61 protein-coding genes and 2 tRNA genes (1 of these 63 only partly in view) are annotated in these 56,526 nt (G+C 44.0%); 37 read left to right on the top strand and 26 right to left on the bottom strand.

What is annotated here, in order from left to right; genetic code table 11:
• The 5 genes from ICN26_RS00310 to ICN26_RS00290 all read left to right on the top strand — a co-directional run.
• Positions 1-1,205: the 3' portion of a propionate--CoA ligase gene (locus ICN26_RS00310; RefSeq protein ID WP_216266083.1), read on the top strand. 679 nt of this gene lie to the left of the window's left edge; only the last 1,205 of its 1,884 coding nucleotides appear in the window; the start codon falls outside the window, past its left edge; its stop codon occupies positions 1,203-1,205.
• Between the two features lie 245 nt (positions 1,206-1,450).
• The gene (gene carA, locus ICN26_RS00305) at positions 1,451-2,644 is read left to right on the top strand and encodes a glutamine-hydrolyzing carbamoyl-phosphate synthase small subunit (protein WP_216267599.1); all 1,194 of its coding nucleotides are present in this window, start codon (positions 1,451-1,453) and stop codon (positions 2,642-2,644) included.
• The gene (gene carB / locus ICN26_RS00300) at positions 2,644-5,907 is read left to right on the top strand and encodes a carbamoyl-phosphate synthase large subunit (protein ID WP_216266082.1); all 3,264 of its coding nucleotides are present in this window, start codon (positions 2,644-2,646) and stop codon (positions 5,905-5,907) included. The genes carA and carB overlap by 1 nt, the downstream gene beginning before the upstream one ends.
• 19 nt (positions 5,908-5,926) lie before the next feature.
• Positions 5,927-6,403: a transcription elongation factor GreA gene (greA, locus tag ICN26_RS00295; protein WP_216266081.1), complete on the top strand. Its 477-nt coding sequence runs from the start codon at positions 5,927-5,929 to the stop codon at positions 6,401-6,403.
• A gap of 17 nt (positions 6,404-6,420) precedes the next feature.
• A complete protein-coding gene (locus tag ICN26_RS00290; protein WP_216266080.1) occupies positions 6,421-6,906 on the top strand; it encodes a DUF4149 domain-containing protein in 486 nt (161 codons plus the stop codon).
• An 86-nt stretch (positions 6,907-6,992) separates the two neighbouring features.
• Here ICN26_RS00290 and ICN26_RS00285 read toward each other — a convergent pair whose 3' ends face one another.
• Together ICN26_RS00285 and ICN26_RS00280 are read right to left on the bottom strand one after the other, a co-directional pair.
• Positions 6,993-7,619 carry a YhbY family RNA-binding protein gene (locus ICN26_RS00285; RefSeq protein ID WP_216266079.1) on the bottom strand — a complete coding sequence of 209 codons (627 nt, stop codon included), beginning with the start codon at positions 7,617-7,619 and terminating at the stop codon, positions 6,993-6,995.
• The gene (locus tag ICN26_RS00280) at positions 7,576-7,764 is read right to left on the bottom strand and encodes a hypothetical protein (protein WP_216266078.1); all 189 of its coding nucleotides are present in this window, start codon (positions 7,762-7,764) and stop codon (positions 7,576-7,578) included. Before ICN26_RS00280 ends, ICN26_RS00285 begins: the two co-directional genes overlap by 44 nt.
• Between ICN26_RS00280 and ICN26_RS00275 the strand changes: the two genes are divergently transcribed.
• From ICN26_RS00275 to phoR, 11 genes are all read left to right on the top strand, one after another.
• On the top strand, positions 7,758-8,432 hold the full coding sequence (locus tag ICN26_RS00275) for an RlmE family RNA methyltransferase (RefSeq protein WP_216266077.1): 675 nt from the start codon (positions 7,758-7,760) through the stop codon (positions 8,430-8,432). The two genes, ICN26_RS00280 and ICN26_RS00275, sit on opposite strands and share 7 nt — an antisense overlap.
• A gap of 127 nt (positions 8,433-8,559) precedes the next feature.
• A complete protein-coding gene (ftsH, locus tag ICN26_RS00270; RefSeq protein ID WP_216266076.1) occupies positions 8,560-10,437 on the top strand; it encodes an ATP-dependent zinc metalloprotease FtsH in 1,878 nt (625 codons plus the stop codon).
• A gap of 4 nt (positions 10,438-10,441) precedes the next feature.
• Positions 10,442-11,314 (top strand): dihydropteroate synthase, encoded by an 873-nt coding sequence (folP, locus tag ICN26_RS00265; RefSeq protein ID WP_439650711.1) that lies wholly within the window; start codon positions 10,442-10,444, stop codon positions 11,312-11,314.
• A gap of 52 nt (positions 11,315-11,366) precedes the next feature.
• Positions 11,367-12,710 carry a phosphoglucosamine mutase gene (gene glmM, locus ICN26_RS00260; protein WP_216266075.1) on the top strand — a complete coding sequence of 448 codons (1,344 nt, stop codon included), beginning with the start codon at positions 11,367-11,369 and terminating at the stop codon, positions 12,708-12,710.
• Between the two features lie 115 nt (positions 12,711-12,825).
• Positions 12,826-13,848 (top strand): phosphate ABC transporter substrate-binding protein PstS, encoded by a 1,023-nt coding sequence (gene pstS / locus ICN26_RS00255; RefSeq protein WP_216266074.1) that lies wholly within the window; start codon positions 12,826-12,828, stop codon positions 13,846-13,848.
• A gap of 87 nt (positions 13,849-13,935) precedes the next feature.
• Entirely contained in the window at positions 13,936-14,925 is a 990-nt protein-coding gene (gene pstC, locus ICN26_RS00250; protein ID WP_216266073.1) for a phosphate ABC transporter permease subunit PstC, read from the top strand.
• The gene (gene pstA, locus ICN26_RS00245) at positions 14,922-15,788 is read left to right on the top strand and encodes a phosphate ABC transporter permease PstA (RefSeq protein ID WP_216266072.1); all 867 of its coding nucleotides are present in this window, start codon (positions 14,922-14,924) and stop codon (positions 15,786-15,788) included. Before pstC ends, pstA begins: the two co-directional genes overlap by 4 nt.
• Before the next feature lie 56 nt (positions 15,789-15,844).
• Positions 15,845-16,636 (top strand): phosphate ABC transporter ATP-binding protein PstB, encoded by a 792-nt coding sequence (pstB, locus tag ICN26_RS00240; protein ID WP_216266071.1) that lies wholly within the window; start codon positions 15,845-15,847, stop codon positions 16,634-16,636.
• Between the two features lie 12 nt (positions 16,637-16,648).
• The gene (gene phoU, locus ICN26_RS00235; RefSeq protein WP_216266070.1) at positions 16,649-17,356 is read left to right on the top strand and encodes a phosphate signaling complex protein PhoU; all 708 of its coding nucleotides are present in this window, start codon (positions 16,649-16,651) and stop codon (positions 17,354-17,356) included.
• 21 nt (positions 17,357-17,377) lie between these two features.
• On the top strand, positions 17,378-18,091 hold the full coding sequence (gene phoB, locus ICN26_RS00230) for a phosphate regulon transcriptional regulator PhoB (protein WP_216266069.1): 714 nt from the start codon (positions 17,378-17,380) through the stop codon (positions 18,089-18,091).
• A gap of 62 nt (positions 18,092-18,153) precedes the next feature.
• The gene (gene phoR / locus ICN26_RS00225) at positions 18,154-19,452 is read left to right on the top strand and encodes a phosphate regulon sensor histidine kinase PhoR (protein WP_216266068.1); all 1,299 of its coding nucleotides are present in this window, start codon (positions 18,154-18,156) and stop codon (positions 19,450-19,452) included.
• Positions 19,453-19,467: 15 nt separating this feature from the next.
• Here phoR and ICN26_RS00220 read toward each other — a convergent pair whose 3' ends face one another.
• The 3 genes from ICN26_RS00220 to ICN26_RS00210 form a co-directional block, all read right to left on the bottom strand.
• Complete coding sequence (locus ICN26_RS00220) at positions 19,468-19,692, bottom strand: hypothetical protein (RefSeq protein ID WP_215377647.1); 225 nt, start codon at positions 19,690-19,692, stop codon at positions 19,468-19,470.
• 186 nt (positions 19,693-19,878) lie between these two features.
• Positions 19,879-20,889, bottom strand: coding sequence for a CorA family divalent cation transporter (locus ICN26_RS00215; RefSeq protein WP_255534321.1), 1,011 nt, complete (start codon positions 20,887-20,889; stop codon positions 19,879-19,881).
• Positions 20,890-21,092: 203 nt separating this feature from the next.
• On the bottom strand, positions 21,093-21,923 hold the full coding sequence (locus tag ICN26_RS00210) for a hypothetical protein (RefSeq protein WP_216266067.1): 831 nt from the start codon (positions 21,921-21,923) through the stop codon (positions 21,093-21,095).
• A gap of 157 nt (positions 21,924-22,080) precedes the next feature.
• On the opposite strand from ICN26_RS00210, the gene ICN26_RS00205 reads away from it, so the two are divergent.
• The 3 genes from ICN26_RS00205 (at position 22,081) to ICN26_RS00195 (ending at position 25,280) form a co-directional block, all read left to right on the top strand.
• The gene (locus tag ICN26_RS00205; RefSeq protein ID WP_216266066.1) at positions 22,081-22,263 is read left to right on the top strand and encodes a hypothetical protein; all 183 of its coding nucleotides are present in this window, start codon (positions 22,081-22,083) and stop codon (positions 22,261-22,263) included.
• Between the two features lie 90 nt (positions 22,264-22,353).
• On the top strand, positions 22,354-24,105 hold the full coding sequence (locus ICN26_RS00200; protein ID WP_216266065.1) for an alkaline phosphatase: 1,752 nt from the start codon (positions 22,354-22,356) through the stop codon (positions 24,103-24,105).
• Positions 24,106-24,263: 158 nt separating this feature from the next.
• Complete coding sequence (locus ICN26_RS00195; RefSeq protein ID WP_216266064.1) at positions 24,264-25,280, top strand: alpha/beta fold hydrolase; 1,017 nt, start codon at positions 24,264-24,266, stop codon at positions 25,278-25,280.
• A gap of 7 nt (positions 25,281-25,287) precedes the next feature.
• Here ICN26_RS00195 and ICN26_RS00190 read toward each other — a convergent pair whose 3' ends face one another.
• Positions 25,288-26,256 (bottom strand): hypothetical protein, encoded by a 969-nt coding sequence (locus tag ICN26_RS00190; RefSeq protein WP_216266063.1) that lies wholly within the window; start codon positions 26,254-26,256, stop codon positions 25,288-25,290.
• Positions 26,257-26,676 (bottom strand): hypothetical protein, encoded by a 420-nt coding sequence (locus ICN26_RS00185; protein WP_216266062.1) that lies wholly within the window; start codon positions 26,674-26,676, stop codon positions 26,257-26,259.
• 147 nt (positions 26,677-26,823) lie between these two features.
• Here ICN26_RS00185 and ICN26_RS11045 point away from each other — a divergent pair, with 147 nt between their 5' ends.
• Both ICN26_RS11045 and ppx read left to right on the top strand, forming a co-directional pair.
• Complete coding sequence (locus ICN26_RS11045; protein ID WP_304610410.1) at positions 26,824-27,036, top strand: GDCCVxC domain-containing (seleno)protein; 213 nt, start codon at positions 26,824-26,826, stop codon at positions 27,034-27,036.
• A 125-nt stretch (positions 27,037-27,161) separates the two neighbouring features.
• Positions 27,162-28,673: an exopolyphosphatase gene (gene ppx / locus ICN26_RS00180; protein WP_216266061.1), complete on the top strand. Its 1,512-nt coding sequence runs from the start codon at positions 27,162-27,164 to the stop codon at positions 28,671-28,673.
• 3 nt (positions 28,674-28,676) lie between these two features.
• On the opposite strand, the gene ICN26_RS00175 is transcribed toward ppx, so the two are convergent.
• The 4 genes from ICN26_RS00175 to ICN26_RS00160 are packed head-to-tail and all read right to left on the bottom strand — an operon-like array spanning position 28,677 to position 31,903.
• Positions 28,677-29,612, bottom strand: a complete 936-nt coding sequence (locus tag ICN26_RS00175; RefSeq protein ID WP_255534319.1) for a GNAT family N-acetyltransferase — start codon at positions 29,610-29,612, stop codon at positions 28,677-28,679.
• A 45-nt stretch (positions 29,613-29,657) separates the two neighbouring features.
• Entirely contained in the window at positions 29,658-30,059 is a 402-nt protein-coding gene (locus tag ICN26_RS00170) for a diacylglycerol kinase (protein WP_216266060.1), read from the bottom strand.
• A gap of 9 nt (positions 30,060-30,068) precedes the next feature.
• Positions 30,069-31,097 carry a glycosyltransferase family 4 protein gene (locus ICN26_RS00165; protein WP_216266059.1) on the bottom strand — a complete coding sequence of 343 codons (1,029 nt, stop codon included), beginning with the start codon at positions 31,095-31,097 and terminating at the stop codon, positions 30,069-30,071.
• Complete coding sequence (locus ICN26_RS00160; protein ID WP_216266058.1) at positions 31,094-31,903, bottom strand: UDP-2,3-diacylglucosamine diphosphatase; 810 nt, start codon at positions 31,901-31,903, stop codon at positions 31,094-31,096. Before ICN26_RS00160 ends, ICN26_RS00165 begins: the two co-directional genes overlap by 4 nt.
• Positions 31,904-32,050: 147 nt before the next feature.
• Between ICN26_RS00160 and ICN26_RS00155 the strand changes: the two genes are divergently transcribed.
• The 5 genes from ICN26_RS00155 to ICN26_RS00135 all read left to right on the top strand — a co-directional run bounded on the left by ICN26_RS00155 (position 32,051) and on the right by ICN26_RS00135 (position 35,711).
• A complete protein-coding gene (locus ICN26_RS00155) occupies positions 32,051-32,761 on the top strand; it encodes a lysophospholipid acyltransferase family protein (RefSeq protein WP_255534318.1) in 711 nt (236 codons plus the stop codon).
• A gap of 65 nt (positions 32,762-32,826) precedes the next feature.
• Positions 32,827-33,732 (top strand): polyphosphate kinase 2, encoded by a 906-nt coding sequence (gene ppk2, locus ICN26_RS00150; protein WP_216266056.1) that lies wholly within the window; start codon positions 32,827-32,829, stop codon positions 33,730-33,732.
• A gap of 58 nt (positions 33,733-33,790) precedes the next feature.
• Entirely contained in the window at positions 33,791-34,618 is an 828-nt protein-coding gene (locus tag ICN26_RS00145) for a CYTH domain-containing protein (protein WP_216266055.1), read from the top strand.
• A complete protein-coding gene (locus ICN26_RS00140) occupies positions 34,615-35,187 on the top strand; it encodes a chromate transporter (RefSeq protein ID WP_216266054.1) in 573 nt (190 codons plus the stop codon). Before ICN26_RS00145 ends, ICN26_RS00140 begins: the two co-directional genes overlap by 4 nt.
• A complete protein-coding gene (locus ICN26_RS00135) occupies positions 35,184-35,711 on the top strand; it encodes a chromate transporter (protein WP_216266053.1) in 528 nt (175 codons plus the stop codon). Before ICN26_RS00140 ends, ICN26_RS00135 begins: the two co-directional genes overlap by 4 nt.
• A gap of 7 nt (positions 35,712-35,718) precedes the next feature.
• Here the strand turns inward: ICN26_RS00135 and ICN26_RS00130 are convergent, their stop codons facing one another.
• Positions 35,719-37,800, bottom strand: coding sequence for a TonB-dependent receptor (locus ICN26_RS00130; RefSeq protein ID WP_216266052.1), 2,082 nt, complete (start codon positions 37,798-37,800; stop codon positions 35,719-35,721).
• A gap of 89 nt (positions 37,801-37,889) precedes the next feature.
• The gene (locus tag ICN26_RS00125; protein WP_216266051.1) at positions 37,890-38,255 is read right to left on the bottom strand and encodes a hypothetical protein; all 366 of its coding nucleotides are present in this window, start codon (positions 38,253-38,255) and stop codon (positions 37,890-37,892) included.
• Positions 38,256-38,315: 60 nt separating this feature from the next.
• Here ICN26_RS00125 and ICN26_RS00120 point away from each other — a divergent pair.
• From ICN26_RS00120 to ICN26_RS00100, 5 genes are all read left to right on the top strand, one after another.
• Positions 38,316-38,392: transfer RNA gene (locus ICN26_RS00120), tRNA-Pro, on the top strand.
• Between the two features lie 36 nt (positions 38,393-38,428).
• Positions 38,429-38,505, top strand: a tRNA-Arg gene (locus tag ICN26_RS00115).
• 291 nt (positions 38,506-38,796) lie between these two features.
• Positions 38,797-40,026 carry a TolC family protein gene (locus tag ICN26_RS00110; protein WP_216266050.1) on the top strand — a complete coding sequence of 410 codons (1,230 nt, stop codon included), beginning with the start codon at positions 38,797-38,799 and terminating at the stop codon, positions 40,024-40,026.
• 75 nt (positions 40,027-40,101) lie between these two features.
• On the top strand, positions 40,102-40,680 hold the full coding sequence (locus ICN26_RS00105) for a hypothetical protein (protein ID WP_216266049.1): 579 nt from the start codon (positions 40,102-40,104) through the stop codon (positions 40,678-40,680).
• Positions 40,681-40,763: 83 nt separating this feature from the next.
• Positions 40,764-40,958 (top strand): hypothetical protein, encoded by a 195-nt coding sequence (locus ICN26_RS00100; RefSeq protein WP_216266048.1) that lies wholly within the window; start codon positions 40,764-40,766, stop codon positions 40,956-40,958.
• 480 nt (positions 40,959-41,438) lie between these two features.
• Here the strand turns inward: ICN26_RS00100 and ICN26_RS00095 are convergent, their stop codons facing one another.
• The 6 genes from ICN26_RS00095 to ICN26_RS00070 are packed head-to-tail and all read right to left on the bottom strand — an operon-like array spanning position 41,439 to position 47,342.
• Positions 41,439-42,413: a Bug family tripartite tricarboxylate transporter substrate binding protein gene (locus ICN26_RS00095; protein WP_216266047.1), complete on the bottom strand. Its 975-nt coding sequence runs from the start codon at positions 42,411-42,413 to the stop codon at positions 41,439-41,441.
• A 37-nt stretch (positions 42,414-42,450) separates the two neighbouring features.
• Positions 42,451-43,440: an acrylyl-CoA reductase family protein gene (locus ICN26_RS00090; RefSeq protein WP_216266046.1), complete on the bottom strand. Its 990-nt coding sequence runs from the start codon at positions 43,438-43,440 to the stop codon at positions 42,451-42,453.
• Between the two features lies 1 nt (position 43,441).
• Complete coding sequence (locus ICN26_RS00085) at positions 43,442-44,413, bottom strand: tripartite tricarboxylate transporter substrate binding protein (RefSeq protein WP_216266045.1); 972 nt, start codon at positions 44,411-44,413, stop codon at positions 43,442-43,444.
• Between the two features lie 21 nt (positions 44,414-44,434).
• Positions 44,435-45,595, bottom strand: a complete 1,161-nt coding sequence (locus tag ICN26_RS00080) for an acyl-CoA dehydrogenase family protein (RefSeq protein ID WP_216266044.1) — start codon at positions 45,593-45,595, stop codon at positions 44,435-44,437.
• 28 nt (positions 45,596-45,623) lie between these two features.
• Entirely contained in the window at positions 45,624-46,109 is a 486-nt protein-coding gene (locus tag ICN26_RS00075; protein ID WP_216266043.1) for a MaoC family dehydratase, read from the bottom strand.
• A 12-nt stretch (positions 46,110-46,121) separates the two neighbouring features.
• On the bottom strand, positions 46,122-47,342 hold the full coding sequence (locus ICN26_RS00070; RefSeq protein ID WP_216266042.1) for a CaiB/BaiF CoA transferase family protein: 1,221 nt from the start codon (positions 47,340-47,342) through the stop codon (positions 46,122-46,124).
• 153 nt (positions 47,343-47,495) lie between these two features.
• On the opposite strand from ICN26_RS00070, the gene ICN26_RS00065 reads away from it, so the two are divergent.
• The gene (locus ICN26_RS00065; RefSeq protein WP_216266041.1) at positions 47,496-48,281 is read left to right on the top strand and encodes an IclR family transcriptional regulator; all 786 of its coding nucleotides are present in this window, start codon (positions 47,496-47,498) and stop codon (positions 48,279-48,281) included.
• Between the two features lie 39 nt (positions 48,282-48,320).
• Positions 48,321-49,097, top strand: coding sequence for an enoyl-CoA hydratase/isomerase family protein (locus ICN26_RS00060; protein ID WP_216266040.1), 777 nt, complete (start codon positions 48,321-48,323; stop codon positions 49,095-49,097).
• 286 nt (positions 49,098-49,383) lie between these two features.
• Here the strand turns inward: ICN26_RS00060 and ICN26_RS00055 are convergent, their stop codons facing one another.
• Entirely contained in the window at positions 49,384-50,097 is a 714-nt protein-coding gene (locus ICN26_RS00055) for a GntR family transcriptional regulator (RefSeq protein WP_216266039.1), read from the bottom strand.
• A 75-nt stretch (positions 50,098-50,172) separates the two neighbouring features.
• On the opposite strand from ICN26_RS00055, the gene ICN26_RS00050 reads away from it, so the two are divergent.
• From ICN26_RS00050 to ICN26_RS00035, 4 genes are read left to right on the top strand one after another with little or no spacing between them, the layout of a single operon-like run.
• Positions 50,173-50,661 carry a GlcG/HbpS family heme-binding protein gene (locus ICN26_RS00050; protein ID WP_216266038.1) on the top strand — a complete coding sequence of 163 codons (489 nt, stop codon included), beginning with the start codon at positions 50,173-50,175 and terminating at the stop codon, positions 50,659-50,661.
• Between the two features lie 6 nt (positions 50,662-50,667).
• Positions 50,668-51,654 (top strand): Bug family tripartite tricarboxylate transporter substrate binding protein, encoded by a 987-nt coding sequence (locus ICN26_RS00045; RefSeq protein ID WP_216266037.1) that lies wholly within the window; start codon positions 50,668-50,670, stop codon positions 51,652-51,654.
• A 14-nt stretch (positions 51,655-51,668) separates the two neighbouring features.
• Positions 51,669-52,541 (top strand): fumarylacetoacetate hydrolase family protein, encoded by an 873-nt coding sequence (locus tag ICN26_RS00040; protein WP_216266036.1) that lies wholly within the window; start codon positions 51,669-51,671, stop codon positions 52,539-52,541.
• 5 nt (positions 52,542-52,546) lie between these two features.
• A complete protein-coding gene (locus ICN26_RS00035) occupies positions 52,547-53,506 on the top strand; it encodes a Bug family tripartite tricarboxylate transporter substrate binding protein (RefSeq protein ID WP_216266035.1) in 960 nt (319 codons plus the stop codon).
• A 413-nt stretch (positions 53,507-53,919) separates the two neighbouring features.
• On the opposite strand, the gene ICN26_RS00030 is transcribed toward ICN26_RS00035, so the two are convergent.
• The 6 genes from ICN26_RS00030 to ICN26_RS00005 all read right to left on the bottom strand — a co-directional run bounded on the left by ICN26_RS00030 (position 53,920) and on the right by ICN26_RS00005 (position 56,385).
• A complete protein-coding gene (locus tag ICN26_RS00030) occupies positions 53,920-54,393 on the bottom strand; it encodes an alpha/beta hydrolase family protein (RefSeq protein ID WP_216266034.1) in 474 nt (157 codons plus the stop codon).
• Positions 54,394-54,704: 311 nt separating this feature from the next.
• A complete protein-coding gene (locus ICN26_RS00025) occupies positions 54,705-54,908 on the bottom strand; it encodes a hypothetical protein (protein ID WP_216266033.1) in 204 nt (67 codons plus the stop codon).
• A gap of 49 nt (positions 54,909-54,957) precedes the next feature.
• Positions 54,958-55,677, bottom strand: coding sequence for a class I SAM-dependent methyltransferase (locus tag ICN26_RS00020; RefSeq protein WP_216266032.1), 720 nt, complete (start codon positions 55,675-55,677; stop codon positions 54,958-54,960).
• On the bottom strand, positions 55,674-55,838 hold the full coding sequence (locus ICN26_RS00015; RefSeq protein ID WP_156156265.1) for a hypothetical protein: 165 nt from the start codon (positions 55,836-55,838) through the stop codon (positions 55,674-55,676). The genes ICN26_RS00020 and ICN26_RS00015 overlap by 4 nt, the downstream gene beginning before the upstream one ends.
• Before the next feature lie 10 nt (positions 55,839-55,848).
• Entirely contained in the window at positions 55,849-56,172 is a 324-nt protein-coding gene (locus ICN26_RS00010; protein ID WP_216266031.1) for a hypothetical protein, read from the bottom strand.
• A 27-nt stretch (positions 56,173-56,199) separates the two neighbouring features.
• A complete protein-coding gene (locus tag ICN26_RS00005) occupies positions 56,200-56,385 on the bottom strand; it encodes a hypothetical protein (RefSeq protein WP_216266030.1) in 186 nt (61 codons plus the stop codon).
• Positions 56,386-56,526 lie beyond the last annotated feature (141 nt).

The raw sequence follows: 56,526 nt of genomic DNA, 5'->3' as shown, positions 1-56,526 counted from the left end.
AGTGGGTGGATGCAACCCACACTTCATATATTTTGTATACCTCTGGCACTACTGGTAAACCTAAGGGCGTACAACGTGACACCGGTGGTTACGCAGTCGCCTTGGCTTCCACCATGAAGCACATCTTCTGCGGCAATCCTGGCGAGACCATGTTCTGCACCTCAGATATTGGTTGGGTGGTGGGCCATAGCTACATCATTTATGCACCATTACTGAACGGCATGGCAACCATTCTTTACGAAGGCACGCCCTTACGTCCTGATGCAGGTATTTGGTGGGAGCTGGTTGAGAAGTACAAAGTATCAGTCATGTTCTCTGCGCCAACTGCAGTTCGTGTTCTCAAAAAACAAGACCCCGCCTTTTTAACTAAATATGATCTCTCGAGCTTGCGTGCTTTGTTCTTGGCAGGCGAGCCCTTGGATGAGCCAACGGCAACCTGGATACATGATGCGATTAAAAAGCCGATCGTGGATAACTATTGGCAGACAGAAACAGGTTGGCCAATGCTGGCAATTCAGCGTGGGGTAGAAGTGATGCCGCATAAGTTTGGTTCTCCTGGCGTCCCATCATTTGGTTACAACATGAAACTATTGGATGACGCTACTTCGGAAGAGTTGGGTCCAGATCGCAAAGGCGTAATTGCGATTGAAGGTCCTTTGCCTCCTGGCTGCATGCAAACTGTTTGGGGTGATGACAAGCGTTTTGTGAGTACCTATTGGGAAACCATTCCCGGCAAGATGATTTACTCTACTTTTGATTGGGGTATCAAAGATGCGGATGGCTACTTCTTTATTTTGGGGCGTACTGATGATGTGATTAACGTTGCTGGCCATCGTTTAGGCACTCGTGAGATCGAGGAGAGTATTTCTGGTCATCCCAATATCTCTGAAGTAGCAGTAGTGGGTATTGAGGACAAACTCAAGGGCCAAGCTGCGATCGCCTTTGTGATTCCAAAGGATGCCTCTGATACGGCCACTCTAGAAGCAGAGTGCATGAAAACCGTAGACACCACTCTAGGCGCGATTGCTCGTCCAGGCCGTGTTTATGTGGTTACGGCTTTGCCTAAGACACGTTCAGGCAAGATCGTCCGCCGTGCTCTCCAAGCTGTAGCTGAGGGGCGCGATCCTGGCGATATCAGCACGATGGAAGATCAAACTGTTTTAGCTCAAATTAAGACCATCATCGAGCAAAGCGTAAAGTCTTAAATCTAGCTTGGTAGCATTAAAAATAAGTCCCTTGGTTGCATGACTCAGGGGCTTATTAGCTTACAAGCCTCATTGGCTGGGAATCCAAGGGTTTATACGCAAAACTGGTATGATTCAAGGGTTCAAAACTTAATAAATTACCCTAGCGCTTAAAGACACTCACCTCCCGCACAAACAGTCCTGGGTTGGTCTTTTTGGGGTGTTGAGCGTCGGATGGAGCAGGGACTGGAGATGGTTTGTCACCCTTGCTTCCTTCTTTTCCTCCTGCCGTGCTGGCTTTAGCTGACGGCACTATATTTCCCGGTCTGAGTATTGGCGCCCCTGGCGAAACTACCGGCGAAGTTGTTTTCAATACTGCACTGACTGGTTATCAAGAGATCATCACTGATCCGAGTTACTCACGCCAAATTGTTACCTTGACTTATCCACATATCGGAAACGTTGGGGTAAACGCTCAAGATGCTGAGTCAGATCAGATTCATGCTGCTGGCTTGGTTGTGAAAGACCTCTCTGAGCGTGTCTCTAATTTCCGCTCTGAAGAAACTCTGGACAGTTACCTCATAAAGGCAGGGGTGGTTGGTATTTCCGGTATCGATACCCGTAAGCTCACTCGCATTCTGCGCGATAAGGGTGCTCAGTCTGGCGCTATTGTTGCTGGCAAGATGGGTGATGACGTAGAGGTTCTTGGTAAGAAAGCCTTGGAGTTGGCTAAAGCTTTTCCAGGCATGGCTGGCCTAGATCTAGCTAAAGTCGTAACAACAAAATCCCCATACCAATGGCGTGAAGCTGAGTGGGATCTACATGGTCCTGACGGCAAACCTACATATCGATCTTTAGATACTGGTAAGCCAATCAAAAAAGTAGTTGCCTATGATTTTGGTGTGAAGCGCAATATCTTGCGCATGCTCACTGAGCGTGGCTGTGAGTTAACCATCGTTCCTGCGCAAACGAGCGCAGCCGAAGTGTTGGCAATGAACCCAGATGGCGTTTTCTTCTCAAATGGTCCTGGGGATCCCGGTCCTTGTGATTACGCAATTGCTGCTGCAAAAGAAATTATTGAGAAGGGTGTTCCAACATTCGGCATTTGTTTGGGCCACCAAATTATGGGCTTAGCTGCTGGCGCTAAAACTTTGAAGATGAAATTCGGCCACCATGGTGCAAACCACCCCGTAAAAGATTTAGATACTGGGCGCGTAGCGATTACCTCCCAGAATCATGGTTTTGCTGTTGATGCAAACACTTTGCCCGACAACATTCGCGTCACGCACGTGTCTTTATTTGATGGATCGCTGCAAGGTTTGGCTTGGAAAGATAAGCCTGCTTTATGTTTTCAAGGGCATCCTGAGGCCTCACCAGGTCCTCACGATATTGCCTATTTATTTGATCGTTTTGTGGAGCTCATGAATGCTGCCGCTGCTGGTTCTAAGGGGGGCAAATAATGCCTAAGCGTAGCGACATTCAGAGCATCCTGATTATTGGTGCTGGTCCAATTGTGATTGGACAAGCTTGTGAGTTTGACTATTCTGGTGCGCAAGCTTGTAAAGCCCTGCGCGATGAAGGTTACAAAGTTATTTTAGTGAACAGCAATCCTGCCACCATCATGACTGACCCTGAGATGGCAGATGTAACTTACATCGAGCCGATTACTTGGGAAGTGGTAGAACGGATTATTGCCACTGAGAAACCCGATGCTATTTTGCCAACGATGGGTGGTCAAACGGCCTTGAATTGTGCACTCGATTTACATCGCCATGGTGTTTTGGAAAAATACGGTTGCGAATTGATTGGCGCTTCACCAGAAGCAATTGATAAAGCTGAAGACCGTCAAAAGTTTAAAGATGCAATGACCAAGATTGGTCTGGGCTCTGCAAAGTCTGGCATTGCGCATTCTATGGATGAGGCGCATGAAGTGCAGCAACGTATTCAGAAGGAGACTGACAGTTTAGGCTTCCCAGTCGTGATTCGACCTTCATTCACTATGGGCGGATCCGGCGGTGGTATTGCGTATAACCGTGAAGAGTTTGAAGAAATTTGCAAACGCGGTTTAGATTTATCACCAACCCGCGAGCTCCTCATTGAAGAGTCCCTCTTGGGTTGGAAAGAGTTTGAGATGGAAGTAGTGCGTGACCGTGCTGATAACTGCATCATCGTTTGCTCAATCGAAAACTTAGACCCGATGGGTGTCCATACCGGTGACTCGATCACCGTTGCCCCTGCACAAACCTTGACAGATAAAGAGTATCAAATTTTGCGCAACGCCTCGATTGCGGTCCTGCGTGAGATTGGTGTGGATACTGGTGGTTCAAACGTGCAGTTCTCGATTAATCCAGTTGATGGTCGCATGATCGTCATTGAGATGAACCCACGTGTTTCACGTTCATCCGCCTTGGCTTCAAAAGCAACTGGTTTTCCGATCGCCAAGATTGCTGCCAAGCTGGCAGTGGGTTACACCTTAGATGAGTTGAAGAACGACATCACCGGTGGCGCAACTCCAGCATCCTTTGAGCCATCAATAGACTATGTTGTTACAAAGATTCCTCGCTTTGCGTTTGAGAAGTTTCCTCAAGCAGATTCTCGTTTAACCACGCAGATGAAGTCCGTAGGTGAGGTGATGGCTATTGGTCGCACCTTCCAAGAATCTTTCCAAAAAGCATTACGCGGTTTAGAGGTTGGTGTTGATGGTCTGGATGAAGTTTCTACAGACTTAGATGACATCATTCAAGAAATCGGTGAGCCAGGACCAGATCGTATTTGGTATTTGGCAGACGCGTTCCGTATGGGCATGGGCTTGGATGAGGTTTACAACGAAACGAAGGTGGATCCTTGGTTCTTGGAGCAAATCGAAGAACTCATCACCATGGAGACTGAGCTTAAGCAGCGCAAGCTCGATAGTTTGTCAGCACATGAACTGCGTTTCATCAAGCAAAAAGGTTTCTCAGATCGCCGCTTAGCTAAATTATTGGGAGTGGACGCCTCTTCCGTTCGCGCTGCACGTCATCGCCTCAAAGTGGTGCCAGTCTATAAGCGGGTAGATACCTGTGCCGCCGAGTTCTCTACAAATACGGCTTATCTGTATTCCACTTACGAAGCAGAGCATGGTGAGTGTGAATCTCAGCCAAGTACTAAAGACAAGATCATGGTTTTGGGTGGTGGTCCTAACCGTATCGGTCAAGGTATTGAGTTTGACTACTGCTGCGTTCATGCAGCCTTGGCAATGCGCGAAGATGGTTATGAAACCATCATGGTGAACTGCAACCCAGAAACGGTTTCTACTGACTACGATACTTCTGATCGCTTGTATTTTGAGCCTTTGACTCTAGAAGATGTTCTAGAGATCGTGGCAATTGAAAAGCCAAAAGGCGTCATTGTTCAGTATGGCGGCCAGACTCCGTTGAAGTTGGCATTAGATCTTGAGGCTAATGGTGTACCAATTATCGGTACATCGCCAGACATGATTGATGCAGCAGAAGATCGTGAGCGTTTCCAGAAGCTATTGCATGAACTGAACTTGCGACAGCCGCCTAACCGTACTGCGCGTGCGGAAGATGAAGCTTTGAAGCTCGCCGAAGAAATTGGTTACCCATTGGTAGTGCGTCCATCCTACGTATTGGGTGGCCGCGCTATGGAAATCGTTCATGATGGCCGTGATCTTGAGCGTTATATGCGTGAGGCAGTCAAGGTTTCTCACGACTCACCAGTATTGCTAGATCGCTTCCTGAACGATGCGATTGAGTGTGATGTGGACTGCATTAGTGACGGTCAGCAGGTATTTATCGGTGGCGTGATGGAGCACATTGAGCAAGCTGGTGTTCACTCAGGTGATTCTGCCTGTTCATTGCCGCCATACTCTTTATCGGACGAGACGATTGCAGAAATCAAACGTCAAACCGCAGCAATGGCTAAAGGTCTGAACGTTGTTGGTTTGATGAACGTGCAGTTTGCGATTCAGCATGTTGATGGTAAAGATGTCATCTATGTACTCGAAGTAAATCCGCGCGCCTCTCGTACTGTTCCGTTCGTATCAAAAGCCACTGGTTTGCAGTTAGCCAAAATTGCAGCTCGCTGCATGGTGGGTCAAACTCTAAAACAACAGGGTATTCTGAATGAAGTGAAACCGGCTTATTACTCAGTAAAAGAAGCCGTCTTCCCATTCAATAAGTTTCCTGGCATTGATCCGATCCTAGGACCAGAGATGCGCTCTACTGGTGAGGTGATGGGTGTTGGTAAGACTTTTGGTGAGGCCTTGTTTAAATCCCAATTAGGCGCAGGAATTAAATTGCCTAAGAGTGGCACTGTGTTGTTAACCGTGAAAGATAGCGACAAGCCAAAGGCGGTTGAGGTAGCTAAGCTTTTGCACCAATTGGGATTCCCTATGGTTGCGACTAAAGGCACTGCCGCGGCTATTGAGGCGGCTGGCTTTCCAGTTCGCGTAGTCAACAAGGTGAAGGATGGCCGCCCACACATTGTTGACCTGATTAAGAATGGTGAGATCTCCCTGGTATTTACCACTGTTGATGAGACCCGTACTGCAATTGCGGATTCACGCTCCATTCGTACTAGTGCACAAGCTAATAATGTGACCTACTACACTACGATTAGTGCAGCACGTGCGGTAATGGATGGCTTGATGGCATCGCAAAATGGTAACAAAGGGTCGCTTGAGGTGTATTCATTGCAAAATCTACACAAGACTCTCAATTAAATTAAGTGAGGTAAGACGCATGAACACAATCCCTATTACTAAGCGTGGCGCAGAGCTTCTTAAAGAAGAGTTGCACCGCCTAAAGCATGTAGAGCGCCCATCCGTGATTAATGCAATCTCTGAGGCCCGTGCTCAAGGCGACCTTTCTGAGAACGCTGAGTACGACGCCGCTAAAGAGAAACAGGGCTTTATTGAAGGTCGTATTCAGGAGCTTGAAGGAAAGTTATCTGCAGCGCAAATCATTGATCCGGCCACTTTGGATGTGAACGGCCGCATCGTATTTGGTGCTACTGTGGATCTTGAGGACTTAGAAGATGGTACCAAGCTCACCTATCAAATTGTGGGTGATGATGAGGCTGATATTGCCCTAAATAAGATCTCTATCAGCTCACCGATTGCACGTGCCTTAATTAGCAAAGAAGAGGGCGATGTAGTTGCAGTTCAAGCTCCTGGCGGTAATCGCGAAGTAGAGATTCTCGCGGTTCGTTACATCTAATAAAAACCAGAACCCAGATGCAGACTCTTGAGGTTCCGAAACATATTGGGGCTCAAAGACTTTTTATTGTGATTGCTGGTTTATGGGTAGGCAGTATCCTCACTGTGGGCTACTTAGTCGCCCCAGCTATCTTCAGTACGATGACTGATCGTCAGGCTGCCGGGATGGTTGCTGGCAGCATCTTTAAATTAGAAGCCTATCTCAGCTTGATTGTGTGCATTGGCCTGATGGTTCTGGCCAATCTCCTGGTTAATCGCGGCCTCAATCAATTCAGGGTCATTCGCTGGCTCTTGTTGGCAATGCTACTTTGTGCAATCGCAGCCAGCTTTATCTTGATCCCCTGGATGAACACTTTGAGAGACGATGCCTTGATTCAAGGTATGCCGGTGATGCTTTCTCCCTCGGCCACTTTGTTCGGAAGACTGCATGGCGTGTCCAGCATTCTGTTTATGCTCCAGAGTCTTTTAGGAATCTTTTTGGTTTGGCGACTGACTAAGAGGTAAGTCAAAGAGAAGATTCAAGAGTAAGCAATAAAAAAACGCCGACTAGCGACGTTTTTTAGCTTCATTACTTTTTAAAGCTTCAAAGATCAAGAGCCCAATGATTTCTTTTTGGTACTACTCATGCGTACCTTGCGCTTTTTAATTGGGGCGGGTGCTGCAGTTGCTTTACGATAGCCGGGTGATGACCAACCAATTTTTGATTCAGCGGCATCAGCACGTAGAACGCGTTTCTTAGGGGCAGCGCTTTTGACCGCAGCCACTCTTTCAAAAGGGGATTTACTAGCTGCTGAGCGTCGATCTGATCTATCAGAAGTGCTAGTGCGAACACCGGCCTTCGCTACTACGCGATTTGGTTGGCGCTTTGTGCGGGGTGCTTGTAATGTCTTTTTAGTTTGTTTGCTAGACCTACTTAAATTCACGAGGGCTGCATCGACAACATCGAGCGGCTTCCAAAGCACCAGTAATTTTCCAATGTGCTGAACGGGTGCAGCGCCCAGTTTGTCGCAGAGCTCTTCATAGATGGCGATGCGTGCCTCACGATCGTCGCCAAAAACACGAACTTTAATCAAGCCGTGATGAGAGATGGCTGATTTAGCCTCTTTAATCACCGCAGGGGTAAGACCGTCGCCACCAATCATGACGACAGGGCTGAGTCCATGAGCGTCGGCTTTAAGAGATTTGCGTTGTGCGGGAGTAATAGTAAGTGCAGTCATGGGCTCGATGATAGAGCATTGGAGCATGCAAAACAGGGCCTTCGGCCTGAATTGCGCCAATATCGAGATGTTTCCAGTCGATTCCTTTTGCCTTGTAGAGCATAAACAAGGAAAATGGATGGCGAAAGTGGGTAAGTTGTGGCAAAGAATAAATTTAATAAAAGTTGGTTGCAGGATCACCTCAATGATCCGTATGTGAAGATGGCCCAAAAAGAGGGTTATCGCGCACGAGCCGTCTATAAGCTAAGCGAAATAGATGAGCAGGACCGACTCATCAAAGCGGGTATGACAATTGTGGATCTGGGGAGCGCTCCTGGAAGCTGGTCTCAGTACGCTCGCAATCGCCTGACTGAGCTCGGTAAAAATAATCCCAGCATTGAATCTGGCAAGCCAGACGGCACCATTATTGCCATCGATATTTTGCCGATGGAGGATATTGCGGACGTTTCCTTTATTCAGGGGGACTTCCGAGAGGATGATGGTTTAAAGGCGCTGGAGGCGCTTTTACCGGCGAATGCGGACGGAAAAGTCGATTTTGTGATGTCCGATATGGCCCCCAATTTATCTGGAGTGGGGGTGGCAGATGCGGCTCGAATGGCTTTTTTGGCTGAAATCGCCTTGGATTTTTCGGTTCAGCACCTCAAGCCTGAAGGAGCCTTATTGATTAAGTGCTTTAACGGTAGCGGCTACAGTCAGATCGTGGAATCCTTTAAAAAGGTCTTTAAAACAGTGGCTTCCAGAAAGCCAAAAGCCTCTAGAGCCAAGTCCTCAGAAATCTTTTTACTCGGTCGAGACCTCAAAGCACCCAAATAACCCCCTAAAAGAAGGGGTTTATAAAATAAATTAGCGCTTCGCTATTGAAAAAGCCTAGTAGTAGAATCAAATACTTAGGTATAGCAATCCGCTTTAACTCCCGGATTAATCCGGCAAAGGTATCCTTTTGAATAGCAATATGTTGCAAAAAATCGGTGTGTGGCTCATTGTGGGTTTGGTCTTGTTTACTGTTTTTAAACAGTTCGACAAGCCTAAAGATCAGAATCAAGTCACGTATTCTCAATTCATGGATGATGCCAAAGCAGGCAAAGTCAAGCGAGTAGATGTGCAAGGTCGCACATTGCAAGTGACTCCAAACGACGGCAACAAATATTCCATCATCTCCCCGGGAGATATTTGGATGGTTGGCGACTTAATGAAGTTTGGTGTCCAGGTGACTGGTAAAGCAGATGATGAACCGAATATGTTGGTTTCTGCTTTGTATTACCTCGGACCCACTTTATTGATTATTGGTTTCTGGTTCTTCATGATGCGTCAGATGCAAGGTGGCGGTAAGGGCGGTGCATTCTCTTTCGGTAAATCCAAAGCGCGTTTGATTGATGAGAACAGCAATACGGTTACTTTTGCTGATGTTGCCGGTTGCGATGAAGCAAAAGAAGAGGTCTTTGAGATTGTAGACTTCCTCAAGGATCCGCAAAAGTTTCAAAAGCTCGGTGGTCGTATTCCGCATGGCATATTACTAGTAGGCCCTCCAGGTACTGGTAAGACTTTGTTGGCGCGTGCGATTGCAGGCGAGGCAAAAGTTCCATTCTTCTCCATCTCTGGATCAGACTTTGTGGAGATGTTTGTTGGTGTTGGTGCCTCACGCGTGCGCGACATGTTTGAGAATGCCAAGAAAAATTCTCCTTGCATCATCTTCATTGATGAGATCGATGCGGTGGGTCGTCACCGTGGTGCTGGTATGGGTGGCGGCAATGATGAGCGCGAACAAACTCTCAACCAAATGCTGGTAGAGATGGACGGTTTTGAAAGCAATAGTGGTGTCATCGTTGTGGCTGCAACTAACCGTTCTGACGTATTAGATAAAGCCTTGTTGCGTCCAGGACGTTTTGATCGACAAGTACACGTTGGCTTGCCAGACATTCGTGGTCGCGAGCAAATTTTGCAAGTACATATGCGCAAGGTTCCAATTGATCCAGATGTGGATGCCGCCGTATTGGCACGTGGTACACCTGGTTTCTCGGGCGCAGATTTAGCAAACTTGGTTAATGAGTCCGCATTGTTTGCAGCACGTCGCAATAAGCGTGCCGTCGATATGAAAGACTTTGAAGATGCAAAAGACAAGATCTATATGGGTCCTGAGCGCAAGTCTGCAGTGATGCGTGAAGAAGAGCGTCGTAATACGGCGTATCACGAGTCTGGTCATGCCGTAGTTGCCAAGGTATTGCCTAAAGCAGATCCAGTGCATAAGGTCACCATCATGCCGCGCGGTATGGCCTTGGGAGTGACATGGCAGCTGCCTGAGTTTGATCGTGTGAACTTGTACAAAGATCGCATGTTGGAAGAGTTGGCTATTTTGTTTGGCGGCCGCGCTGCTGAAGAAGTGTTCCTTCACTCGATGAGTACGGGGGCTTCAAATGACTTTGAGCGTGCTACCAAAATGGCGCGTGATATGGTCACCCGTTATGGCATGAGTGATAGCTTAGGTACGATGGTTTACGTTGATACCGAGTCTGAAAGTATTTTTGGGCGTAATAGCTCAAAGACAGTTTCAGAGTTAACTCAGCAAAAGGTGGATGCAGAGATTCGTGCATTGGTTGATAGTCAGTACGCATTAGCAAGATCGATCCTAGAGCAAAACCGTGACAAGGTTGAAGCCATGGTGACTGCTTTGCTTGAATGGGAAACCATTGATGCTGAGCAGATTACCGACATCATGGAAGGCCGTCCACCGCGTGCCCCTAAGCCACCACCAGCAACCCAGTTTGGTAACTCTGCTGGTACGCCGGGTCCTGCTGCCGGGGCTGCCCCAGCAACTGCTTAGCAAGGTGAGTAAGCAAACTCTGCCCGCAACATGGCGTTGCGGGCGTTTTCTTTTTGACTTTAGCAAACGTCAGCGCCCACTAGTGATGGGTATTCTGAATGCCACGCCAGATTCCTTTTCGGATGGTGGCAAGTTCAGAACCCCAAGCGATGCCATTACTCAAGCAGAACGCATGATTGCTAATGGTGCAGACATCATTGATATCGGCGGTGAATCGACTCGCCCTGGTGCTCAGCCTGTCTCCCTGCAAGAAGAGTTAGATCGCGTCTTGCCAGTGATTGAGGCTCTAAAAGATTGTGGTGTCGCACTATCAATTGATACCTATAAAGCCGAGACTATGCGTCAGGCACTCAATGCTGGAATTGATTGCGTCAATGACATCTGGGCTTTACGACAAGAGGGTGCAGTAGAAGTCATCATCGAGAGTGATCAGCGCAATCCAAACAAGCTGTGCGGCCTTGTTCTAATGCATATGCAGCGTGATCCACAGACTATGCAATTTGACCCTGAGTATCAGGACGTCATTGCTGAAGTAAAGACATTTTTGCAAGAGCGTGCAGCATTACTAGAGAGCAAAGGCGTCTCCAAAAATAGAATTGCCATTGATCCCGGTTTTGGTTTTGGTAAAAGTCTGGAGCACAACCTCAGGATGCTGGCCTATTTTGATCAATTCTCGCAATTGGCTTATCCGGTATTGGCAGGGATGTCTCGTAAATCCATGCTGGGCAAATTAACGGGTCGCGATACCAATGATCGTGTAGCGCCCAGTGTGGCAGCCGCCATTTTGGCTGCTGATCGGGGGGCTCGTATCATCCGCGTCCATGATGTTCAGGAGACAGTCGACTCTTTAAAGCTGTGGGAAGCCATTCAAGGCTAATCACAGGATAAACCTTGCTAGATAAAAGGTCACAAGTTTTATAATCAAGCCCATGAAAAAACAATACTTTGGTACTGATGGTATCCGCGGTGAAGTAGGGCAATTTCCGATTGTTCCGGAGTTCATCACGCGTCTTGGCTATGCTGCAGGCAAGGTCCTGAGTAGCCAAGCAAAGCCTGGTGAGCGCTGCAAGATTTTGATTGGTAAAGATACGCGTGTTTCAGGTTACTTATTAGAGGCTGCTCTAGAGGCAGGCTTTGCTGCCGCAGGTGTCGATGTCATGTTGTGTGGCCCTATGCCAACTCCTGGGGTTGCCTACCTTACTAAAGCATTGCGCTTATCTGCAGGTGTAGTGATCTCTGCTTCACACAATCCATATCAAGATAATGGTATTAAATTCTTCTCCGCCGAAGGCGGTAAGTTAAATGATGAATTCGAATTGGCTATTGAAGCTGAGCTCGCTAAACCGATGGGTTGTGTCAGTTCAAAAGAATTAGGCAAAGCATTTCGTATTGATGATGCTGCCGGTCGTTATATTGAGTTCTGTAAATCTACTTTTCCTGGAGAACTTAATCTCAAGGGCATGAAGTTGGTTGTAGATTGTGCTCATGGCGCTGCGTACCATACTGCTCCTCATGTGTTTCATGAGTTGGGTGCAGAAGTCATCTCTATTGGTGTTCAGCCCGATGGCCGCAACATTAACGATGGCTTTGGCGCTACAGCCCCTGCGGCATTAATTGCTAAGGTTAAAGAAACCAAAGCTGATCTCGGTATTGCTTTGGATGGTGATGCCGATCGTTTGCAAATGGTCGATGCCTCTGGCCGATTGTTTAATGGCGACGAGCTTCTCTATGTCCTGGCAAAAGATCGCATGGACAGGGGTCAATCAATCGGTGGTGTAGTGGGCACCTTGATGACGAACCTTGCCATAGAAAATGCAATTAAGGGTTTGGGAATCGGATTTGAGCGCGCTAATGTAGGCGACCGTTATGTCTTGGAGTTACTCAAGCAAAAAGGCTGGATTATTGGTGGTGAAGGCTCAGGCCATCTGCTTTGCTTGGATCAACACTCAACCGGTGATGGCACAATTGCCGCATTGCAGGTGTTAGCAGCGATGAGTCAGACCAAGAAGGGCTTGGCCCAACTCCTAGACTCCGTAAAAATCTTCCCTCAGGTGTTACTCAATATCAAGTTTAAAGCCGGATATGACTGGAAGCTGGATGACAAGCTCAAATCGAAGATTAGCCAGGTAGAAAACGTTCTCAAAGGAACGGGCAGGGTACTGATTCGGGCTTCTGGTACAGAACCCGTTCTGCGAGTGATGGTTGAGGCTCAAGATGCTGACCTCGCCATGAGCTTAGCTAAGAGCATTGCCGATCTAGTGTCAATCACCTAAATCACTGATTTTATTGGATTATTTTCAACTTCTATTAGTGTCATAAAAGGGTCATACTCAAAACGTATCGTTCAGCTATCGCAATGTTGCGTAATTTATCTGAGGAACGATTCACATGAACTCATTTTTGAAAAAAGCGTTGGTCATTAGCGCGATTTCATTTGCTCCAGTTGCTTTTGCAGCCGATATGACCGGTGCTGGCGCAACATTCCCATACCCAATCTACGCTAAATGGGCCGAAGCCTATAAAGCAAAAACTGGTTCTAACCTGAACTACCAATCTATTGGTTCTTCAGGTGGCATCAAGCAAATCAAAGCAAAAACGGTTGATTTTGGCGCAACCGACAATCCAGTGAAGTTCGAAGATTTAGAAAAAGATGGCATGGTTCAGTTTCCAGCCATTATTGGTGGCGTAGTGCCAGTAATGAACGTGGATGGTGTTAAGCCAGGCGAACTCAAATTAGATGGCCCAACATTAGCTGATATTTTCCAAGGCGTGATTTCTGATTGGGGTGACAAGCGTATTGCTTTGATGAACCCTGGTGTCAAGATCCCTTCTGGTCCAATTACCGTTGTACACCGTGCTGACGGTTCAGGTACTACTGCCATCTTTACAGACTACTTAGCCAAAACTAGTACCCTCTGGAAGGATGCAGTTGGTGCAGGCGCTGCCGTTAAATGGCCAGCAGCTTCATCTGTTGGCGGTAAAGGTAACGAAGGTGTTGCCGCAAACGTTTCGCGCGTAAAGAACTCAGTAGGCTATGTTGAGTACGCTTATGCTAAGAAAAACAAAATGACTCACATCGCTTTGAAAAACAAAGATGGTAATTATGTGCAGCCTGATGATGTGACTTTTGCTGCTGCTGCTGCTGGAACTGATTGGGCAAAGATCCCAGGTATGGGTACATTCATTACCAATGCTGCTGGTGCTAAGTCTTGGCCAATTACTGGCGCATCTTTCATCCTCTTGTACAAGAATCCAGACAACAAGGCGAATGCTGCTGAAGTAATTAAGTTCTTTGACTTTGGATTTAAAGATGGCAAGAAAATGGCTGAAGAGCTGGACTACGTTCCAATGCCTGACGTTACAACCGATTTCATCCGTAAGAATGTATTTTCAAAGGTTGTTACTAAGTAAGGTTCAGTGATTAAGATTTTTTAATCATTAATGAATAACAGCTCCACCAAAAGTGGGGCTGTTTCAATATTTAAATAAGTGTAATTTATGATTGAATCGACCCAGTCTCACGCAGCACCGACACCTCAGGCGCTCAGTATCGCTAAGTTGCAGCGTATTCAGGACTTCCTCTTTCATGGAGTCACTCAATTTTTTGCCTTATCAGTGCTGATTGCTCTGATTGGTATCATCATTTCACTCATCATTAATGCTTGGCCGGCTCTGGATAAATTTGGAATTGGGTTTTTCTTCACCAAAGAGTGGGACATTGTTAACGGCGAGTTTGGTGGCTTAATCGCGATCTATGGCACCGTTGTTACTTCTCTGATTGCATTATTGATAGCTGTACCACTGAGTTTTGGTATCGCAGTATTTTTAACTGAATTATGCCCAGGACCACTTCGTAGGCCTTTGGGTACTGCAGTTGAATTACTTGCTGCAGTTCCATCAATCATTTACGGTATGTTCGGCTTATTTATATTTGCACCACTATTCGCCGAGTATATTCAGCCAGCTTTGGCTGGTACTCTCGGGCAGATTCCTGGTCTGGGGATTTTGTTTTCAGGTGCTTTTAATGGCATTGGTATTTTGTGCGCCGGTTTAATCTTGGCGATGATGATTTTGCCGTTTATCGCCTCAGTGATGCGCGATGTTTTTGAGATTGTTCCTCCAGTGTTAAAAGAGTCTGCTTATGGCATTGGCTGCACTACTTGGGAAGTGGTTAAAAATGTCGTTCTCCCTTATACCAAAGCAGGTGTCATCGGTGGGATCATGCTGGGTTTAGGTAGGGCACTCGGTGAGACTATGGCTGTAACCTTTGTGATTGGTAATGCCCATCGTTTATCTGCGTCACTATTTGCCCCAGGTAATTCCATTGCGTCTACATTGGCAAACGAGTTCGGTGAGGCTGAGCTTGGGCCCCATTACTCTTCTTTATTTGCGTTGGGACTGGCGCTATTTATGATCACATTCATTGTGTTAGCCATTGCTAAATGGATGCTTATGAACATGGAGAAAAAACAGGGATTGAAAACATGAACGGCCTCTCAAATATAAATCCTGCGATTTTTGCTAAGCGTAAGCGTGCAAATAAAATTGGCCTAGTACTTTCTACTGCTGCCATGGTTTTGGGAATGGCATTTCTTTTATGGATTTTGAGCATCCTTTTTATTAAGGGATTTTCCTCAATTAATCTTGATGTGTTTACGCACAGTACTCCTGCGCCTGGATCTGAGGGCGGCGGTTTGGCTAACGCAATCCTTGGAAGTTTAATGATCGTGGCTAGTTGTACTTTAATCAGTACGCCTATTGGGGTGCTTGCTGGCTTGTATCTTTCTGAGTATGGCGATAGAAGTAAGATCGCTTCCATCACTCGATTTGTTACAGATATTATGCTTTCAGCACCGTCGATTGTGATCGGCTTATTTGTCTACGCCATTGTGGTTGCACAAGTAAAGCATTTTTCAGGCTGGGCAGGCACTATTGCATTGGCACTGATTGCTATTCCAGTGGTGGTACGAACTACTGAAAATATGTTGCGCTTGGTTCCTGGAAGTCTACGTGAGGCTGCATATGCCTTGGGTACACCAAAATGGAAGGTAGCTTTCATGATTACCTTGCGGGCTGCTCAAAGCGGGGTTATTACCGGGATTTTGTTGGCTCTTGCTCGTGTGAGCGGGGAAACTGCACCTTTACTTTTTACCGCCCTAAACAACCAATTCTTCTCTACTAATATGAATGCGCCAATGGCAAATTTACCGGTAGTCATTTTCCAATTTGCAATGAGCCCATACGACAACTGGGTTGATCTTGCCTGGGCAGCGGCTCTATTGATTACTTTTGCCGTGTTGGGATTAAATATTCTGGCGCGAGTAGTATTCCGTGAAAAAGTGCAAAGTTAATGGCCAATATGAAAACAATGTTTGACTTAAATACAATCGATAGTCAAGGAAACAGAATGAACGACAATACAAATATGCCTACTGATAAAGTAGCTAAAAATGCGCTAGAAGTTCGTGACCTGAATTTCTTCTACGGCTCCTTTCAGGGTTTGAAGGATATTAATTTGGATATTGAAGAAGGCAAAGTTACCGCCTTCATTGGTCCTTCAGGTTGCGGCAAATCTACTTTGCTCCGAACCTTAAACCGTATGTATGACCTCTATCCTGGGCAACGTGCCGAAGGCCAGATTAACTTCTACGGTCAGAATACTTTAGAGCCTGGACAGGATCTTAATTTACTCCGCTCAAGAATTGGCATGGTTTTTCAGAAGCCAACTCCGTTCCCAATGTCAATTTATGAAAATATTGCGTTCGGTGTGCGTCTTTATGAGAAGCTTTCTCGCTCTGAAATGGATGAGCGTGTAGAGTGGGCCTTGAATAAGGCTGCATTGTGGAATGAAGCCAAAGATAAATTAAATCAAAGCGGCTTGTCCTTGTCTGGCGGTCAGCAGCAGCGTTTATGTATTGCTCGCGGGGTAGCAGTTAAGCCATCCGTGATTTTGCTAGATGAGCCAACTTCTGCTTTGGATCCAATCTCTACAGGTAAGATTGAAGAGCTCATTAATGAACTGAAGCATGAGTACACTATTGCGATTGTTACTCATAATATGCAGCAAGCCGCTCGCGTATCGGATTACACTGCGTATATGTACCTAGGAAGCTTAATCGAGTTCGGTAAGACTGATGAAATCTTCATCAAGCCTAAGCGTAAAGAAACAGAAGACTACATTACCGGCCGCTTCGGTTAATTGGAGATATAAATGCCAGATAAACACCTATCATCACAATTTGATGCAGATTTAAACTCACTCTCTAGCCGTTTGCTAGAAATGGGCGGGCTCGTTGAGTCCCAGATTTCAACGGCAATGCGTGCTTTCACGCAAATGGATATTGATACTTGTAATGTTGTCATCCAGAACGAAAAGCTCGTAAATGATCTGGAGATCCAGATTGACTTAGCCTGTACTGAATTAATTGCTCGTCGTCAGCCTACTGCGCGAGACCTACGCTTAGTGATGGCAGTTTCTAAAGCGATCACCAATTTAGAGCGTGCCGGTGATGAAGCTGAACGCGTTGCTAAGAGAACCAAGCGCTTAATTGAAGCTGGAGCTACTCACAATATTAATGTTGCTGAAATTCGTTTATCCGGACAGATGGCAATCTCTCTCTTGCGCCGTAGCTTGGATGCTTTTGCAAGGTTGGATACGGTTGCTGCTGCAGAAGTAGTTCAGGAAGATCGCCAAATTGATGAAGAGTTTAGAGGCTTTGTTCGTAAGCTGATTTCATACATGATGGAAGATCCCCATACGATTTCAACAGGTCTAGATATGCTGACTATTGCTAAGGCGATTGAGCGTATTGGTGATCATGCAAAGAATATTGCTGAATTCGTTATTTATATCGCCAAAGGCTCTGATGTGCGTCACATCCCACATGAGGATTTGGTCCGTGAGGCAAATAAACCGTAACTCATCAAAGCGGAATCCCACATGACTCACCGAATATTGGTTGTAGAGGATGAGCCTTCGATTGCTGAGCTGATTGCAATCAACCTGACTCATGCAGGCTACGAAGTTGAAAGGGCGCTCCAGACTGATCTTGCTATGAATATGATGCGAGATCAGTTGCCTTCTCTTTTAATCTTGGACTGGATGCTCCCTGGTAAATCAGGCGTTCAATTTGCTAAAGAGTTGAGATCCCATGAGCGTACCCGCTCTTTACCCATTTTGATGCTGACAGCCAAGAGTGATGAGTCGGATAAGGTCTTAGGACTAGATTCTGGTGCCGATGACTATGTTACTAAGCCATTCTCACCTAAAGAGTTGGTTGCGCGGGTCAAGGCGCTCCTGCGTCGCCAAACCCCAGTAGAGGACTCTGGACCCTTGGCTGTGGGCCCATTAAGAATGGATCCACTCTCCCATCGTGTGACAGCTCTTTGGCCTAATATGGAGCCTCAGTCGATTCCTTTAGGGCCTACCGAATATCGCTTATTGCAGTTTTTGATGGCTAACCCTGAACGGGTGCATTCTCGGACAAATTTGCTCGATAAGGTCTGGGGAAATGAGGTCTATATCGAGGAGCGAACAGTGGACGTTCATATTAAGAGGTTAAGGGCAGCTCTATCTCCTACGGACTGTGATCGCTATATAGAGACGGTTCGTGGAAGCGGTTATCGAATTACCAAGATGCCCACCCAGACCTAATTAGAATCAAGCTCTAAACTAGAGTTTTGGATCTGATGGAGCAGATGCTCTAAGATTGTCGAATGTTATCTGTTATTTCTCGCTTTATTGTGCTGATTTGCCTGGCTTTTCTTGCGGCATACATAGCATCCTCCAATTTAGGCTCCTTTTCGGGTGTTGCGGCGGCAATATCTGTGCTTGCAATACCTCTGATTTATTCCTACATCAATTTAGCTCGTTTAAGAAAATTTACTTTATCCGACTCCGTTGAATCGATGCCTTTGCCAAGCGGCTATTGGGAGGAAATCTTTTTTCGCCTGCAGCGTTTAGTCCGCAATCTCAAGCAGCAAATAATCTCTATCGAAAAACAGCACCATCGTTTCATTGAGGCTTTTCAGGCCTCTCCTAATGGCATTGTGATGCTGGATAGCGAAGATCATATTGAGTGGTGTAATGCCATTGCTGAGCGTTTCTTTGGCTTAAGTTTCAAGCGTGATGCGCTTCAGAGGATTAATTTTCTGATACGACGCCCAGAATTTATCCAGTATTTATATAAGAGGGTCTTTGAGGATCCATTATTGATGGAGAGAATGGGACCAAACGCTAATCTGACTTTGATGTTGCAAATTTTCCCATTCGGTGATCAACGACATCTCTTGCTTGTACAGGACGTAACTGATCTGCAGAAGGCTGATGCAATGCGGCGTGATTTCGTGGCTAATGTTTCTCATGAAATGAGAACGCCAATTACTGTTTTGATGGGTTTTTTAGAGACCATGCAGTCGCTTGACCTAGAGAGATCCCAGCAAAGCCAATATTTTGACATGATGATGTCTCAAGCTCAGCGAATGAAGAGTTTGGTGGAAGACTTATTGACTCTAGCCAATCTAGAGGCAAACACCTTGCCCGCCCCAATACAAGAAATTAGCATTACTACTCTGATGGCACTTGTAAAGAATGATGCAGAGGCGCTTTCTCAAGGTCATCATATCCTTAGCTTTGAGATCGCAAATCCAAATAATTTAATGGGTGAGGAGCGGGAGATTCTTTCTGCCTTTGGTAATCTAGTCTCTAATGCTATTCGATACACACCAGATACTGCTTCAATTAAGGTTCGATGGAGTGTCAATGAGCGTGGTGAAGGCGAGTTTTCAGTTATTGATACAGGGCCAGGTATTGCATCTGAGCATCTCTCTAGGCTAACTGAGCGCTTTTATCGCGTGGATAGAAGTCGATCTAGAGATACTGGGGGCACTGGCTTGGGATTGGCGATTGTGAAGCACATTGCAAACCGCCATCAAGCCCAACTCATTATTAGTAGCGCCCCCGGACAAGGCAGCACCTTTACTCTTCGATTTCCTAAGGAGCGTATTTCAGATTAAAGGTAGAGATATTACTTAGTCCTTCTTATCTTTCTTATCCTTCTTATCTTTCTTATCCTTTTTCTTCTTTGACTCTTTCGGTAGCTTGTCTAACTTACCGTTGGCATACAGGCACCACACCTTGATTTCCTCAAGTAGCTCATTTAAGTCTTCATAAGATAGATTTTTAAAGTCTTGTAGGCCAATAGCACCAGACTCTTGTAGCTGTTTTACAGCATCTTCATATTTATATTCGCTCATGGGTATCCGGGTAAAAAGTAATAAGAACGGACAAATGCTATCAAAGTAATATGACAAAACTGCTTTTTTTGCATCTGGAAGGGCTTTTATTCTGGATCGGGGGAGATTTCGGCATGCAATAACCCCCCGTCGAATACCGTGGCACTAGCCCTCAGCCCCCTATTTAGGTAATTTAGTAGGTCGGTATTAAATGATTTTTCTGACCCTAAGGGCGGTATATACAGTGGCACCAGCAATTGCCATGAGAACCATGACAAAATAAAAAGATTCTTTGAGGCCTGGCAGGTCCTCCATATTCATACCCATAATGCCGGTTAGCAGTGTCATCGGTAAGAAAATTACTGTCATCACAGACAAAACTTGCAGATTTCTTGCATTAAATTCTGCTACGTGAGCAGCTTGCTCATCCTGCAGTACTTTAGCGCGATCATATAAATTGGAAATCTCTTGCACCAAGAACGAGAGTAAGTCTAAGTCGTCATTTAGGCGGAACTTATCGTCATCAGAAAACCAGTAAGGAAGGCGTTTTTGTAGGCGATGTAAGGCAATCAGTTCGGGAGAAAATTGACGCCTCAGACGGCTGCATTGGATTCGAATCCTGCCCAAAAACTCATGCTCAGGAAGCTCTTTTCCTTTGAGTAGAAGCTCCTCTAAGTCATCCATTGTTTCAGATAAATTGATCAGGAGAGTACGCAAGTATTCTGCGCGTAAATCAATCAACTCATGAAAGAGTTCGATTGCGGAGCGGGGATTAAGTAAGCCGGAGCGTAAATCAGATCGTAAGCGATCAGTCGTTCTTAGCGGGATATTTCGCAAGGAGATCATGAGTCGTGGGGTAAGAATGGCCCAAAGCGTACCTAAGTCACCATTACCAAGATCATCCCCAAACTCTTGCTCAAAATCATTCATCACCATCAATAGGCAATCATCTAGCTTTTCAATTCTCTCTAAGCGACTACGAGTTACGCCTTCATCGATCATCTCCACAACCCGATCCGGGATGAGGGGAGTGTTTTTAAGCCAGCGCTGTACTTGAGAGTTGGATAGATTGAGATGCAACCAAACTGATAAATCTGAATTGTTTAAGGCATCTGCAATATCAAATAAGGGAATTTCATAATTCTTGCCATCCGCTGTCATTGCCCAAGCAAAAACAACGCCATTAATGGGGAAGGGAAGAGTAGGAATTAAAGTCAAAATGAATTTCCTAAGATAGTAAAAAATATTTCTTCATTGTAAGTGTTTGACATCAGTCTGAAATACTCAGGGGATAGGATAAAAATACTGTTAATTAACTCTGTGGAGGATTGTATGAAGCAGTTTTTTGTTAAAGCACTGATTGTTTGGCGCGAAATTAGAGTAGCCTACCGCAATCGGAATACTCAACATCGTCTGGGTAGTTAAAAGCGCCAAGTGAACCCGATCTCTGAGCGAGAGGCATTGATGCCAGCATTGCTTGCAATGATCCCCATATTTGCAGCGCTTCTCATATAAGAGATGCCAATATCAACGCTATCACTTGCTGAGATGATGGCCGCAACTAAGGCATAGTTGCTCAGATATTGTTCGGTGCTGGGTGGATTAGTCGTTAGGCCCAAATCCAGTGCCAGTCTAACTTTATCTGCCACCTTCCAAACGGGTGCCATAGAGAAGAACCAGATATTAGTTCTATTTTCTGTAACGCCAGTACCAATGCTGTAATTCGTGTTGTATAGAGACTTGCTATACATTGCATTAAAGTGAACTTCTACTACATCCCAATAACGTGAAGCAATCAGATTGACCCCATAGTTTGGTAGTGCGAGGTCCAGTCCAGCAACCTGCTGCTGCGGGGAACCAGGCAGCGTGATGCTGGGTTTAACTGCCAAGCCCCACTGATCATTTTCAGCAAAGCGCCATTTCATGGCGATTACCTTATTAGATAAAGGTGAGAAGCTGCCCCTTGGGGCTGCAAAGTAGGTGCTACCCAAGGATAGCTCTACATTGTCTGTAACCCCTCGGGTATAGGTAAACGGGAAGGCCTTAGCCCCTTGCCCGCCAAAGTATTCTTCCCCGGGAGTAATGATATCTACGGTATTTGCTGATCCGCCACCATGAGAGGCAGTGGTAAAAAAATACTGCTCAATCTGATTTAAACCCTTAGGCACTGTACCGGCATCATCTGTATTCAGTGGTTCAAATGCCTGACACACAAGCGGAATCAGCAGTAAGAGGACGGCAAACGATCGCATTTAACTGGAATGCCAAAAATTAAAACTGTAATTGCGGAACATGACAAATCGATGTCACAAGTAACTCCGATGGGTTGGTTAAATCAGGTGGTAATTGCAATCAATCTGAAATATTTCCCCCTTAAGATAGAAGTACTGTTACTTATTGTGAAATATCATGAATAAACCTAGCGATATCAACTTATCAACCATATTTCGACGGAATCTTGATACGCATGCGCAAGATGGTATGAATATCAAGCAGGAATTTTTCAATGAAAAAAATGAAAAGAGTGAGTACCGTGCTGCTGTATTTCTGGTTGATCAAAAGTACGCCTTAAATCTCGATGAGCTAATTTAAGTATTGACCTGCCGATACTATGTTGCGTCATAGCAATGACAGCAAAAATGGTAATCACTAATAACTGACTCTGTCTTTAAGAAACTACACATGCCCATTATTAAAATTGCCTACCCAATTTTATTTATTACTCTTCTCCTTCAGGCAATTTGGGTTGAGGCTGCAGCTATATACCCAATTAATAAGGCTTCGATTCTTGTTGGCTCATCATTTGATATTAAGATTGAATTTGATCAAGAACACAAATTTGAGGACTTGGATATTCAGCTCAATAATTCACCCATCAAAGCGCAGATCAAGTCACAGCCAGTATTTATTTCAAATGAATCAGGAAAAGGAAGCTCTCTGATTTATCGAGATGTTCAACTTACTAAGCCCGGTCAATACTCTCTCATTGCCAAGAGTGGTCAAGAAAGTGTCCAGGTTTCCTGGGATGTTTATGCAAGTGGCCCCCGAAAGGCTAAGAATGTCATCCTCTTTGTTGGTGATGGAATGACGATTGCGAATCGCACTTCAGCTCGTGTTTTATCTAAAGGTATTGATGAAGGTAAATATCAGGGTAAGCTGTCATTTGATGACATGCCTAATATGGCGCTCATTGGAACATCTGGATCTGATTCCCTCATCACCGATTCTGCAAACTCGATGAGTGCTTATACAACGGGTCACAAGACTGCAGTGAATGCCATGGGGGTGTATGTTTCACGAGCCATGGATAACTTGTCCCACCCTAAAGTAGAAACCATTTCTGAATTAATTAAGCGCAAAACTAAAATGTCGGTTGGTATTGTCTCGGATGCCGAATTGCAAGATGCGACCCCAGGTGCCATGGTGGCTCACACCAGAAGGCGCGCAGACAAGCCATATATTGCTGATCAACTATTTGCTAGTGGGGCGGAGGTCATTTTAGGTGGAGGCTCCGCTTACTTTTACCCGCAGTCTACTAAAGGGTCCAAGCGTAAGGATGATAAAAATCTGGTAGCCCAATTTGGAGCTTCGGGATATTCCATCGCTTTAAACAAACAAGAGTTATTGGCAGCAGGCAATGCTAAGGAAACTAGAAAGCTATTTGGAGTATTTCATCCGGACAATATGGATGGATCTTTAGATCGGTTTTTCTTAAAGAAAAATACAGTAGCGCAATATCCTGATCAGCCTGATTTAACAGAGATGACGCAAGCAGCAATCAATGTTTTATCCAAAAATCCCAACGGCTTTTTCTTGATGGTTGAAGCTGCTTTGATTGATAAGTTTAATCATCCACTAGACTGGGAACGAGCTGCTTTTGATACCATCATGTTGAGTAATGCCGTACAAATTGCAAAAGATTTTGCGAAGAAGAATCCAGATACCTTGATCATCGTTACCCCTGATCATACCCATAGTGGATCAATCAGTGGCGTGGTGAACGATGCTAAGCCAGGACCCTTAAGAGAAAAGGTTGGGGTATATGCAGAGGCTGGTTACCCAAACTACCCTAAAGCCAATGTGGCAGGTTATCCAAGTCAGATTGATGTAAGTAAGCGTTTGGCCTTCTTTTATGGAAACTACCCCGATCACTATGAGACGCTTCATCCAAAACTCGATGGCACATTTAAGCCAGCAGTTAAAGATGAATCTGGCAAGTATGTCGCTAATCCAAAATATATCCAGCTACAAGAAGATGCTATTCATATGACTGGCAATCTACCTTTACACCAAGAGATGGGTGTTCACACGGCGGATGATGCAGTACTCAATGCCATGGGACCCGGATCGGAAAAATTCCGCGGATTTATGGATAACACGGAGGTGTTCAAGGTCATGGTCGAAACTCTTGGGTTAGGTTACACCAAGCGTTAGTAAATAAATTGAACGATGCCATCTGAGATCGTTCAATTTAGATGGATCTCCATTTAACCGTGTTTTTACTTTATTAATTCATTGCTGTCATTCGATGGCTTTGTAGTTCACAATGATTGCTGACAAGAAATCTCTTGTTATGAATGGACTTGGTCTTAATGAAAAGAAAGTTATACGATTTGTTGGTAGATTTAAGGCTGACAGTTTCTAAAGTCCTTGGGTTCACTCAAGAGCTCAAACAGATCGCCCCAGTCACTACGGTAGACGAGTTTAGGTTTGTCCATGATTTATCTCATAAACCCTCAGAGGTGCTTGAACTACCCCCAAAAGAAAAATTCATCCAGCCTAATGCGCTTTTAAAGTCAAAGATAGACTTTATTCTGCCAGAGACTCGGTATTTTGATATTGCGAATGAGGAAGGTAATAGAAAGCTTGCCTACAGCATCTCTGGGAATATGAATGCAGAAAAAGTATTGCTTTGTTTGCCCGGCTTATTGGAGACCAAAGATTCCTTCAGCGTTTTGCATACCCATTTTTTAAGGTTTGAAGATTGCAAAGTAGTCAGCGTTGATTTTCCCGGAAGAGGAGATTCTGAGTCTATTGCTTTGTCTCAAAACTACACTATGTCGCTCTACTTATCGGACATTCAAAGCTTAATTAAGATGCTTATAAGTATTCATACGTCGGGTACTCAATTTACTATTTTGGGAACCAGTATGGGTGGTGTATTAGCCATGTACTTAACGCAATCACTCGGAAAACGAATTTCTGAAATCATTCTGAATGACATTGCCTTAACAGTGAATTGGACCGCTCTCTATTCTTTATATAAATCAATGAAAAATGAAGTTGGTTTTATAGAAGTCAAGCAATTAGCAAAAGATTTGAGGGTGGACGAGAGAGCATTCGCTGATGTTCAATTACCAGGCCACTTTGATTTAAGTTACAAGGCCGATGTATGGGGAATGAACTTTCATGAGGCTATGGAGGGCTACAAAGGGAAGGTGGCGCTTATTTATGGCGCTGACTCAAAGATATGTACAAGCCAGCGAGTGCGCTCAGCTAAGGCTGCAATACCTGGGTTAATTACTTTCGAGGTCGAGAATGCAGGGCATCCAGTTCCATTTACACCCCAAGTTTGTGAGTTCATACAGCTACAAATGAAACTAAGATAAGCCAGCTCTATTTATTTTCTTTGAGAATAATTGGTCTAAAGCTAAAGGGTTGCTCTTGCGCAGGATTCACATTAATTTCAACTGCTTGAACTTGATCAGCTCCCATCACTTGCAGTCTTAAGACATTTTCCAGTACCTTTTTTTGATGTTTTAGATGGAGGGGCTGATCAATGATTAGTCGATGACTATCGCCATGAATCAATAACATCGGTTTATTAAAAATATCCGACCTGGATATGAGACTCTCCAATGTATCCCGGTAGCCACTATCGCTACTCGTCAATTGGCTGGGCTTATAAAACATATCGGCTTGATAGGCAAAGATGATGCCATTCAAATTTCTTTGGGTGGCCAAATTAAATGCTTGATCGATCCATGTTAAGTTGGCTTGATTTCTATCTTGATATTCTTTGATAGCTGACTCTGCGCCCTCATTATTGTTATTAGAGCCAGGTATATGGATATTGACAAACAGAAAATTATTTTTGATCCAGTAAGCATTCTCCACATATTTGGAGTATCTGGGGTCTAGATCCGCCTGCCTTTGGAGGCGTATTGTATTTTTACCTAAGCTTTGATTGGTGCTAAAAAATACTTTCCTAAGCGCTTCCAATCTTTCCAGTGGATCGTAAGCACCAGCTAAAGGTCGGTGGCAGTCAGTCCATTCATTATCCCCAGGGCTGTAGACCAAGGGTGCCTTAAAGCTTAAAAAATACGATTTAATGATTTGATTGTGCTCATCACTGCAAAGCGTTGAGCCTGACTTAGTATCCCCAATAAAAATGCTGAAGCTAGGTTTTAGCCGGTTTATTTCTGTAATTAAGTTTTCAAAGCGTCGCAAATCCTGCGGTAGTGAGTAGGGCATATCACCTAGTGCCACGAACTTAAATGTTTGGCCAATAGCAACTGTTGAAAAGTTTACTAGGGTGAAAGTGAAAAAAAATAGACCGAGGCGTATTGCTTTGAAAGATTTCATTTATTTATATTGCTCAGGTTCATCATTGATTTCTTTAATCTCTAGCTCACCGAAGATATAGGTATTTATCCCCATTTCTTTCCATCCTAGATCTTGAAAGATATGCGTATATTCCCCGGAATACTTTTTTGATTTACCATAGAAAATATCGGTCAGCTCATCTTGTTCGTCTTCATCTACGGTTTCAGAAAAGTAGATGACCTTTTCTCCATCATAAGTCTTACTAATTTCTGCGCCAGGTATATCCCCAATGCAGATGCCCACTTGAGCTTGATATCGACTGATGAACTTCGGTTTTATAGTAGTAGTGATGGACCCAAGCTTCCAAACTGTCCCACATTTAATTTCTTTATTCTGTTTTTTAAAGATATATCTTTGGACTAGAGAGCCCATTTCAAGAGGGATAATTTGATAATGCATCTTATATATCCTGTAGTAAATTTAAGCTTCCATCATGCCCTTAAAGTATGACGATTCGGTGAAGATCAGCTGACTGGATAAACATTTATCAGGGTAGGGCTTGATCCATGAGGTTTGACTGTCTTCATTTTGTAATAGTTCCAGTTCATGATCATTCCTGTGAATTCACTACATACAACTATTACCTGCCCCAACTGCCGTGGCCAAGAAACCCTAGAGATCTCTCAAGGCTATTCTCAGCATTTATATCGCTGCCCAAGTTGCAGCACGATTTTGAGGCTTAGATCGGGGGATTGCTGTATTTTTTGTAGCTTCGGTAGTCAAGATTGCTCTAGTGCAGAGCAAAATTTAGCTGCCTAGGCCACTTCCCAGTAGACTAGGGTCTCGTTTCACGAATGTGTCATCAGAGTTTCATAAAATAGACATATTCAAGTAAACCTGCTTCTATTGGAAATGCTGTGGCCTTGCAACAAAATAAATCCGTAATGAATGCAACTGAACTCGTCGCTGCAGTCGACCTTGGCTCTAATAGCTTTCGTATGTTGGTTGCCCAAGTTGTCAAGACGCCCTCGGGCACCCAGCTTCGCCCGATTGATACGCTACGTGAGTCTGTCCGCCTTGCTGCGGGCTTAACTGACAACAAATTATTGGGCAACGATGCCTATCGGCGAGGGATTGCGGCAATTCAGCGCTTTGGTGAGCGTATTCGAGGGTTTGATCCTGCCAATGTGCGCGCTGTTGCCACCAACACCCTGCGAGTAGCTAAAAATGCACCTCACTTTATTCGAGAGGCTGAGGAGGCCTTGGGTTTCCCTATCGAAGTTATTGCAGGTGTAGAAGAAGCTCGCTTGATCTATATTGGCGCTGCCCATGAAGTGCCAGCAGTACAGGGTAATCGCTTGGTGGTGGATATTGGTGGTGGTTCTACTGAGCTCATTATTGGCAAAGGTTACGAGCCCAAGCTGATGGAAAGCCTGTATATCGGATGTGTTTCTCATAGCCTGAGATTTTTTCCTAAGGGCAATATCGATTCTCACGCCTTTAAAGAGGCGGAGCTTGCCGCAAGAAGAGAAATTCAGGTGATTTCCGAGGCTTATCTAAAGACTGGCTGGAAGCAGGTTATCGGCTCTTCAGGAACCGCGCGCGCCTTAGCTGAACTCATTGCAGAAAATAACTTCAATGGCCAGATAGATAACTCCGATGGTTTGATTACTCGCGATGGCTTAAGAGCCATGAAAAAGCATCTTCTCAAATATGAGCACATCAATCAGGTTGAGCTCCAGGGCCTAAAGGATGATCGACGCTCAGTTTGGCCTGGTGGCCTTGCCATCATGATTGCTGTATTTGATGAGCTCGGTATTGAGTCTATGGAAGTCACAGATGCCGCGTTGAGAATCGGTGTTCTTTACGATTTATTAGGCCGCTCACAGCATGAGGACATGCGCTTTGTTACAGTTGAGCAATTCATGCAGCGCTATGCGGTAGATCGAGAGCAGGCTAAGCGTGTTGGCAATCTTGCTACTGAGTTTTTGGCGCAACTACCCAAGCCGGATGAAGAGAGCCGAGCCGATAACATCGCTTTATTGCAATGGGCTGCTAATCTTCATGAAATCGGCTTATCGATATCGCATAACGGATATCACAAACACTCCGCATACATTGCCGGTAATGCTGATATGCCGGGTTTCTCAAAAAACGATCAAGCTAGATTGGCCGCTTTACTGATTGGCCATACCGGTAAATTAGGGAAGTTAGCGAATAACGCCTCGTTCTCTGATTGGCGTATGTTGTTTTGCATGCGGCTTGCGCAGGTACTTTGCCGCGGGCGCAGTGATGTCAATTTATCCAAGGTGAAAGTCTCGGAGCACAACGGAGACTATTTGGTCAGCCTCTCCAAGGACTGGGCTAGAGAACATCCTTTAACAGAATTTAGCCTTCAAAAAGAAGCGGCCGAATGGGAGCGCATCGGCCGACCTTATAGCATTAGCTTAAAGTAATGCTTACAGCCCTAAGAAGTGCTTGGCATAACGTGGATTGATTTCTGATAGACGCAACATCGTCAATACATCTGCGGTATTGAAATCTGGATCCCAGGCTGGCGCGCTACAAATCTTAGCGCCTAACTTTAAGTAACCTTTGATCAGCGGTGGAGGTTCTACAGCTAGACCACCATTGAGTCGCTCGAGAGGTAAGGGTAGGCGCGGGAAGGCATGGTTTTCAACTGGAGCCATCTGATCATTACTCAGTGAGTTATATAAACTGGCTGCAAAGTGACCACCATCAGCCATAGGGATGCTGGCACAGCCAAGCATGATTTCATAATCATGTTTTTGCATGTATTGCGCTAGGCCGCTCCACAAAGCCATGATGACTGCGCCAGAACGAAAGTCTTCGTGTACACAAGATCTACCGAGCTCAACTAATTTAGGGCGCAAGTGGTCTAGACGACTTAAATCAAACTCTGAATCTGAGTAGAGGCGTCCAATCTCCAAAGCTTTATGCGGAGGGAGCACGCGATAGGTGCCGACCACCTTTAATGACTCCTGATCACGTATCAGTAAATGATCGCAATAGGCATCAAATTCATCAACATCAAGATTTTCTGGATTGCTTGGAAGCTTTGCCCCCATCTCTTCTGCAAATACCTTATAACGCAGGCGCTGCGCTTCTTTAATCTCACTCGCATTGCTAGCCCAGGTAATTTGAAATGCAGGGCGCTTTGGCTTGGCAATCGCTTTATCGGCAACTGGCTCTATAGTCCTCAGCTCAGCTCTGGCTTTAGTGGCAAATTTTTTACCAAATAACTTCTTTGCAATTTTTTTAGAAAAAAGTTTTTTAATCGCCTCAGTTTTACTCTTTTTAAACTTCTTTGGCTTTACTTCAAAGCGAGAATTAAAGAGATCAAACGCAGCAAGAGGATTTGGAATATCAGACATAGTGTTCCTTAAGTATTAATGGTCAATAGTAAAAAATCGGTATTACTAATTGATGACAAGGGGTATGCAAATCGTCGCCCACAATAAGGCGGCAATGAGCAGGGCGAGCATGACTGCAGCCGAGCCAAAGTCTTTTGCTCTTTTCGATAGATCATGATGATCAAATGAAATGCGATCGATAGCAGCCTCAACGCTGGAATTCAGTAGCTCGACAACTAAAACCATGATGAGCGATGCAATGAGGGCGCATTTCTCAAGAGGGCTAATTGGCAAGAAAAGGGCAATGGGGCTCAAAACTATGAGCAGGAAAAACTCTTGTCTAAAAGCACTTTCCTCTTGAAACGCATAGACTATGCCGCACCAAGAATTCTTGGCTGCATGCCATGCGCGCGTAAGGCCACGGTTACCCTTATGCGGGTTTTGTTTAATGTCGTAAGGTGCTGACAAAATGAATTCTTAAGCGAGGGCAGTAATATGAACAGCCGTGGAAGGTACGGGCTTTAAATGCTTCGCGAATTGCTCCGAAGCCGCTCTCCAAGAAAACTTCTCAGCGTGGGCTCTAGCGAGTTCGCGAGGAATCTTCAAAGCTTGCATACAGGCTATTCGAAGATCTTCGTGCATTGCGCCAGCAGCAGAGTCACCTAAAACGTCAATTGGACCAGTCACTGGATAGGCTGCGACTGGCGTGCCACAAGCCATGGCCTCTAAAATTACCAAGCCAAAAGTATCAGTCTTACTTGGGAAGACAAAAACATCAGCTGCAGCATATACCTTGGCTAACTCTTCTTGTTGTAAAACACCAAGGTAGTTGATGTTGGGATATTTTTCTTTAATGCCAGCCATTGCAGGACCATCACCAACAACCCATTTAGAGCCTGGTAGATCTATCTCCAAGAAGGCATTGATATTTTTCTCTACCGCCACTCGACCAACATACAAAAAGATCGGGTGAGCGCTATTGAGGGCTTTAGATTCTTGCATTTTGAAGATGTCTAAATCTACGCCCCGAGACCACAACACGACATTTTTAAGACCAAACTTCTCGAGATCATCTTTAACCACAATAGTTGGCGCCATCACAGCCATCGAAGGGCCATGAAACCAGCGAATAAAAGCATAGGTGATAGTCAAAGGTATTCCGGTGCGGGCTTTGACATACTCGGGAAAGCGGGTGTGATAAGCAGTAGAGAATGGCAAATGATTCTTTACAGCATAAGAGCGAGCTGATAAGCCCAAAGGCCCCTCTGTAGCAATATGCATTGCGTCAGGTGCAAATTCTTTAATGCGACGAGCTACTTCCTTTCCGGGGAATAAGGACAAGGCAATATCTGGATAGGTAGGGCAGGGGATGGATTTAAAACCAGTCGGGGTAATCATTTCAACTTCATGACCCATGCCGATGAGCTCAGCTCTAGTTTGTTTGAGCGTTCTCACAACACCATTCACTTGTGGATCCCATGCATCAGTAATGATCATAATTTTCATACGGTAGCCTCTTTAATGAGTGTTGCAAGCTCGGGTTGGAGAGTAATTTCAGGTACTTCTACTGGATCACCGTGAATATGTGTCCAGTAGATAATTTTGAGTTCACCAGTCGTCGTCTCTACTAGTGCTGATAGGCTTTCGACCCAATCACCATCATTGCAATAGAGCAGTCCATCGATTTCACGAATTTCTGCTTTATGGATATGGCCGCATACGACGCCATCACAATTCCTTAAGCGGGCTTCTCTGGCCATGATGTGCTCAAAATCAGCTATGTAGCTAACGGCATTTTTTACTTGATGCTTAAGATATTGGGAGAGAGACCAGTATTGCAATCCCATCTTGACGCGCAACATATTGAAGTAACGATTGATATATAAAATGAAGGAATACAGCGAGTCACCGACATAGGCAAGCCATTTAGCGTATTGCATTACGCCATCAAACAAATCGCCATGGGTTACCCATAGCTTTCGTCCATCTAAGGTTGTATGTATGACCTCTTCTTGAACCTTGATATCTCCAAAGGACATGCCAAAGTACTGCCGAGCTGCTTCGTCATGGTTGCCAGGAATGTAAATCACTTCAGAACCCTTACGAGCCTTGCGTAATAACTTTTGAACGACATCATTGTGGGTCTGTGGCCAGTAAAACGACTGCTTTAAGCGCCAGCCATCGATAATGTCGCCAACTAGGTAAATCTGATCAGCTTCATTATGTTTTAAGAAATCGAGGAGGTAGTTTGCCTGACACCCTGATGTTCCTAGGTGTACATCTGAAATCCAAATCGCTCTGTGATGCGTCATGAATAGGTATTAAGCCGATTCATTATGAAAACCTCATGACACTTTTACGACAGTTTGATGACTTGATTTATATTACGGCTAGATATGAAGTATTCCCAATCAACCCCCACTTCAACTTCGAGTACTTGGCTTCGCTATTGGATATGGATGCAAATCCTTTCACACGTGATTTGTGGAGTCTGCACGCTCTCCCTCCTTTTTCCTTTTCTAAATCGAGATCAGAAGGATCGCCGTATACAAGACTGGTCTAAGAAATTATTAAAAATCTTTCATATTCAGTTGCGTGTGATTGGTGCCGAACAATTACTCTCTAACCCCCACTTGTTGGCATCAAATCACATCTCCTGGTTAGACATTCATGTGATTAATGCGTTTAAACCTGTCCGTTTTGTTGCTAAATCAGAAGTGAGAGGATGGCCTGTCTTTGGATGGATGGCGGAGCAGTTAGGTACTGTTTTTATTCGCAGGGATAGTGCGCGTCACGCCAGACAGGTGGTAGACCAGATGGCTCAGGTTCTAAAAGTAGAGTCGGTCTGTATTTTTCCCGAAGGTACTTCTACCTCCGGGGAGTCAGTATTGCCATTTAAGCCCAATTTATTTGAATCTGCCATCCTTGCTCATGCGCCAGTCTTTCCGTTAGCAATTTCCTATCGGTCAAAGTCAACGGGCCTCAGGAGTGATGCCCCTGCCTTTATTGGAGATATGGGGCTACTAGAATCAATGTCCAATGTCATTGCCAATCGGGATATAGAGGTGCATTTAAGCTTGATGGAGCCCTATTTAACAAGCAATGCAAGCAATCCAGAGCGCAAGGAGCTCGCTCTTTATTGCCAGGAGGCTATTACTAAAACCTTATAAACAGTATATGTAATAAAAATGTCATATCCTAGAGGTACAAAGAATTATCGGTATCGGAAAGAGATATGACGTCAAAGCATAAAGAAATAGATGAGTGGTACAAGCGTGCTCGGGAAGACATTCTGGATAGCATGGATGAAGAGCTCGAAATGGAGCTCGATGATGATCGCTTATCACCCGATGGCGGAAGTGCCTCTGTCATTCCTCGAAATGTCTACTTTAAGGAACTATTTCGCCTGCAAGGTGAATTGGTCAAACTCCAAGATTGGGTAGTAGAAAATAAACTCAAGGTAGCAGTTTTATTTGAAGGTCGCGATTCTGCAGGTAAGGGCGGTGCGATCAAACGGATTACCCAACGTCTTAATCCCCGCGTTTGTAAAGTCGTTGCATTAACTGCACCTAGCGAGCGTGAGAAAACCCAGTGGTATTTTCAGCGCTACGTATCAAACTTGCCTGCTGGTGGCGAGATCGTATTGTTTGATCGTAGCTGGTACAACCGTGCTGGTGTTGAAAAGGTCATGGGATTTTGTAACGATGCTGAGTACGAAGAGTTCTTGCGTACAGTTCCTGAGTTTGAACGCATGATTATTCGCTCCGGAATCATTCTGATTAAATACTGGTTCTCTATCTCAGACGATGAGCAATATAGCCGTTTCATGGTGCGTATTCATGATCCATTGAAGCAATGGAAACTGAGTCCAATGGACTTAGATGCTCGCCGTCATTGGGAGGCCTACACCAAGGCAAAAGAGACCATGCTTGAGCGTACCAATATTCCTGAGGCACCGTGGTGGGTTGTAGCTGCAAACGATAAGAAAAAAGCCCGTCTCAATTGCATTTCGCATTTGCTGACTCAAATTCCTTATAGTGAAATTACCCATCCTGAAATCACCTTGCCTGCGCGAGTGCATAACCCTGACTATCTTCGTGGACCTGTACCAAAAAATATGTACGTTCCCGAGATCTATTGATTTTCTAATTTAGATCTTGAAGTGTTAATCTCTCAGTATTGACCAAGGGGGATAGCACTTGAAATCAAAGCAGGCCATTACCAATAGAGAATTTAAGCTACTTATTAAGCCTCAGGGCTTGGATAGACGTAGCCGAATTACTGCCCTAAGCGATCAAATCCTCAAGTTTTGTAAAAAAAGTAAGGTTGATTTTTTCCACTTAGATAACGCTACAACTGGCTTACGGAATATTTATTTCTACGATACGCCCGGTGAAGATTTCAGGCGTAACAATATTATTTTGCGCGTTCGTGAGTCTCGTCAAAATATTTGGGTGGATGATTGGTGTGAAGTAACATTAAAGTGCCGTACGGATGATTTACAGAAGTCCCATGAATTTGATCCATCACCTAAAAAAACAATCAAATCACGCTTACGCCTGAAGGAAGAAATTCTACGAGGCGATACGATTGGTACAAGCAGAGCAATTTATTCGAATAATGCAATTTTGGATGCAGTACCCATTGATAGCTTATTTGAAAAGTCATTAGCAAGTGTTGCCAAGTTTTTCCCTGGCTTAATTGCTTTGTCAATTGATAAAAAAGCACCTATTCGAATTGTTGGCGGTCGCACTAATAAGATTCTTGAGGCATGTCTTCCGATTGGTAACTTAGTATTTGGTGATGGCGTGCAAGCGCATTGCGAGATTGCCATCTGGATGAAGAGCGTAGGTGATCCTATTGTGGGTGAGTTGGCTTTTTCCTATCGGGTGAATGATTCCAACCGTGGTCAAGTAAAAGCGCATAAGCGTGCTGATAAGTTTTTTAAGAAACTCCAAATTGAGCTAGAAAGTTGGTTAGAAATTGGTAGCACCAAAACAGCCTTAGTTTACGGAAAACCTGAGTGACTTCTCAGAAGCAAGATGATGTGACGATAACTAAGTCTCCAGACTTACGTGATCTCTTTGTGCAATTTTTGATTATTGGCGCCGTCAGCTTTGGCGGTGGCATCATTGCCTACGAACGCATCCTCTTGGTTGAAAAGCGCAAGTGGCTTAGTGCTGATGAGTTTATGGCATATCTAGCCATTAGTCAGACGATGCCGGGATTAAACTCCGTGAACTTAGCAGTACTTGCGGGTGATCATCTGCGCGGTGCTGTGGGTGCCATTATTGCAACCTTAGGCTTAATATTTCCAGGCTCATTGCTTGTGTTAGGGATTGGCATGATCTACGCTAGCGCTGCAGATCATCCTTCGATCAATCTCATCTTAGCCGGTATAGCAGCAGCAGCGACTGGCTTGCTAGCGGCAATTACTTATAAAATCGGAGATGCTCACTGGCGTCACGTGAAGTCCTTGGCCATTATTGTTTTCACATTTATATTGATGAGCATCTTCAAGCTTGCGTTGCCATATGTGATCCTGATTATGGCGCCGATTTCAATCTATCTATATAGACCAGGTCAATCCCAATGAGTCTATTGATTCACTTGGCCTGGACCTTTGCCTTGCTTTCTATTCTTGCGGTTGGCGGTGGCACTGCCGTGCTGCCAGAGATGCAAACCATACTCGCACATCAGTTCGGTATAGACCATACCCAATTTGTCCATATTTATAGCATTGGCCAGTTAGCGCCTGGTCCCAATATGTTGATGGTCTTAGTCATTGGTTATCAAATTGCTGGGCTCATCGGTGCAGGCGTAGTCTTACTATCCTTCTTTTTGCCTTCAAGCTTGATGTGCTTTTATATGGGAAGGCTTTGGAATCGCTTTGGAGAGAGTCCTTGGCGGCGATCTATTCAAAATGCTCTTGAGCCAATCTCTATTGGACTCATGTGCTCAGGTGTTTATGCCGTTGCTCAGGCATCTGTAGTGAGCAGTACTACCTTGGCGCTTAGCCTCATTACTTTCTACCTTATCCTCAGAACCAAGATTAATCCGGTGCTAGTTATTCTTGGCTCAGGAGGGTCTGGTGCTTTACTAATGGCCTATTTACAATAAGAAAAACTTAGAAGGTTCCTCGCAATCCAATCATGAGGCTTCTGCCTGGTTGTGGCGCAAAGAGTCTAACAGCCATTGGGGTGGTGGCATACCGAATTTGCTCATTGAGTAAGTTCTTCAGATTCATGTACACAGTCCAATTCACATCTTTAATTTTCTCTGTGTATGAGATGCCAGCATTCAATAAGTTATAGCTCGGTGCGGGACCAATTTCCCAGTTAGCCAGTTTGTTCTGTTGATAGCTATAGATATACGTAGCATTGGTAAGCCAGCCATTGCGTTGATGGGCTAGCTCTGCACCTAAACGTGGAGCAGGTTGCAGCGGAAGATTTCCACCCGCATCAAAAGTGCCTTGAGAGGCATCACCAAATACGCGCCCACCAACACCATGCTCACGCCAGTTATAAGTAAGTTCACCCTCAACGCCTTTAATGGTCGCTGCAGCTTGCTGCGCTGTAACTACGGAGAAGTTTTCTTGGGTAGGGATATATTGGCCAGTGTAGTAACCGTAAATATAGTTATTAAAACGATTAGCATACACGCTAGCTTTAGCGTGCATCAATCCACTAGTTTTTTGAAGATTGAATTCTAGATTATGTGACGTTTCTTTATTGAGATTAGGATTGCCAATATCAAAGGTGGCAGTAGATTCATGTGCACCATACGAGTAAAGTTCTTGGGCGCTTGGAGCACGTTGTGAAACTGTATAAGCTACACCAGCACCGTGACCTTGCATAAAGTTCCATAAAGTACCGGCTGAATAAGAGAGTAAATTAAAGCTACGATTTTGCAATGTAATTGCTGGTGTATTTCCACCCGTATTGACTGTTTGTTGTTCTAACGCAGTTCCAAGATTTGGTTTTTGTGCCATATTGTTATAGCGCAGACCAAGATTACCTTGCAGAGAATTCCACCTACCTTCCTCAATCCAAAACAACGCGTTGGAATTGGTTTTAGTCGGCGGCACGATTGCATAGCTTCCTGTGCCAACTTCCGTAGCATTGAGTGAGGCTGCAGATACCTGTGCCCCAAAGGTGCCTTTCCAGCCGGCTATTGGATTATGGGTTAATTCAAAACGCGCTTCATTGGCAATATTCTTCCAGAGTGATGCTGCTTCACCCGCGTTATTAAATTCAGTGTGGTTGTAATTCGAATTGGCTGCACTAAATTTGAATGAAGAAAAGCCTGCAAATGGATCGCGTGTTTGATGTTGCAGGTCATATCGATTTTGCGACTGATTGATTGATCCACCTTCAGGCGTTGGTATGCCGTAGTTATTATTTAAGCGCTCAACCGAAACACCGGTATAGCCGTTCTGACCAATATAAGACACACCAACACCCAAATTATTCTGATTGCTAAATGAGTTTGGTAACTTTCCTGAGTATGGAACGCTTTGCGCTTGGCCGGGATTGATAGACCACTCTTGATTTGGACCGCTCTGATTGGCGTATCCTGGTATGCGGTAGTTGTTGGCATTATTGATGGCGGTATCTACGTGAACGGCGACAGAGCCAAAAGCGCTATCTACCTCTACCGCTCCAGCCCTGCCATTATTCACTGTTTCATAGCTAGTGTTAATAGCGCCTGTGGGACGATCAGGTAGATTAGTCAAAATACGATCGTTCACCACATTCACCAGACCACCACTGGATCCCGAGCCATAGAGTAGGGCTGCAGCACCACGCAAGATTTCAACTTGATGTGCATTTTGCATATTATTGCCAACAGCATGATCTTGTGAGATGTTTGAGACATCCCCCACTGATAGACCATTTTGCAAAATTTGCACGCGAGCGCCTTCCAGGCCTCGAATGACTGGACGCGATGATCCTGCGCCATAGCCTGTTGCGGATACACCTAATTCATTTGCAAGTGTGGCGCCAAGTGTCGTGCCTAATTTATTTAGAAGTTCATCACCCTGCAAAATCTTGGTTGGGGTCAAAATACTCTGAGCAGCTTCTTGAGAGCCGGTTGCGGTTATCTCTAGAGAGGGTTGCACTTGAGCAAAGGCAGTAGAGCTAAGTAATCCTGAGATAAGGACATAAATAAGCCTGTGCTTAGCTAATGACTCATTGATTTGATACATATTATTTCCTTCAAACCTGACGCGCACCACCTATTCGGTAGTGCAATAAATCTAGTTGCCAAACAGTGAAGTCTGACGCATTGGGCGATTTACAGGATGAAGCTAGGTGGAGCTCTAGATTGATATAGCCCAATATGAACTCGGGCTGGTGAAGAGTCACTGAATGCCAATTGCACTTCATGGGAGAAGTTATTAGCAGGCAAATGATCGGTTTCTGAAGCTACGAAGCCGGCAAGCGTGAGTGCATCGAGTAAGTGACAGCTTGCTGAACTATGTCCAAGGGTGGGGGCTTGATCTACACAACTCTGTTCAACATTTTGATGATGAATGCCAGAGTGAGAAATGCTGTGAGCGAAGCCAATCCAGTGGGTACCTAATAAGCTAGCAAGTAGAAAACTGAGGGCAAGAAATCCCCTGAGCTGCTTTCTGATTGTGCTTAAAAATGAGGCTTCCATGTCCTGAATCTTACAGTATTTGCCCCTGTAGGGCATCTCGGTGTAGAATATCGATTCCGTCGGAGTGTAGCGCAGCCTGGTAGCGCACCTGCTTTGGGAGCAGGGGGTCCAAGGTTCGAATCCTTGTACTCCGACCACTTTCCCTTATTGTTCTAGATATACCCAGCATATAACTGCCCATAGCTCAGCTGGATAGAGCAACGCCCTTCTAAGGCGTAGGTCGCACGTTCGAATCGTGCTGGGCAGGCCACAATCGACGCTGATAAGCCTTCTTTAATAGGATGGTTGGTGAGAGAACATTGAGGCCCCCAATGATGGGAAATAGCCAATAGAACTCTTTGGTGTTGGCAGATTTCAGCGCTCTAATAACTTCAGTGATTAAAGCAAATCACCTCAAATACATTTCCCTTGCCACGTTTAGTGTGCACCAAATTGTTACATTTTGAAAAATAACGCGCTAGAAATATCAATATGATATAAATCTATCAAATAATAATAAATTTCTATAAATTCTTCTTTTCGCCTCCCCCCAATTTTAACTATGAACCATAAATACCAATCCCTATTTAAGGCTGTCTTTTTTTTACTCACCACAGTTACCTTAAATGTTTATGCTCAAAACGGCGCAAGTAAAAGTGTCGAGGATGTCAAATATCTACCGATTACCTTACAAGAATATCTTGTACAGGTGGAATCAAATAGCGCTACCGTTGGGGCAAAGAAATTGGCAGTTGAGAGTACTAAGGCGCAACGGCCTTACATGGTTACTCCGAATATTAACCCCAGCCTGACTTACAGTCGGGGCTCCTACTACAATGCAACGCCTTACTCGCCTTATGTGGCGCCAGGCTCAAATACATATACTCTGTCTGGAACGATTGAAGGTTGGGGAAAGCGCACTGCTCGTACAAATTTCTCCGATGCTGAAATTTTGAGAAATGAATCTGAACTGAGCTCAATTGTGAAGGCTACTCGTATCGATGCCGTTTTTGCCTATCTTGATACCCTCAGAGTGAAAAAAATTTACGATAGTTACGAAAATGCAATTCGTAAATTAGTAGCAAAAAAAGAGAAGGCTCAGGCTGAACCATTAATTACAGCACAAATGAATAGCGCAAATGATTTGAAGTATTTTGCATACACCATGGGGGTATTCGCTGGTAATAGTTCAGCAGTTCTGTTAGAACCATCAGGTAACCTCAATGCTTTTAAGACCCGTGAATTCAAAGCGCAGGTCTTAGTTGAGCAAGCTTTAAATCAGAGAGCTGATATTTTGTATTTCAACGATGCTATCAAGTCAGCGGAAGCATCTTTAGAGTTGGCCAAAAAAAATCGTAATATCAATCTAAGTCCAAGCATCTGGCTATCCCAGACACCCCCATATAGTTCGAGCGGTACAGACTACAAAAGGTCAGAGTCGTTTGGTTTTTCTGTCACAATGCCAATTCCAACGAATTTACTATTCGATGGTGAGCTAGTTCAGGAGGCGAATAATAAATTATCCCTTGAGTTATACCTAAAAGACCTCAAAACTCGGGTGATAGCTGAAGTGAATCAAGCACTGATGCAGTACCAGTTTGCAAAGACTAAATTAGTCGACGAAGAAAAAGATTATGCTCAAGTAGCTAAGAGCAATTCTGATAATTCAACCAAGTCTATTATTTTGATGCGCGACAAGGAGGCGGAACTCGTTGATGCAAAAATTAATCACGCAAAAGCTCTGATTTATTTGCAGCGTGTAAGCGGTGACTATGAGATACCTAAAATTTAAGTTATGAGATTTTTCTTATCCATACTTTCTCCATGCCTACAAATGATTAGTAGAATCTTCATAGTAGCGAGTTTTTTGATTTGTACCCAAGCATCCTTTGGTCAGGCTCCACCTCCACCTGCAGCGCCTACTCCTGCTGGACCTCCACCTATGGGACCTGGTTCTGCTCCTAATCCCATGGTGCCAGGCTCCCCTGGATCTCAGGGTGGTCCGGGTGGCCCAAATGGGCCCGGAGGAGCTATGCAGCAGCAATTAATGCGTCAATCTACTCAAATGTTGCAACAGCCACAATCCCCAGGCATGAATCAACCCCCAGGTATGAATCAGATGCCCGGTGGCATGAATCAACCCCCAGGTATGAATCAGATGCCCGGTGGCATGAATCAACCCCCAGGTATGAATCAGATGCCCGGTGGCATGAATCAACCCCCAGGTATGAATCAGATGCCCGGTGCGCCATCAGGTCAGTCCAATCTAAACAACGCACCACAAAACCCATCTGCTGGGCAAGGTAATCTTGGCAACCAACCAGCAAATTTTATTAGAAACTCCCCTCTTCAAAATATAAGTTCTGCTACACCTGTGTCGCAAGTTATCAATTTAAGTCCCGCAACGGGAGGTAGTTTTATCAACCCTTCACCCTTTGGCAGGTAATTTTTTAAGGCAGTTGAAGTATGTTGTTCGTTGTAGATTCAATTTAACCATGTAGTGAAATTTCACCTAAATAGGAGATGTAAATGAATAAATTATTATCAATCTTGGCATTAGGATTAGCTTCTAGCGTTGCTTCTGCTCAGGCTCCAGCTCCAGCTGCACCAGCACCAAAACCAGCTGCGGCTGCTCCAGCACCAGCACCAAAACCAGCTGCGGCTGCTCCAGCACCAGCTCCTGCACCAGCACCAGCACCAGCGGCTATGCCTCCTAAGAAATAATATTTCTTTAATACCGCTACCCCCATCAACTTAGGTGGGGGTATTTTTTTTGGCCTTTGGTTGCCATCTGCTTTGGGTCGTTGTTATCTGCATTGTTAGGGTTAAATAAAACTTTTAAAGTCATTGCACAGTTTATTACACAGTCCCGATTTAAGCGTGTAAGTCATTGAAATAATTAGACTTTCCAACAGCCACAAATTCTTCTAAGGCGTAGGTCGCACGTTCGAAGCGTGCTGGGCAGGCCAAGAATTAATGCTGGTATTTCTGTCTTTATACGTTTCCACCACACTCAATTTTGTCGGTTTACCCGACAAAGTTTCGCGCCGATCTATTCGACCTAATTAGCTACGAACCTAGACTTAATCTAAAACTTACAAAAAGGAGGCTTTTGATGAAGAAGGTGAGGTTTGGTCTTATAAGTGCTACTTTAAGTAACGCCTACTAATTAAATTTGTAGAGTTTGATTAATTAGTAAATTTTTTACTCAGCAGTTATACCTGTAAGACGAATAATCTCCGCCCATTTTTTATTTTCGTTCACCATATGCATTCCAAAGCTCTGAGTACTTTGGCTGGGTGTAACCATATTGCCTGCCTCCTCAAACGTGGTCTTAAGAGCTTTGTTATTGAGGGTGCTCGTAATACCTTGAAATAAAGTATCAATCCTATCTCGAGGTGTTTTGATCGGGGCCCAAATGCCAAACCATGATTCCTGAATTGTTAGTTCATTTTTCATGATTTCATTTAGTGTTGGCACATCTGGCAACTGCGTTAAACGATTTTTACTTGTTACGGCAAGTGCACGCACTTTTCCACCTTTGATCAATGGTACGGCTGTTCCTGCTATTGGAAAAGCAAATTGTGTATCGCCCCGAATTAAAGACGTAGCAATTTCTACCGATCCTTTTAATGGGATATGAATTACCTTCAAATTATTCAACGTTACAAATGTTGCACCTGCAATGTGCGCTGAAGTGCCAATCCCGCCGGACCCATAATTCATAGAGCCTGGGTTGGCTTTAGCAGCAGCAATAACGTCTTCAACCCGTTTATATGGAGAGTCTGCTGAAACCATCATCACCGTTGGGAAGGAGTACATATTGCTGATAGGAGCAAAATCCGTTAGGGGGTTAATTGAAATTTCTGGCTTAATAATTTTTTGAATTAACTGTATGTTTGATCCAAGCATAAGGGTGTAGCCATCGGGCGCTGATTGTGCGGTAAATTGAGTCGCCAGCACACCACCAGCCCCAACTTTATTTTCAATAATGACGGATTGCTTAAAAGTTTCTCCCAGATAAGGTGCTGCTTGTCTTAGCTGTATATCCGGACCACCTCCGGCTGCGTAAGGGCAGACTATTTTGATCGAGTTGCTCGGAAATCCTGTCTGACTATATGACACAAAAGGATATAGGCTAATACTGGGGATGGTAATGAGAAACTGTCGACGCTTCATGTTATCTCCTAATTTTTATGTTTAAGTTTTTCAGATCTTATTGATTCATATCAATCACAATCCTACCCTTTGATTTTCCTGCCAGCGTGAGATCTAGGTGATGTGATAGCTCTTCAATGCCAATGACGCTGGCAATTTCTTTTAGATGAGTTGGGCGATATTCATTAGCAATCTTATTCCAAACTTTTTCTCTTATGAGCATAGGTGAGTTTGCATTGATACCAATCAAACGAATTCCTCTGAGAATAAATGGTATTACAGTAGTTTCAAGCTCTGCTCCACCAGCATTTCCAAAGGCAGCAATTACTCCGCTTGGTTGTATTACACGAGTCAGCCAGGATAGAGTAGAGCCACCTACAGAATCTATTGCCCCAGCCCATTGCGCTTTTTCAAGTGGTTTAAATTTACTCTCTGATGAAATTCGTCCAATGACTTCCGAGGCACCAAGGTTTTTAAGGTATCCAGCTTCATTTAGTTTTCCAGTCATGGCGGTCACTTGATAGCCTCTTTGCGCCAACATATCTATGGCAATAGTGGCTACTCCACCAGTTGCACCGGTTACTAGTATTGGACCACTTTGCGGATTAAGTCCATTTAGCTCCATTAAGTCCAAAGATAATCCTGCCGTATAGCCTGCAACACCGATCGTGGCGGCATCCAGTAACGTGAGGCCTTGGGGTATTTTCATAACCCAATCCGCATTGACGCGTGCATATTGGGCATGCCCACCATCATGATCAACTCCGATTCCACAGCCATTTACTAATACCTCATCGCCTGGACTAAATCGTGAATCAAGCGATTCAACCACTGTGCCAGTCAAATCAATACCGCTAATTCTTGGCCATTCACGCACTATATTGTTAAGACCTTTTGAAGCCAGTGCATCCTTGTAATTAATACTAGAATATGCCACCTTGATGGTCACATTACCCGGACTTAAAGAATCTAATTGAATGGATTCAATTTTGCTGGTCACTGCTCCATCTAGGGAGTGAAGACGAAAAGCTTTAAAAGATGTATTCATCTTATTGGGCTTTAATGTTGGCTTGCTTAGTAACTTGTGACCACTTAATAGCTTCTGCTTTGATGTGATCAGCAAACTCAGTTGGTGTGCTATTGACAATCTGAACCCCTTGTCTTTGAAGATTCTCACGGACCTCAGAATCATTGAGAGTAGTCTGTATCGCGGTGTTCAGTCGTTCGACAATGTTATTAGGGGTTCCAGCAGGCGCCAAAATTCCCCACCAAGCATATGCTTCCATAGGGTAGCCTAATTCTTTTAGGGTAGGTACGTTAGGTGTAATGCTTGATCTGGTTGGCATCGCAATAGCAATTGGTACTGCATTGCCCGCTTTAACCTGCGCCATTATTGGCCCGTAATTATCAAAGCTTAGTTGAACTTGATCTCCAATTAGAGCGGTTGTAGCTTCTGAACTTCCTTTGTAGGGGATGTGTTGAAGGTTGCTTTTAGAGTTATTTTTAAAAAGCTCACCCGCTAAGTGTGCGCTACTACCATTTCCTGGAGTTGCATAAGATAGACCGTTGGGTGTGGACTTTGCTTTAGCTAGCAAGTCAGAAACAGTTCTAATATTTGAATTATTTGTAACAAAAATATAGACAGGCACTTTGGTAATAAGAGCGATGGGTGCTAAATCCTTTTGTGTGTCATATGGTAATTTCTCAAATAATGCTGGGTTTGTTGCTAGGTTCGCTGTGCCCATCAACAAGGTATAACCATCAGCAGGCGCCTTCACAACTGCGAGAGTGCCAGATTGGGTAGAGGCACCAGGTTTATTTTCAACAACTACTGTTTGTCCAAGTAGAGGCCCTAATTTCTGACCAATTGTCCTTGCCAGATTATCCGCTCCTCCGCCTGCAGCGTAAGGAACAATAATCTTAATCGGGCGATTAGGGTAGCTTGAATCTTGCCCAAAAGCAGCAAAAGAAGATGTTATGCAGAGCAAAGAAAATATAGTTACATGAAGTTTGTTTTTCATTATTTCTCCAAAATTAAAGTGTTAGTTAAAGGTATGTCCTGCTTTTTTGAACGTATTTCTAGCGATATTCAGTTGATGAATTTGACTCGTTCCTTCATAGAGGCGGAAAAGACGCACATCCCGATAAAATCTCTCAATTGGATTATCAGAAATATAACCATATCCGCCCAACATCTGTACACAACGATCAGCAACCCTTCCACACATCTCCGAAGCAAAATATTTGCAGATGGAAGCTTCCATGCTGACATCTTCTCCGGAATCACGTTTGCGGGCAGTTTCTAAAACAAGTGCTTTAGCGGCATAAATTTCGGTTTGGCAGTCTGCAATCATCGCTTGCACTAACTGAAAAGCGCTAATAGGCTTACCAAATTGCCCCCTTACAGATGTGTAATTCACAATCTCATCCAACATACGAATAGCTGGACCAATACAAAGTGCTGCTAAATGTATGCGTTGCTTATTTAATACTTTCATTGCAGTTTTAAAGCCTGCACCCTCTATTCCGATAAGGTTTCCAGCAGGAATACGGCAATTTTCGAAATGCACTTCTGAAACTGGGGATCCTGCTTGCCCCATTTTTTTATATGGACTACCAACAGTGAGACCTGGCGTATTTCTTTCTATTAAAAATGCAGAAACACCATCAGCTTTAGGCTTGCTTTGATCCGTTCTTGCCATGACTGTAAATAGATCAGATATAGGCGCATTAGTAATAAAGCATTTGGTGCCATTTAGGATGAAATCATTTCCCTCTTTTCTTGCCGAAGTTTTTAAAGAGGCCGCGTCTGAGCCCGCGTCAGGCTCGGTAATTGCAAAGCACCCAGTAATTTCACCGCTGGCTAATCTAGGCAAATATTTTTCTTTCTGCGCTTCTGATCCATCGGCAACTAATGCCTCTGATCCAATCCCAGTATTGGTTCCCACTCTCGCACGAAAGGCAACAGAGCATTGTGATATTTCCATAGCGGCCAAAACTAGCTCTTCAGTCGTCATACCAAAACCGCCATATGCTTCTGGGATTGAGAATCCGAATAATCCGAATCCAGCCATATCGGACACAATATCTGGGGGGACATCGTCTAGTAATTCAACCTCTGCCTCACGAGGAATAAGTTTATTCTGACAATACTTTTTTAGTGAATCTAAAAAAGAAGAGAATTCGTTTGGGTTACGAATCATAGCGATCCTTTAATCAAAGTGCTCAATTTCATTGCGAAGCTTCACCATCAAAAGCCCCATAACGTCGGCTTATCCATTCTGCGATCATGCAAGGTCGTTCCTTACCTTCTTGCTCTATAGATACATTCCAAATAATTTGTACTCCGCCTTTAAATGCCTCTAGAGATGCTAGGGTGAAATGAGCACGCACTCTAGCATTTACTAAAACTGGATCAGTAAATCTGACTTTATTAGTTCCATAATTGATCGACAAGGTAACGCCATCGATGAGAACGGTATCTGTAAAAAATCTGCTTAAGAGTGAGAGGATTAAAAAGCCATGAGCTATTGTGACTCCGTAAGGAGATTCTTTAGCTGCTCTTACTGGGTCTACGTGTATCCACTGATTATCTCCACCGGCCTCAGCAAATAAATCAATACGCTGTTGAGTAATTTCCTGCCAATCGGAAGGAGGAAGCTGTTTACCAACCCAGTTTTTTAGTTCATTAAGAGAGCTAAGTGTAATTTTGTGCATGCAGTGCTCCTTTTATATAACGTTGCTAGCTTTTAGTTTGGAAATTTCTTCATCACTCAAACCAAGTTCAGAATAAAAAGAAATATTATGGGCACCAGTTTTTGATCCGCTATGGGGAATATATTCGGGAATGCCGGAAAAACGCGGAACGATACAAGGTGCCGGAATGCTACCCAAATCCTCGTCAGGCAGCCTGATGATTGCATTGCGTTCTTTAAAGTGGGGATCATTCAAGACATCATTAATGTCATAAACCTTGGTAAAAGGAACATCATGCTGGTTAAGGGCTTTTGCTAACATTTCAAAATTTAGCGAAGAGCACCAGTTAGAGATAATTTGGTCTATTTCATCTAAATTCTTTAGGCGCGATTGATTGTTAGAAAATTTAGGATTGTTTGCCAATTCATCCATACCAATTGCAGAGCAGAATCGCTTAAATATTGGTTCAGATGATCCAACTACACTAATCCATACACCATCGGATGTTTTATAAATATTAGAGGGTGCTGTATATGTTGCCCGTGATCCAGTGCGCCCACGAACATAATTTAGTTGATCAAACTCAACCGCTAGGGGATCAAGTAGACGCATCATGGCTTCGGTTGCAGATAAGTCGATTTCTCTGCCGACCATATCTTTTGATCGAGAGCTTTCAACTAAAGCTGCTGCTATAGAAAATGCACCAAATAATCCGGAAACTACATCTCCTAAAGGGTAATTCATATGCTGAGGGGGGCCATCAGCCATTCCCGTTAAGTTTGTAAAGCCACTCATTGCCTCAAAGATGCGAGCAAAGCCTGGCCTTCTGGCATAGGGGCCAGTCTGACCAAACCCAGTAAGACGAAGAACGATAAGCTGAGGATTAGCTTGATGCAAGGTTTTGATATCAAGACCCCATTGATCAAGGGTGCCAGTCCTAAAATTTTCCACCAATACATCAAAAGAGGGCAGCATTCTTAAAAAAATTTCTTTTCCCTCAGGCTTTCGTACATCTAAGGTAATGCCTTTTTTGCCTCTATTTGTAACTTTCCAATATAAAGAATGATGATCCTTCATGGGAGCAAAAGTTCTCAAAGGATCATTGTTGGCAGGTAGTTCGAGTTTGGTGACTTCAGCGCCTAAGTCAGCGCAAAGCGTCGCTGCAAATGGACCAGCAATTACAGTGGCCATATCCAGGATACGTACACCAGATAAAGGACCTTTATTACTGCTTGGTGTTTGAGTTGTGCTCATATTTTTTTGGTCGATTTTTAGTAGGAATTTCTATTGAATCAGAGAAAATTAGGACCATCAGTGTGTTTCGCCTAGCGAAACACTTGTTAGAATAGATTGCTATCCACCGGGAAAAGAATAAGGATCTATAGACCTTGAAAGGGGCTAAAAGGCATGATCGATCGTCAGTTTGCAATAAATCTAAGTAGGGGCCTAGAAGTGCTGAGGGCGTTTAATCCTGCTGACCAATTATTGGGCAACAAAGAGTTATGTGAAAGAACTTCGCTCCCTAAGGCAACAGTTTCGCGTCTAACTTACACACTTGAAAAATTGGGTTACTTATTGAAGGTGGATAGATTACAAAAATATCGCCTTGGACCTGGAGTTTTAATGTTGGGTTATCCCATGTTGGCTGGCCTAGAAATTCGACATTTAGCTCGCCCTCATATGGAGCAGTTGGCTACCAAAACAAAATGGACGGTTAATTTAGGGATGCTTGGACGTCTTGAAGTTGTATATATAGACGCAATGCGACTTGATCGACGGAATTTTTTAAAACCAGATATTGGAAGTAGTAGGCCACTTTTAACTACTTCGATAGGGCGTACTCTTTTACTCGCCTCCTCGGAAAAAGATCAGAATGCTATCCTTAATAGAATAAAGATTACTGATCCTGCCCAGTATCGTAAAGACTTACACCACTTTAATCGAGATAAAGCGTTTTATGAAAAAAATTCATACTGCCTGAGTCTTGGTGACTGGGAGCCAAATGTATGCGCTGTATCAGTCCCGCTTAGGGTTGGAAGTAGTGATGATCCAACTATTGCGCTAAATTGCACTCTCAGTGGTTCAAAGCTTTCGCAGCAAGAGATTCATCAATTTATTATTCCGCATTTACTTGAAGCAAAACATAATATTGAAAAGGATAGTGGAAGAATTTTTATCAGCAGAAAATCTTAAGCACTTTATAAAAACAATAATCCTTAAAGGGGTCTTTCAATGAATTATGAATGTATTGATTTAAGAGTTGATGATGGCGTGGCATTTCTTTTTCTTAATAGACCAAGTAAGCACAACGCCTTGAACGATCAGATAAGACATGAGCTTCTCAATGCTCTTGAGTCAATATCAAACGATGAGGGTATTTATGCTGTTATTTTGAGTGGAAATGGGGCTAGTTTTTGTGCGGGTGGCGATATTGAGGCGATGGCCAAAAGGCTTGAGATTCCAGCTGGCGAAATAGCTATCAAGGGATGGAAGCGGCATCAAGAAATTCAGCGAATGATTACGCTGATTCACAATATGCCAAAACCCATGATTGCTGCAGTAAATGGCTCAGCATTTGGATTGGGCGCTGATTTAGCGTTAGCATGTGATTTCATTATTGCCAGTGAAAATGCATTGTTTTGCTGGTCATACATTGATAGAGCTGTGATTCCAGATGGAGGTGGTATGTATTTTTTACCTCGACGAGTTGGAATGAGCTTGGCTAAGGATTTAATCTTTTCAGGAAGAAGAATCAAATCTAAAGAGGCAATGACAATCGGTGTCATAGATCGCTGCTCAGATTCCGGCGATTTACTCGAGCATGCTGAACAATGGGCTAAAACATTCAAAGACACAGCCAAGCCTGCCTTTATGCTTAGCAAGCATATTGTTAATAAAAGTCTAGACTCCTCACTTGAGGATATTTTTTCTCAAAGTAATATGGCCCTAGGAATTTGTTTTAGTTCTGTGGAGCATCGAACATCGGTTGAAAATTTTCTCAATAAATAACAACGTAAGCCATATTTGCATTATTTAAAAAGCACTTTGATGCAATGAGGTGAAAAAATATTAGGCATTGCACAATTCATTACGCAGCCACGATTTCTTCTAAAGCGTAGGTCGTACGTTCGAATCGTGCTGGGCAGGCCAAACAAACTTAGGTCCGTACCGGACACATGGTTTACATCCGGTACCGACCACATGGTTTACAGTTGCCGTTCACCCCAATGCATATGTATGTTTGTAATCGGAGCAAGGAACTACTTGTGGATTGTTGCGTATAAAGAAGCAACTTTTATTTTATGAGTTTGAGGCTTCTTGCACCACGGCCAGTTAAGGCTGAAGTTTTTCTGTAGTGTTCAAACAATAGTTGCTTCGCCAAATTAACATCACCACTAATGGCTGCCTCAAATATTCCTACATGTTCTGCATGGTGGTCGCGTTCACCAAAGTTTTTGCTGGCAGCAACTTGCCTATATCGGTAACTTTCTGTTCCAAGCGTTTCGCTAAATTCTTTAATCCATCTAGACGGCGCGTTTTCTAGTAATGTTTTATGAAACTCCTTGTGAAGTAACTCCCATTCTGGATTAGCACTATGTTGGTCTGCTTCAGATGATCTTGGTTTCTTTGAGAGCTTATGAATTAATAGAACCAATTTGTGTTCCCATTCTTCGGTGCGATGAGCAATTGACTCCTCTAGTGCCTTCCCTTCGATAAAGCACCTTGTTTCTGTTAGTGTTTCGAGCTCTTCCCATCGTAGGGGCGCAACATTAAAACCTCGTTGATCACTTCTTGAAACTAGACCTTCTGCTGATAGTCTATTTAATGCCTCACGAAGCGGACTTGCTCCAGTTGCGTAAAAGCTTGATAACTCTTCAATTTTGAGCTTTTGATCGGCAGTGAAGCGTCCTTGCAAGATATCAGCCTTCAGTCGGTCATAGACCGCGCTGGCAAGGGTTATTCCCTGTACAGCATTGATATAGGAGGCTTTTTTTATTGGGGTTATCACGAAGTTCGAAACCTTAAAAATATCGATATTATTATGATAATATAAAAATATCGATATTAATAGAGGGCAGTAATCATGGCTGAAAAGCTTATACCAGTCTATTCAAGCTTAGCTTTGAAAGATGCGGATCAAATAATTACTCATGCCTTAGAGCTGAGGGTAGCCAATGGGTTGCTGCCTTTAGCAATTGTCGTTCTTGATTCCGGTGGGAATGTAGTTGTCTTTAAACGAGAAGATGGCTGCGGCATATTGAGACATGACATTGCCATTGGCAAGGCTTGGGCTTCGTTAGGTATGGGTATGGCTACTCGGCAAATCCGAGATAGATTGGCAAATCGACCAACGTTTCAGGCGGCACTCTCAGCGGCATCAGATGGAAGATTTATTCCAACACCTGGGGGTGTATTAATCGTGAATAAGCAAGGTATTGCAATTGGCGCGGTCGGTATAAGTGGGGATGCCTCAGATAAAGATGAATTTTGTGCTATCGAGGCAATTAAATTAGCAGGCTTTGTGCCTGAGCCACCGGCAGCTGCCGATAACTGGAATGAAAATCAACTGTGAGGTTCAATGATGAAGCTATTTAAATTCACCTTATTTATTTTGACTTTGTGTGCTGGATTTATTTCAGCCCATGCTCAACAGTCAAATAAATACCCCGTTAAGCCAATTCGATTGGTTGTTCCTTTCCCTGCGGGTGGCCCAACGGATCAATTTGCTCGGCAGTATGCGCAGGCTTTATCAACTCAATTAGGAAAGCCTATAGTTGTTGATAACAAAAGTGGGGCAAGTGGTGCCATTGGGAGTTTAGAGGTAAAAAATAGTGCACCAGATGGATACACCTTGTTATTTGGTACAGCATCTACTCATGTTCTATATAACCTCATTAATACTAAGCCTCAGTATGACTCCATTAAGGACTTCACACAAATTGCAGTAGTGGGTGATGCGCCTATTGTATTTGCAGTTAGCCCGGCGACTAAAGGGGGTTTTAAAGAACTAGTTGAATATGCGCGCATCAATCCAGGAAAGTTGCAATATGGATCAGCGGGAGAAGGAACTTATTTGCATATTGTTGGTGAAAGATTGAAATATGAATTAGGGGGTTTAGATATTCAGCACATTCCATTTAGAGGTAGCGCCCAATCTATTCCCGCCTTGATGGGTAACCAAGTAAATATGACGGTTGATACATTGGGGTCATTAATCAACCAGCATCGAGCCGGAAAGTTGAAGATTGTTGCGATAGCTACCTCTAAAAGATCTCCTTTGATTCCTGATGTGCCAACTGTTAACGAAGTCACTGGTTTAAAAGATTTCCAAGCTGCTTTGTGGAATATTGTCTCGGCTCCCCAGGGCTTATCACCGGACATTACAAATACTTTAATTTTGGCGACAACTAAGGCCTTAAAAAATCCTGAATTACTGGATAAATTAAATTCAATATCGATTCAACCAATTAGCAATATCACTGGCGTAGCAGCAACCTCATTTATTGCTAAAGAGCTTGTTAGCTTAAGGCCGGTTGTTCAATCTGCAGGGCTTAAGAAAGAGTAATTTAGAAAGATGTTATGAGACTATTTAGCTATCACGACCAAAGCAATAAAAAAGGTATCGGGGTCCTCTGCAAAAAAGACTCAAATGAATTTGTTGACTTATGTGCAACAGATGTCAGTATCCCAGCAGACTTAGGTAGTTTAATTGCAATGGATCCTGAATTAGTGATGGCCGAGAGGGCGCTTTCAAATCCTAATGCGGTCATTGGGAATCTCGCTAATATCCAGTTTGATATTTTGATTCATCGACCTGGGAAGATCGTTTGCATGGGGCTGAACTATGCTGATCATGCAAAAGAGGGCGGCAACGCTCGTCCGGAATACCCGAGCTTTTTCCTACGCGGTCCTAGTTCACTTGCCGCGCATCAAGCTCCCCTTATCAGACCCATGGTTTCTGATAAATTAGATTATGAGGCGGAGCTAGCATTTATTGTGGGCAAGAGAGCGCGTAATTTGAATAGAGAAAATGCGCTTGACTGTATAGCAGGCTACAGCATTTTTAATGATGGAAGTTTGCGGGATTATCAGCGTAAAACTACCCAATGGACTATTGGAAAAAACTTTGATCAGACTGGTGGATTTGGCCCATGGTTAGTTACTCCAGATGAGTTGCCTAGAGGTGCGCACGGCCTTCAAATTCAATCTCGCTTGAATGGAGTGGTAATGCAAAATGCGAACACTAAAGATTTTTTGTGGGATGTAGCAGAGACTGTTGTCCTAATCACAGAATGTATGACATTAGAACCTGGTGACGTAGTTATTACTGGAACGCCTGCGGGAGTAGGTTATGCAAGAACGCCACCAGTATTTATGAAGCCTGGTGATATCTGTGAAATTGAAATCGAGAATATCGGTATCTTAAGAAATTCAATACAAGATCAGGAGTGACAACGGTGAATAAGTTAATTACTTTTATTATCTGCATGGTGATGGGTTTGACTCATGTGAATGCTCAAACCTTTCCTTCCGGACCGGTTAAGTTGGTAGTGCCATTAACACCTGGGTCGGGAGCCGATACAGCAGCTAGAATCATTGCCAAATATTTAACTAAGGTCTGGCAGCAACCAGTAGTAGTTGAAAACAAGCCTGGTGCAGGTGGCCTAATAGGTACAGTAGCAGTTGTTAATGCTGAGGCAAATGGGCAAACATTACTCTTCCAATCCGTTACTTTTGCAACCAACCCTGCAACTTATAAGAAGTTACCTTACGAATTCAGTAAGCCCCCTATAAATGTGAGTTATTTGGGCGATACACCATACGTGTTAGTGACATCGCCAGATGGCCCATATAAATCTATTAAAGATATTGTGTCTGCAGCTAGGGCAAAGCCTGGTGAGATTCCATTTGCGTCAGTGGGTGTGGGTAGCTCTACACACTTTGCTGCCGAATATTTTATTCAGGCTGCTGGAATCAAAATGAACCATATCCCCTTAAAAGGCGGTCCTGAAGCGATACAAGAAGTAATGTCAGGAAGGATCGCATTTTGTATGGCTTCACTAAGTACTGCTTTGGGTCAAATTAAAGGTGGTAAGTTGCTTGCGCTTGGTATCGCAAGTAAAAGTCGTTCTTCCGCTGCGCCTGAGATTCCTACAATTGCTGAGCAAGGCTTTCCTAATTTTGATATGAGTTTGTGGTTTGGATTGTGGGCCCCTAACGGAACTCCAGCTGTTGTGGTGAATAAAATTAATGGCGATATTACCAAGGCATTGCAGGACCCCGAAGTACGAGAGGCATACTCTAAAGTGGGCATTGACCCTAAAGTAATTTCGGCTGATGAATTTAATAAGTATGTCAAGGAAGAAATCACTCGATATCAAAAGATTGCCGCTACCGCACAAATTGAGCAGCAGTAGTTTCCTAATTTGCCACTAGCTATAAAAATATCAATTGTCGAGATTTTCCTCTTTTCGTTACTAAAGTAAGGAATATCTATTGCACATTAATACGTAGAGTGATGGACTGCTTAGTGATCAACAGCAATCTAACAAAGCCCCTGTAGCTTTAGTGTCGGTTTAACCGACAGTAAATAATTAAGATCGCCCAAAGACCCTAAACCGCATTACACAGTTTATTGCACAGTCCCGATTTATGCGTCTAAGTCATTGAAATATATAGACTTTGCAGCAGCCACGAATTCTTCTAAGGCGTAGGTCGCACGTTCGAATCGTGCTGGGCAGGCCAAATTTTCATATTTTTTAAACTACAAATAGGCAATATAGTTTTTTTACGCAATTACCTTAGATAAGATTGCTTCGTGGCGAATGGCTCATGTTGGAATACCAGATTCTTGGTTGTTTAAAACCTGCGCTATAAAATCAAGGCTCAGTTCCTGTGTCGCCTCTTTGATCTGCTGATTTAAAACGGTACCACCCGTTAGGGATCGATCCGTAAACATGCTATGCGAGCCACCCTCAAAAACTGCTAAGGCTTTACGTTTACTACCAATGGCTTCAAAAATAGCCAAGCGATCTGGATAGCCGCTAAAGTAACCTGGAATTTGAATATTGTCTTCTGTGGATGTAATGTGCAAGGTAGGCAAGCTTACCGGTTGTAGGATTGAATTCACGGCTTTTTGACCAAAAAATCGCGGGGCTGAAATGACAATCGCAGCAGTAATGCGAGCATCACTGAGGTCAACAGGGATATTGTCTTGACTGACGCGAGCGCCCGAGGCTAGTAGGGTTGTATTTGCGCCATAGGAGTGCCCTGCAGCGATGATCTGTTTGGAGGAGGATTTCAAAGCATGGCGAAAAGAGTTTCAAGATGATGAAAAGCAAAATACCCTTAAAAAATCTGGTAAGTTAAATGCTGAACCAGTAGAAACAAGCTATGAAAGATTCCCTGAAGAAAGCTAAGCCTACCCTTGAAAGCCTTTTGAAGGAAAGTCAGATCATCACAGGAAAAGACCTGATTCAGCGGAAAGAGGACAAGGTCAAAGAGTTGGTTTTATTCCAAGAAGCATTGGAGTTTGAGCAAAGGCATCGGAGAGTCAAAAAGTAGTGCCAAATAGAGAAATTCCTGGTGGTACGTGCCGATTAAATCAATGAATTTCTACCGCCTTCTACGTTTTTTCCATGTATAGAGTTCACCATTTGGAAACTTACCATCTAAGATGCCATCGGCTCCGAACTTTCCTACAACTTCTGTGCCATTGAATTGAATTGTCACAAACTCACCTAGCTCTTTCGCCCAAGCCATTGCTTGGTCTAGGGTTTCAAATTCAAGAAGCTCTGTATTGTGTTTTACGGTAATCACTTCAGGCTTGGCAAATTCTTATTAATTAATTCTCATGAATGCAACAGGTTTATTCTCGTTTACGAAACACCACAACATGTTGCCATGGCAGGGTGCTTACAGTTCGCTCCCAATCTAAAGCGAAAATACCTGCTTCCCGCTTAATTTGCGCCTCACTCATTTTATGTAGAGGTTTGATTGGTACGCGCGCATCTTCTGCTTTGTATTCCACGAAAACAATACGACCTCGGGGTTTGAGGGCCTGCATGATGCTGTTCATTACTTCATAAGGGTAGGCCAGTTCGTGATACACGTCGACCATAATGGCCATATCGATAGAGTTCTTAGGTAATTTAATATCGTCGACTGTACCTAGCCTTACTTCGATCTGCGAAAGCTTCGAGCGTTTTACCCCGGTTTGTAGAATATTCACCATTTCGGGCTGTAAATCCAGTGCGATAATTTTTCCGCCTGGCATCACCAGCGGAGCCATGCGACGGGATAGGTAGCCGGTACCGGCGCCAATATCCGCAACAACCATGCTTGGTTGCAATGCCAATGCTTCTAGTAATAAATCTGTACGCTCTTCGCGCTCCCGCTTATCCCGCTCAAGCCATGAGGCACCTTGCCAGCCCATGACCCCTGAGATTTCACGATCCATATAGCGCTTACCGATGCCATCAGCGCTGGCTGGGATAGAGACATATCCTGGTGGGGTAGTCTGCTGCGCGAGTGTGAGATTGGCAGCAAACAATAATGTAAATAAGCTAACAATCCTAATAATCATCATTTACATTCTTGGCGATCCAGCTCCGTATTTTGTGCTTTCTTCTTCTGGTCTTTTTCTCGCTCCTTTTTAAGATCACGCAATTGCCACCAGGCAAATAGCAAAATCCCTCCAAACACCAGCACTACTTCAAGCAAGATAACAGGACCGAAGTTATCCATCATTTCCCAAGTCCTATGTACTCATTTTGGGATCTGTAATACAAGCTTTCAGTGCTTTTAACTCTATAACCTTCAGCCATTCAGGCTTTGCTTTTGGATTCATGACTAATTCATTAACTTGCCGATTTGAAGCATTTTTAGAAATGAAGTCGGCTTGGCAATTGCAATAAGCGGTAAAGTCTTCCTCAGTCAGCGCTTTGCCTTTAATGCCTTGATGTTCAGCTACTTGCTCGCGAGCGCAATTCTTTTGATAATCTTTAGAGATTGCTTGGGCAAATGACTGGTTGGACAATATTAAGATAAAACACAAGGTTATAAGACTGCGAAACATAAACATAGTACTTTTCCTTTAAGAGCATTCCTATTAGTTAGCGGCTATTCTTCCGTGAATATCAAGATCGGACTCATCCACTTCTAAGAAATCTTCCTCAATAATGGTTACCCCCTCTAGCTGTTCAATATATTCTCGGACGGCATAGAAGGGTGCAATTTGAGGCTGGTTTCTATCTTGCTTATCCCAGACTCTATAACGAAATACACTCAAGCGCATTGATGGTCACCTAAATGGTTATGAGCCCAATAAATGGTTCAAATGACGCTTGGTATATGCTTTGCGAGCATCAATCAAAGCTAAGGCCAAATTATTAAGAAACTGTTTGAACTTGTTCATTTAAGGCTCCTTGAGTTTTAT

The organism is Polynucleobacter hallstattensis (assembly GCF_018881835.1).
Lineage (GTDB): Bacteria > Pseudomonadota > Gammaproteobacteria > Burkholderiales > Burkholderiaceae > Polynucleobacter > Polynucleobacter hallstattensis.
The sequence above is the reverse complement of the archived record's forward strand: the minus strand, read 5'-3'. Positions and strand labels throughout refer to the sequence as shown.

Excerpts from the sequence above, each read along its gene's own strand:
- ICN26_RS00065 (WP_216266041.1), top strand. The coding sequence starts at position 47,496 with ATGATCGATCGTCAGTTTGCAATAAATCTAAGTAGGGGCCTAGAAGTG.
- ICN26_RS00015 (WP_156156265.1), bottom strand. The coding sequence starts at position 55,838 with ATGATGGATAACTTCGGTCCTGTTATCTTGCTTGAAGTAGTGCTGGTG.
- ICN26_RS00285 (WP_216266079.1), bottom strand. The coding sequence starts at position 7,619 with ATGACTGCACTTACTATTACTCCCGCACAACGCAAATCTCTTAAAGCC.
- ICN26_RS00135 (WP_216266053.1), top strand. The coding sequence starts at position 35,184 with ATGAGTCTATTGATTCACTTGGCCTGGACCTTTGCCTTGCTTTCTATT.
- ICN26_RS00200 (WP_216266065.1), top strand. The coding sequence starts at position 22,354 with ATGCCCATTATTAAAATTGCCTACCCAATTTTATTTATTACTCTTCTC.
- phoR (WP_216266068.1), top strand. The coding sequence starts at position 18,154 with ATGTTATCTGTTATTTCTCGCTTTATTGTGCTGATTTGCCTGGCTTTT.
- ICN26_RS00040 (WP_216266036.1), top strand. The coding sequence starts at position 51,669 with ATGAGACTATTTAGCTATCACGACCAAAGCAATAAAAAAGGTATCGGG.
- ICN26_RS00095 (WP_216266047.1), bottom strand. The coding sequence starts at position 42,413 with ATGAAGCGTCGACAGTTTCTCATTACCATCCCCAGTATTAGCCTATAT.
- ICN26_RS11045 (WP_304610410.1), top strand. The coding sequence starts at position 26,824 with ATGATCATTCCTGTGAATTCACTACATACAACTATTACCTGCCCCAAC.
- ICN26_RS00060 (WP_216266040.1), top strand. The coding sequence starts at position 48,321 with ATGAATTATGAATGTATTGATTTAAGAGTTGATGATGGCGTGGCATTT.
- ICN26_RS00205 (WP_216266066.1), top strand. The coding sequence starts at position 22,081 with ATGAATAAACCTAGCGATATCAACTTATCAACCATATTTCGACGGAAT.
- ICN26_RS00110 (WP_216266050.1), top strand. The coding sequence starts at position 38,797 with ATGAACCATAAATACCAATCCCTATTTAAGGCTGTCTTTTTTTTACTC.
- glmM (WP_216266075.1), top strand. The coding sequence starts at position 11,367 with ATGAAAAAACAATACTTTGGTACTGATGGTATCCGCGGTGAAGTAGGG.
- carB (WP_216266082.1), top strand. The coding sequence starts at position 2,644 with ATGCCTAAGCGTAGCGACATTCAGAGCATCCTGATTATTGGTGCTGGT.
- ICN26_RS00125 (WP_216266051.1), bottom strand. The coding sequence starts at position 38,255 with ATGGAAGCCTCATTTTTAAGCACAATCAGAAAGCAGCTCAGGGGATTT.
- ICN26_RS00220 (WP_215377647.1), bottom strand. The coding sequence starts at position 19,692 with ATGAGCGAATATAAATATGAAGATGCTGTAAAACAGCTACAAGAGTCT.
- ppx (WP_216266061.1), top strand. The coding sequence starts at position 27,162 with ATGAATGCAACTGAACTCGTCGCTGCAGTCGACCTTGGCTCTAATAGC.
- ICN26_RS00005 (WP_216266030.1), bottom strand. The coding sequence starts at position 56,385 with ATGCGCTTGAGTGTATTTCGTTATAGAGTCTGGGATAAGCAAGATAGA.
- ICN26_RS00160 (WP_216266058.1), bottom strand. The coding sequence starts at position 31,903 with ATGACGCATCACAGAGCGATTTGGATTTCAGATGTACACCTAGGAACA.
- pstA (WP_216266072.1), top strand. The coding sequence starts at position 14,922 with ATGAACGGCCTCTCAAATATAAATCCTGCGATTTTTGCTAAGCGTAAG.
- pstB (WP_216266071.1), top strand. The coding sequence starts at position 15,845 with ATGAACGACAATACAAATATGCCTACTGATAAAGTAGCTAAAAATGCG.
- ICN26_RS00210 (WP_216266067.1), bottom strand. The coding sequence starts at position 21,923 with ATGCGATCGTTTGCCGTCCTCTTACTGCTGATTCCGCTTGTGTGTCAG.
- phoB (WP_216266069.1), top strand. The coding sequence starts at position 17,378 with ATGACTCACCGAATATTGGTTGTAGAGGATGAGCCTTCGATTGCTGAG.
- ICN26_RS00185 (WP_216266062.1), bottom strand. The coding sequence starts at position 26,676 with ATGCATTATCAAATTATCCCTCTTGAAATGGGCTCTCTAGTCCAAAGA.
- greA (WP_216266081.1), top strand. The coding sequence starts at position 5,927 with ATGAACACAATCCCTATTACTAAGCGTGGCGCAGAGCTTCTTAAAGAA.
- ICN26_RS00080 (WP_216266044.1), bottom strand. The coding sequence starts at position 45,595 with ATGATTCGTAACCCAAACGAATTCTCTTCTTTTTTAGATTCACTAAAA.
- ICN26_RS00075 (WP_216266043.1), bottom strand. The coding sequence starts at position 46,109 with ATGCACAAAATTACACTTAGCTCTCTTAATGAACTAAAAAACTGGGTT.
- ICN26_RS00070 (WP_216266042.1), bottom strand. The coding sequence starts at position 47,342 with ATGAGCACAACTCAAACACCAAGCAGTAATAAAGGTCCTTTATCTGGT.
- ICN26_RS00045 (WP_216266037.1), top strand. The coding sequence starts at position 50,668 with ATGATGAAGCTATTTAAATTCACCTTATTTATTTTGACTTTGTGTGCT.
- ICN26_RS00195 (WP_216266064.1), top strand. The coding sequence starts at position 24,264 with ATGAAAAGAAAGTTATACGATTTGTTGGTAGATTTAAGGCTGACAGTT.
- ICN26_RS00190 (WP_216266063.1), bottom strand. The coding sequence starts at position 26,256 with ATGAAATCTTTCAAAGCAATACGCCTCGGTCTATTTTTTTTCACTTTC.
- ICN26_RS00155 (WP_255534318.1), top strand. The coding sequence starts at position 32,051 with ATGCAAATCCTTTCACACGTGATTTGTGGAGTCTGCACGCTCTCCCTC.
- ICN26_RS00130 (WP_216266052.1), bottom strand. The coding sequence starts at position 37,800 with ATGTATCAAATCAATGAGTCATTAGCTAAGCACAGGCTTATTTATGTC.
- ICN26_RS00090 (WP_216266046.1), bottom strand. The coding sequence starts at position 43,440 with ATGAATACATCTTTTAAAGCTTTTCGTCTTCACTCCCTAGATGGAGCA.
- pstS (WP_216266074.1), top strand. The coding sequence starts at position 12,826 with ATGAACTCATTTTTGAAAAAAGCGTTGGTCATTAGCGCGATTTCATTT.
- ICN26_RS00290 (WP_216266080.1), top strand. The coding sequence starts at position 6,421 with ATGCAGACTCTTGAGGTTCCGAAACATATTGGGGCTCAAAGACTTTTT.
- ICN26_RS00165 (WP_216266059.1), bottom strand. The coding sequence starts at position 31,097 with ATGAAAATTATGATCATTACTGATGCATGGGATCCACAAGTGAATGGT.
- pstC (WP_216266073.1), top strand. The coding sequence starts at position 13,936 with ATGATTGAATCGACCCAGTCTCACGCAGCACCGACACCTCAGGCGCTC.
- ICN26_RS00020 (WP_216266032.1), bottom strand. The coding sequence starts at position 55,677 with ATGATGATTATTAGGATTGTTAGCTTATTTACATTATTGTTTGCTGCC.
- ICN26_RS00100 (WP_216266048.1), top strand. The coding sequence starts at position 40,764 with ATGAATAAATTATTATCAATCTTGGCATTAGGATTAGCTTCTAGCGTT.
- phoU (WP_216266070.1), top strand. The coding sequence starts at position 16,649 with ATGCCAGATAAACACCTATCATCACAATTTGATGCAGATTTAAACTCA.
- ICN26_RS00050 (WP_216266038.1), top strand. The coding sequence starts at position 50,173 with ATGGCTGAAAAGCTTATACCAGTCTATTCAAGCTTAGCTTTGAAAGAT.
- ICN26_RS00010 (WP_216266031.1), bottom strand. The coding sequence starts at position 56,172 with ATGTTTATGTTTCGCAGTCTTATAACCTTGTGTTTTATCTTAATATTG.
- ICN26_RS00175 (WP_255534319.1), bottom strand. The coding sequence starts at position 29,612 with ATGTCTGATATTCCAAATCCTCTTGCTGCGTTTGATCTCTTTAATTCT.
- ICN26_RS00085 (WP_216266045.1), bottom strand. The coding sequence starts at position 44,413 with ATGAAAAACAAACTTCATGTAACTATATTTTCTTTGCTCTGCATAACA.
- ppk2 (WP_216266056.1), top strand. The coding sequence starts at position 32,827 with ATGACGTCAAAGCATAAAGAAATAGATGAGTGGTACAAGCGTGCTCGG.